The organism is Zobellella denitrificans (assembly GCF_002237365.1).
In the GTDB taxonomy this organism is placed as follows: Bacteria; Pseudomonadota; Gammaproteobacteria; order Enterobacterales; family Aeromonadaceae; genus Oceanimonas; species Oceanimonas denitrificans.
Genome location: NZ_NMUO01000012.1, coordinates 1 through 56,067, shown reverse-complemented (window position 1 = coordinate 56,067; position 56,067 = coordinate 1). Strand labels below are relative to the sequence as shown.

Annotated in this window: 52 protein-coding genes and 4 tRNA genes; 28 read left to right on the top strand and 28 right to left on the bottom strand. The window is 64.3% G+C overall.

The features are described from left to right. Positions 1–25 precede the first annotated feature (25 nt). Positions 26–391 carry a YijD family membrane protein gene (locus CGX12_RS04660; RefSeq protein WP_094038730.1) on the bottom strand — a complete coding sequence of 122 codons (366 nt, stop codon included), beginning with the start codon at positions 389–391 and terminating at the stop codon, positions 26–28. A 23-nt stretch (positions 392–414) separates the two neighbouring features. Further along, a complete protein-coding gene (gene fabR, locus CGX12_RS04655; RefSeq protein ID WP_094038729.1) occupies positions 415–1,026 on the bottom strand; it encodes an HTH-type transcriptional repressor FabR in 612 nt (203 codons plus the stop codon). A gap of 145 nt (positions 1,027–1,171) precedes the next feature. On the opposite strand from fabR, the gene CGX12_RS04650 reads away from it, so the two are divergent. The 3 genes from CGX12_RS04650 to CGX12_RS04640 all read left to right on the top strand — a co-directional run bounded on the left by CGX12_RS04650 (position 1,172) and on the right by CGX12_RS04640 (position 4,187). Continuing rightward, positions 1,172–2,290, top strand: coding sequence for an acyl-CoA desaturase (locus CGX12_RS04650; protein ID WP_094038738.1), 1,119 nt, complete (start codon positions 1,172–1,174; stop codon positions 2,288–2,290). 177 nt (positions 2,291–2,467) lie between these two features. Further along, entirely contained in the window at positions 2,468–3,817 is a 1,350-nt protein-coding gene (locus tag CGX12_RS04645; RefSeq protein WP_094038728.1) for a sodium-dependent transporter, read from the top strand. A 40-nt stretch (positions 3,818–3,857) separates the two neighbouring features. Further along, positions 3,858–4,187, top strand: a complete 330-nt coding sequence (locus CGX12_RS04640; RefSeq protein WP_094038727.1) for a DUF1820 family protein — start codon at positions 3,858–3,860, stop codon at positions 4,185–4,187. A 38-nt stretch (positions 4,188–4,225) separates the two neighbouring features. Here CGX12_RS04640 and CGX12_RS04635 read toward each other — a convergent pair whose 3' ends face one another. From CGX12_RS04635 to CGX12_RS04620, 4 genes are all read right to left on the bottom strand, one after another. Beyond that, on the bottom strand, positions 4,226–6,376 hold the full coding sequence (locus CGX12_RS04635) for a S9 family peptidase (RefSeq protein WP_176442000.1): 2,151 nt from the start codon (positions 6,374–6,376) through the stop codon (positions 4,226–4,228). A gap of 176 nt (positions 6,377–6,552) precedes the next feature. Then, complete coding sequence (locus tag CGX12_RS04630; RefSeq protein WP_232513349.1) at positions 6,553–6,867, bottom strand: YdbL family probable chaperone protein; 315 nt, start codon at positions 6,865–6,867, stop codon at positions 6,553–6,555. 10 nt (positions 6,868–6,877) lie between these two features. Continuing rightward, positions 6,878–7,060 carry a YnbE family lipoprotein gene (locus CGX12_RS04625; RefSeq protein ID WP_094038724.1) on the bottom strand — a complete coding sequence of 61 codons (183 nt, stop codon included), beginning with the start codon at positions 7,058–7,060 and terminating at the stop codon, positions 6,878–6,880. After that, a complete protein-coding gene (locus tag CGX12_RS04620; RefSeq protein ID WP_254918209.1) occupies positions 7,061–8,845 on the bottom strand; it encodes an intermembrane phospholipid transport protein YdbH family protein in 1,785 nt (594 codons plus the stop codon). A gap of 96 nt (positions 8,846–8,941) precedes the next feature. Between CGX12_RS04620 and CGX12_RS04615 the strand changes: the two genes are divergently transcribed. Further along, entirely contained in the window at positions 8,942–9,298 is a 357-nt protein-coding gene (locus CGX12_RS04615; protein ID WP_094038723.1) for a DUF2500 domain-containing protein, read from the top strand. Here CGX12_RS04615 and CGX12_RS04610 read toward each other — a convergent pair. Next, a complete protein-coding gene (locus CGX12_RS04610; RefSeq protein WP_094038722.1) occupies positions 9,279–9,704 on the bottom strand; it encodes a DUF411 domain-containing protein in 426 nt (141 codons plus the stop codon). The genes CGX12_RS04615 and CGX12_RS04610 overlap by 20 nt on opposite strands. Before the next feature lie 158 nt (positions 9,705–9,862). Here CGX12_RS04610 and CGX12_RS04605 point away from each other — a divergent pair, with 158 nt between their 5' ends. Next, the gene (locus tag CGX12_RS04605) at positions 9,863–10,252 is read left to right on the top strand and encodes a SirB2 family protein (RefSeq protein ID WP_094038721.1); all 390 of its coding nucleotides are present in this window, start codon (positions 9,863–9,865) and stop codon (positions 10,250–10,252) included. Between the two features lie 40 nt (positions 10,253–10,292). On the opposite strand, the gene CGX12_RS04600 is transcribed toward CGX12_RS04605, so the two are convergent. Further along, on the bottom strand, positions 10,293–11,825 hold the full coding sequence (locus CGX12_RS04600; RefSeq protein ID WP_094038720.1) for a M14 family zinc carboxypeptidase: 1,533 nt from the start codon (positions 11,823–11,825) through the stop codon (positions 10,293–10,295). A gap of 200 nt (positions 11,826–12,025) precedes the next feature. On the opposite strand from CGX12_RS04600, the gene CGX12_RS04595 reads away from it, so the two are divergent. Continuing rightward, positions 12,026–12,985, top strand: coding sequence for a helix-turn-helix transcriptional regulator (locus CGX12_RS04595; RefSeq protein WP_094038719.1), 960 nt, complete (start codon positions 12,026–12,028; stop codon positions 12,983–12,985). Positions 12,986–13,053: 68 nt separating this feature from the next. Then, positions 13,054–14,133: a cell division protein FtsZ gene (gene ftsZ, locus CGX12_RS04590; protein ID WP_094038718.1), complete on the top strand. Its 1,080-nt coding sequence runs from the start codon at positions 13,054–13,056 to the stop codon at positions 14,131–14,133. Between the two features lie 132 nt (positions 14,134–14,265). Here the strand turns inward: ftsZ and CGX12_RS04585 are convergent, their stop codons facing one another. Then, positions 14,266–14,766 carry a hypothetical protein gene (locus CGX12_RS04585; protein ID WP_094038717.1) on the bottom strand — a complete coding sequence of 167 codons (501 nt, stop codon included), beginning with the start codon at positions 14,764–14,766 and terminating at the stop codon, positions 14,266–14,268. A gap of 415 nt (positions 14,767–15,181) precedes the next feature. Then, positions 15,182–16,303 carry an endonuclease/exonuclease/phosphatase family protein gene (locus tag CGX12_RS04580; RefSeq protein WP_094038716.1) on the bottom strand — a complete coding sequence of 374 codons (1,122 nt, stop codon included), beginning with the start codon at positions 16,301–16,303 and terminating at the stop codon, positions 15,182–15,184. Positions 16,304–16,375: 72 nt separating this feature from the next. On the opposite strand from CGX12_RS04580, the gene CGX12_RS04575 reads away from it, so the two are divergent. The 3 genes from CGX12_RS04575 (at position 16,376) to CGX12_RS04565 (ending at position 18,340) form a co-directional block, all read left to right on the top strand. Continuing rightward, positions 16,376–16,678 carry a DUF3634 family protein gene (locus CGX12_RS04575; RefSeq protein ID WP_094038715.1) on the top strand — a complete coding sequence of 101 codons (303 nt, stop codon included), beginning with the start codon at positions 16,376–16,378 and terminating at the stop codon, positions 16,676–16,678. Positions 16,679–16,817: 139 nt separating this feature from the next. Continuing rightward, positions 16,818–17,480 (top strand): hypothetical protein, encoded by a 663-nt coding sequence (locus CGX12_RS04570; RefSeq protein ID WP_094038714.1) that lies wholly within the window; start codon positions 16,818–16,820, stop codon positions 17,478–17,480. 182 nt (positions 17,481–17,662) lie between these two features. After that, positions 17,663–18,340 carry a cytochrome b/b6 domain-containing protein gene (locus CGX12_RS04565; RefSeq protein WP_094038713.1) on the top strand — a complete coding sequence of 226 codons (678 nt, stop codon included), beginning with the start codon at positions 17,663–17,665 and terminating at the stop codon, positions 18,338–18,340. A 30-nt stretch (positions 18,341–18,370) separates the two neighbouring features. On the opposite strand, the gene CGX12_RS04560 is transcribed toward CGX12_RS04565, so the two are convergent. Further along, positions 18,371–18,829 (bottom strand): c-type cytochrome, encoded by a 459-nt coding sequence (locus CGX12_RS04560; protein ID WP_094038712.1) that lies wholly within the window; start codon positions 18,827–18,829, stop codon positions 18,371–18,373. Between the two features lie 825 nt (positions 18,830–19,654). Here CGX12_RS04560 and CGX12_RS04555 point away from each other — a divergent pair. After that, on the top strand, positions 19,655–20,869 hold the full coding sequence (locus CGX12_RS04555) for a choline transporter (protein ID WP_094038711.1): 1,215 nt from the start codon (positions 19,655–19,657) through the stop codon (positions 20,867–20,869). A gap of 34 nt (positions 20,870–20,903) precedes the next feature. Here the strand turns inward: CGX12_RS04555 and CGX12_RS04550 are convergent, their stop codons facing one another. Then, a complete protein-coding gene (locus tag CGX12_RS04550; RefSeq protein WP_094038710.1) occupies positions 20,904–21,320 on the bottom strand; it encodes a VOC family protein in 417 nt (138 codons plus the stop codon). A gap of 5 nt (positions 21,321–21,325) precedes the next feature. Continuing rightward, a complete protein-coding gene (locus CGX12_RS04545; RefSeq protein WP_094038709.1) occupies positions 21,326–21,694 on the bottom strand; it encodes a DUF1294 domain-containing protein in 369 nt (122 codons plus the stop codon). Between the two features lie 152 nt (positions 21,695–21,846). On the opposite strand from CGX12_RS04545, the gene CGX12_RS04540 reads away from it, so the two are divergent. Then, positions 21,847–22,197, top strand: coding sequence for a hypothetical protein (locus tag CGX12_RS04540; protein ID WP_094038708.1), 351 nt, complete (start codon positions 21,847–21,849; stop codon positions 22,195–22,197). 17 nt (positions 22,198–22,214) lie between these two features. On the opposite strand, the gene CGX12_RS04535 is transcribed toward CGX12_RS04540, so the two are convergent. After that, the gene (locus CGX12_RS04535; RefSeq protein WP_094038707.1) at positions 22,215–23,108 is read right to left on the bottom strand and encodes a LysR family transcriptional regulator; all 894 of its coding nucleotides are present in this window, start codon (positions 23,106–23,108) and stop codon (positions 22,215–22,217) included. 111 nt (positions 23,109–23,219) lie between these two features. Here CGX12_RS04535 and CGX12_RS04530 point away from each other — a divergent pair, with 111 nt between their 5' ends. After that, positions 23,220–23,852, top strand: a complete 633-nt coding sequence (locus CGX12_RS04530) for an NAD(P)-dependent oxidoreductase (RefSeq protein WP_094038706.1) — start codon at positions 23,220–23,222, stop codon at positions 23,850–23,852. Between the two features lie 61 nt (positions 23,853–23,913). On the opposite strand, the gene CGX12_RS04525 is transcribed toward CGX12_RS04530, so the two are convergent. Both CGX12_RS04525 and CGX12_RS04520 read right to left on the bottom strand, forming a co-directional pair. Beyond that, complete coding sequence (locus CGX12_RS04525) at positions 23,914–25,689, bottom strand: ABCB family ABC transporter ATP-binding protein/permease (RefSeq protein WP_094038705.1); 1,776 nt, start codon at positions 25,687–25,689, stop codon at positions 23,914–23,916. Between the two features lie 30 nt (positions 25,690–25,719). Then, complete coding sequence (locus tag CGX12_RS04520) at positions 25,720–26,403, bottom strand: DUF2459 domain-containing protein (protein WP_176441999.1); 684 nt, start codon at positions 26,401–26,403, stop codon at positions 25,720–25,722. A 283-nt stretch (positions 26,404–26,686) separates the two neighbouring features. Between CGX12_RS04520 and CGX12_RS04515 the strand changes: the two genes are divergently transcribed. Both CGX12_RS04515 and CGX12_RS04510 read left to right on the top strand, forming a co-directional pair. Continuing rightward, positions 26,687–27,790: a carboxynorspermidine decarboxylase gene (locus tag CGX12_RS04515; protein WP_094038736.1), complete on the top strand. Its 1,104-nt coding sequence runs from the start codon at positions 26,687–26,689 to the stop codon at positions 27,788–27,790. A gap of 52 nt (positions 27,791–27,842) precedes the next feature. Further along, the gene (locus tag CGX12_RS04510) at positions 27,843–29,081 is read left to right on the top strand and encodes a saccharopine dehydrogenase family protein (RefSeq protein WP_094038703.1); all 1,239 of its coding nucleotides are present in this window, start codon (positions 27,843–27,845) and stop codon (positions 29,079–29,081) included. A gap of 69 nt (positions 29,082–29,150) precedes the next feature. Here CGX12_RS04510 and CGX12_RS04505 read toward each other — a convergent pair whose 3' ends face one another. Continuing rightward, positions 29,151–30,008 (bottom strand): IclR family transcriptional regulator, encoded by an 858-nt coding sequence (locus tag CGX12_RS04505; RefSeq protein ID WP_094038702.1) that lies wholly within the window; start codon positions 30,006–30,008, stop codon positions 29,151–29,153. A gap of 190 nt (positions 30,009–30,198) precedes the next feature. Between CGX12_RS04505 and CGX12_RS04500 the strand changes: the two genes are divergently transcribed. From CGX12_RS04500 to CGX12_RS04490, 3 genes are all read left to right on the top strand, one after another. Next, a complete protein-coding gene (locus CGX12_RS04500) occupies positions 30,199–31,344 on the top strand; it encodes a pyridoxal phosphate-dependent aminotransferase (protein WP_094038701.1) in 1,146 nt (381 codons plus the stop codon). After that, positions 31,332–32,102 carry an amidohydrolase gene (locus CGX12_RS04495; protein WP_094038700.1) on the top strand — a complete coding sequence of 257 codons (771 nt, stop codon included), beginning with the start codon at positions 31,332–31,334 and terminating at the stop codon, positions 32,100–32,102. Before CGX12_RS04500 ends, CGX12_RS04495 begins: the two co-directional genes overlap by 13 nt. A 168-nt stretch (positions 32,103–32,270) precedes the next feature. Next, entirely contained in the window at positions 32,271–32,567 is a 297-nt protein-coding gene (locus tag CGX12_RS04490) for a hypothetical protein (protein WP_176441998.1), read from the top strand. A 117-nt stretch (positions 32,568–32,684) separates the two neighbouring features. Here CGX12_RS04490 and CGX12_RS04485 read toward each other — a convergent pair. The 4 genes from CGX12_RS04485 to CGX12_RS04470 all read right to left on the bottom strand — a co-directional run bounded on the left by CGX12_RS04485 (position 32,685) and on the right by CGX12_RS04470 (position 33,071). Beyond that, positions 32,685–32,761, bottom strand: a tRNA-Pro gene (locus tag CGX12_RS04485). Between the two features lie 17 nt (positions 32,762–32,778). Then, positions 32,779–32,864, bottom strand: a tRNA-Leu gene (locus CGX12_RS04480). A 33-nt stretch (positions 32,865–32,897) separates the two neighbouring features. Continuing rightward, positions 32,898–32,973 (bottom strand) — tRNA-His (locus tag CGX12_RS04475). 21 nt (positions 32,974–32,994) lie between these two features. Beyond that, positions 32,995–33,071: transfer RNA gene (locus tag CGX12_RS04470), tRNA-Arg, on the bottom strand. Positions 33,072–33,300: 229 nt separating this feature from the next. Here CGX12_RS04470 and CGX12_RS04465 point away from each other — a divergent pair. The 9 genes from CGX12_RS04465 (at position 33,301) to CGX12_RS04425 (ending at position 47,209) form a co-directional block, all read left to right on the top strand. After that, complete coding sequence (locus CGX12_RS04465) at positions 33,301–33,867, top strand: TetR/AcrR family transcriptional regulator (protein ID WP_094038698.1); 567 nt, start codon at positions 33,301–33,303, stop codon at positions 33,865–33,867. A gap of 29 nt (positions 33,868–33,896) precedes the next feature. Beyond that, entirely contained in the window at positions 33,897–35,018 is a 1,122-nt protein-coding gene (locus CGX12_RS04460; RefSeq protein WP_094038697.1) for an efflux RND transporter periplasmic adaptor subunit, read from the top strand. Between the two features lie 12 nt (positions 35,019–35,030). After that, entirely contained in the window at positions 35,031–38,108 is a 3,078-nt protein-coding gene (locus CGX12_RS04455) for a multidrug efflux RND transporter permease subunit (RefSeq protein ID WP_094038696.1), read from the top strand. A 102-nt stretch (positions 38,109–38,210) separates the two neighbouring features. Then, positions 38,211–38,429: a hypothetical protein gene (locus CGX12_RS04450; RefSeq protein WP_094038695.1), complete on the top strand. Its 219-nt coding sequence runs from the start codon at positions 38,211–38,213 to the stop codon at positions 38,427–38,429. A gap of 75 nt (positions 38,430–38,504) precedes the next feature. Next, on the top strand, positions 38,505–39,413 hold the full coding sequence (locus CGX12_RS04445; RefSeq protein WP_094038694.1) for a DMT family transporter: 909 nt from the start codon (positions 38,505–38,507) through the stop codon (positions 39,411–39,413). Positions 39,414–39,577: 164 nt separating this feature from the next. Continuing rightward, the gene (locus tag CGX12_RS04440; protein WP_094038693.1) at positions 39,578–41,368 is read left to right on the top strand and encodes an aminopeptidase P family protein; all 1,791 of its coding nucleotides are present in this window, start codon (positions 39,578–39,580) and stop codon (positions 41,366–41,368) included. A gap of 198 nt (positions 41,369–41,566) precedes the next feature. Then, the gene (gene pssA / locus CGX12_RS04435; protein ID WP_094038692.1) at positions 41,567–42,916 is read left to right on the top strand and encodes a CDP-diacylglycerol--serine O-phosphatidyltransferase; all 1,350 of its coding nucleotides are present in this window, start codon (positions 41,567–41,569) and stop codon (positions 42,914–42,916) included. A 116-nt stretch (positions 42,917–43,032) separates the two neighbouring features. Beyond that, positions 43,033–45,105 carry an ATP-dependent DNA helicase RecG gene (recG, locus tag CGX12_RS04430; protein WP_094038691.1) on the top strand — a complete coding sequence of 691 codons (2,073 nt, stop codon included), beginning with the start codon at positions 43,033–43,035 and terminating at the stop codon, positions 45,103–45,105. A 67-nt stretch (positions 45,106–45,172) separates the two neighbouring features. Next, positions 45,173–47,209, top strand: coding sequence for an AsmA family protein (locus tag CGX12_RS04425; RefSeq protein ID WP_094038690.1), 2,037 nt, complete (start codon positions 45,173–45,175; stop codon positions 47,207–47,209). 112 nt (positions 47,210–47,321) lie between these two features. On the opposite strand, the gene CGX12_RS04420 is transcribed toward CGX12_RS04425, so the two are convergent. From CGX12_RS04420 to typA, 5 genes are all read right to left on the bottom strand, one after another. Continuing rightward, a complete protein-coding gene (locus CGX12_RS04420) occupies positions 47,322–48,212 on the bottom strand; it encodes a bifunctional GNAT family N-acetyltransferase/hotdog fold thioesterase (RefSeq protein WP_094038689.1) in 891 nt (296 codons plus the stop codon). Positions 48,213–48,281: 69 nt separating this feature from the next. Next, positions 48,282–48,719 carry a D-aminoacyl-tRNA deacylase gene (dtd, locus tag CGX12_RS04415; protein WP_094038688.1) on the bottom strand — a complete coding sequence of 146 codons (438 nt, stop codon included), beginning with the start codon at positions 48,717–48,719 and terminating at the stop codon, positions 48,282–48,284. Next, the gene (gene pip, locus CGX12_RS04410) at positions 48,716–49,675 is read right to left on the bottom strand and encodes a prolyl aminopeptidase (protein WP_094038687.1); all 960 of its coding nucleotides are present in this window, start codon (positions 49,673–49,675) and stop codon (positions 48,716–48,718) included. Before pip ends, dtd begins: the two co-directional genes overlap by 4 nt. Then, a complete protein-coding gene (locus CGX12_RS04405; RefSeq protein ID WP_094038686.1) occupies positions 49,675–50,577 on the bottom strand; it encodes a virulence factor BrkB family protein in 903 nt (300 codons plus the stop codon). The genes pip and CGX12_RS04405 overlap by 1 nt, the downstream gene beginning before the upstream one ends. A gap of 140 nt (positions 50,578–50,717) precedes the next feature. Then, on the bottom strand, positions 50,718–52,544 hold the full coding sequence (gene typA, locus CGX12_RS04400) for a translational GTPase TypA (RefSeq protein WP_094038685.1): 1,827 nt from the start codon (positions 52,542–52,544) through the stop codon (positions 50,718–50,720). Between the two features lie 334 nt (positions 52,545–52,878). Between typA and glnA the strand changes: the two genes are divergently transcribed. Next, positions 52,879–54,288 (top strand): glutamate--ammonia ligase, encoded by a 1,410-nt coding sequence (glnA, locus tag CGX12_RS04395; protein ID WP_094038684.1) that lies wholly within the window; start codon positions 52,879–52,881, stop codon positions 54,286–54,288. A gap of 147 nt (positions 54,289–54,435) precedes the next feature. Here the strand turns inward: glnA and CGX12_RS04390 are convergent, their stop codons facing one another. Together CGX12_RS04390 and CGX12_RS04385 are read right to left on the bottom strand one after the other, a co-directional pair. After that, positions 54,436–55,452: a DUF2955 domain-containing protein gene (locus CGX12_RS04390; protein WP_094038683.1), complete on the bottom strand. Its 1,017-nt coding sequence runs from the start codon at positions 55,450–55,452 to the stop codon at positions 54,436–54,438. A 10-nt stretch (positions 55,453–55,462) separates the two neighbouring features. Beyond that, a complete protein-coding gene (locus CGX12_RS04385; RefSeq protein WP_254918206.1) occupies positions 55,463–55,966 on the bottom strand; it encodes an HlyD family secretion protein in 504 nt (167 codons plus the stop codon). Between the last annotated feature and the right edge of the window lie 101 nt (positions 55,967–56,067).

Below are 56,067 nucleotides of genomic sequence, written 5' to 3'. Positions count from 1 at the left end.
CGGGCTTTCTCGTCGCGGCGGGCCTTTACTTCTCGGCGCTGGGCCGGGCCGCCACGCCCATCTTCAGGGCCAGCCAGATCACCAGCACCAGGGAGATCATCACCGACAGGTAGTTGGAGCCCATTTCCGGGAACTGGGTACGCAGAAAGGCGGAGTAGCCGAACACCCCGATCAGGAAACCCAGCAGGGTGCACAGGGGGGTATCTCCCTCCATGGGCACGCTCAGGTATTCCTGGTACAACAGGTGAGCCGCCAGCACCAGCGAGATAATGGGGAAAATGGAAAACGCCAGTTGGCTGACGCTCAGGGTGGCCAGGGTGGCGTTGCCACAAATGCCGACCAGCAGAGCCAACAGTATGGGTTTACGGCGAATTTGCTTACTTCCTGACATATTCATCCTTCCTAATGTAGGGCCTAAAGCCTCTTTGCCTTGTTATATGCATCCGCGCCCTTGGCAATAATGCGCAGTTGCAGGATCATGCGTTCGGCCAGGGCCTCCCGCTCTTCATCGTTCATGTCCAACGCCTCGGCCCCGGCGCTGAAGACGATGGTCACCATCGCCTGGGCCTGGGCCTCCGCATAGCTGCGGCTGGTGCGCTGACGCTCTTCCAGGTAGTCGGTCAGTTCGGCGGTAAAATGCTGGATCTCCCGCGCCACCGCCTGGCGAAACGCCGCCGAGGTGCCGGAGCGTTCCCGCAACAGTAACCGGAACACATCCGGGCTGCTATCGATAAATTCCATAAAGGTCTTTACCGAAATCTGGATCACGCTGCCGCCGTCCGCGATGCGCTGTCGTGCCTGGCGCATCAGTTGACGCAGGGTCAGGCCGCCTTCGTCGACCAGGGTCAGACCCAGCTCTTCCATGTCCTTGAAGTGGCGGTAGAAGGAGGTCGGTGCCAGTCCTGCCTCACGGGCCACCTCGCGCAGGCTCAGGCTGGAAAAGCTGCGTTCGGCGCTCAACTGGCGAAAGGCTGCCTCGATCAGCGACCGTCGGGTCTTTTCTTTTTGTTCAGCGCGAATGCCCACGGCACACCAGGGTCTAACTCTTGTAATGGCCGGATCATACCTTTTTGTGTGAACCCGGTCAGCCCCGATTGGTCAATTTATGATTGACGCTGGCCCGCCTTCCCCATGAAAATGGTGTACAGATGTTCGCTCAATGGATACCAAGATGCGCAAACCTCCCCTGCTCTGGACCAATGCCATCCTCTTCGCCAGTACCGGACTGGCGGCCCTGGTGCTGGTCCCCTGGTACGGCCTGACCCAGGGCTACGACGGCTGGCAATGGCTGGCCATGCTGCTGCTGTTCAGTTACAGCTGCCTGTCGATCACCGCCGGCTACCACCGGCTGTGGGCCCACAAGGCCTACGACGCCCACCCGCTGCTGCAATGGCTGTTCGCCCTGGGCGGCGCCCTGTCGCTGCAGAATTCCGCCTTTCGCTGGTGCGCCGACCACCGCCGCCACCATCGCCATGTGGACGACCTGGACAAGGACCCTTACTCCGCCAAACGCGGCCTGTGGTTTTCCCATATGGGCTGGATGCTGCGCGACTACCACCCGGAAGACGACAGCAATATCCCCGATCTCAAGCGCAACGCCGTGCTGCAGTTCCAGCACCGGCATTACCTGGCGCTGACCCTGGCCATGAACATCGGCCTGCCGGTGCTGCTCGGCCTCTGGCACGGGGATCTCTGGGGCATGCTGCTGATGGCCGGCGTGCTGCGCCTCTTCCTCGGCCACCACGTCACCTTCTTCATCAACTCCCTGGCCCATTACTGGGGTCGCCAGCCCTACACCAGCAAGAACACGGCGCGGGACAACGACCTGCTGGCGGTACTGACCTTCGGCGAGGGTTATCACAACTTCCATCACCTGTTCGAATACGACTACCGCAACGGCATCCGCTGGTGGCACTACGATCCCACCAAGTGGCTGATCCGCACCCTGAGCTGGGTCGGCCTGGCCAGGAAACTGCGTACCTGTCCCCAGGAAAGGATCGAGCAGGCCCGGCTGGAGCGCCGGCTGGAAGTGACCCGCCAGAAAATACTGCGCCGGCAACAGAATGCCGATACCGAGCAGTGGCTGGCCCTGCTGCACAGCGAATACGAGCGCCTGCTGGCCCAGCTCAAGGATTACTACCAGGTGCGCAAATCCTTGCTCGAGCTGAAGAAAAAGGCCGCTCGCTGCAAGTACGAGGAATTGCGGCTCAAACTGAGCTGCGACGAGCTGAAGGCCGCCTTCACCACCCAGAAGCGCAACTGGCTAAAGCTGACCACCCAGTTTGCCTAAAGCATAAGGCGGGATCTTCCCGCCTTATTTTTTGCTACAAATTCCAGCACCACCACCGTCATTCCCTACCCAGTCAGCTTCTCTTTGACAAAAACGCTGCAAAACACCATAGTCTTCGCCATTTTTAACCAACATCGACTGTAGCGTTAGCTTTACAGTCCGCAGGAGCAGCAAGACGTGGAAACAAGGGCACAGTTCAGCAGCAAGCTGGGATTCGTCATGGCCGCCGCCGGCTCGGCCATCGGCGTGGGCAATATCTGGGGCTTCCCCACCCAGGCGGCCAGCAACGGCGGCGGCGCCTTCCTGCTGGTCTACCTGCTGTTCATCTTCCTGCTCGGCTATCCCATGCTGGTGGCGGAGATCACCATAGGCCGCCATGGCCAGGCCAGCCCCTTCCGCGCCCTGCAAGGGCTTACCGCCAACCCGGCGGGCAAGGCCATCGCCGGTCTGGTGGGGCTGGCGGCGGTGGTGACCGTGAGCCTGATCTTCACCTTCTACGCCATCGTCTCCGGCTGGTTCGTCGCCTATGCCCTGGAGCCCCTGGCCAGGATGGCCGGCGCCGACGCCTCGGCGGACTGGCTGACCGGCTTTTCCGATTCCCGCAACCTGGTATTCACCCTGCTGTTCGCCTTGCTCAGCCTCTGCGTGGTCAGCCGCGGCCTGGAAAAGGGCATAGAGCGCTGGTCCCGCCGGCTGATGCCGCTGCTGCTGGTGATGCTGGTGCTGCTGACCGGCTACATGCTGCTGCAACCGGGCGCCGGCACCGGCCTCCAGGCCTACCTGGTGCCGGACTTTTCCCGGGTATTCCACGGCGAGGTGCTGATCGGCGCCCTGGGCCAGAGCTTTTTCTCCCTGTCGCTGGGGGCGGCGGTGATGATGCTGTACGGCTCCTACCTGAGCCGGCAGGCCAGCATCCCGGCCCTGGCCGCCCAGGTCACCCTGCTGGACACCGGCGTCGCCTTTCTCGCCGGCTTGCTGATCCTGCCCGCCATGTACGTGGCCCAGCACAACGGCGTGGCCATCTTCGCCGAGGACGGCAGCCTGCTCAGCTCGGACACCCTGGTGTTCTCGGTGCTGCCGGCGCTGTTCGAAACCATGGGCCAGGCCAGGTACCTGGTGGCCTTCGCCTTCTTCGTGCTGATGATAGTGGCGGCGCTGACCTCCGCCATCTCCATGCTGGAGGCACCGGTGTCCCTGGCCATGGAGTCCACCGGCCTGTCCCGGATAAAGGCCACCTGGCTGATGACCGGCCTCTGTACCTTGATTAGTGCGGTGATAGTGTTTAATTTTGGCAGCCTGTTTGGACTGGTGATCACCCTCACCACCCAGTACGCCCAGCCTCTGGTCAGTCTGGGCATTACCCTCTATGCGGGCTGGGTGTGGCAGCGCAGCCAGGTGCTGGCCGAGCTGAAAGCCGGTAACCCCGGACTGGAGCAGGGGCTGTTCTGGAAGATCTGGCCCTGGTACGTGCGGCTGGTGTGCCCGGTGCTGGTGCTGGTGGTGATCATCCAGTCGGTGGGCGGCTGAGGCCGCCCGTGGACTACCCTGTACGGAGTGGATTGGTCAGATGAAGTCTGCTGAGCTGTTATACCGCGTGCAATTTGTCAACGCGGGCAAACACTATGAAATCTATGTGCGGGAAGTGACCCAGGGCAGCCTGTTCGGCTTTGTGGAGCTGGCGGACTTCGTGTGGGACACTCGCACCTCGCTGCTGGTGGACCCGGCGGAAGACAAGCTGAAGAGCGAGTTCGCCGAGGTGAACCGTACCTATATCCCCCTGCACCAGATCTTGCGCATCGACGCGGTGGAGAAGCGCGGCAAGGCTAGGCTCACCGAGCTGGGCGACAAGGTCACGCCCTTTCCCGCCCCCATCTACACACCCAAGCCGGGCAACTGACAGCACACAACACCAGGGCCGCAACGCGGCCCTGGTGTTTAGTGGGTCACCTCGCCGGTGCCGCCCAAGCCGGCCGCCAGGCGGGGGCCCTGCTCTTCGTCCGCCAGGGCCAGCAGGAAGGCGTACTCCCGGGCCAGCTCCCGGTAGGACTCGAAGCGTCCGGACTTGCCGCCGTGGCCGCTGTCCATGTCACAGTGCAGCAACAGCAGGTTGTCGTCCAGCTTCATTTCCCTGAGCTTGGCCACCCACTTGGCCGGCTCCCAATACTGCACCTGGGAATCGTGCAGGCCGGTGGTCACCAGCATATGGGGGTAGGCCTGGGGCTTGACCTGATCGTAGGGGCTGTAGGACTTCATGTAGTGGTAATAGTCGGCCTCCGCCGGATTGCCCCACTCGCCATATTCGCCGGTGGTCAGCGGGATGGATTCGTCCAGCATGGTGGTCACCACGTCCACGAAGGGCACCGCGGCCACCACTCCCTTGAACAGATCCGGTTCCATGTTGACCACGGCGCCCACCAGCAGGCCGCCGGCGCTGCCGCCGGAGGCAAACACCCGGCTCTTGTCGCCATAGCCCTGCATCACCAGATCGCGGGTCACGTCGATAAAGTCGTGGAAGGTATTCTGCTTGCTGAGCAGGCGGCCCTGTTCGTACCAGTCACGGCCCAGCTCTTCGCCGCCACGCACATGGGCGATGGCGTAGACGAAGCCCCGGTCGAGCAGGCTCAGGCGGGAGCTGCTGAAATCCGGATCCATGCTGGCACCGTAGGAGCCGTAGGCATACACCAGCAGCGGATTGCTGCCGTCGCGCTTGAACTTGTCGGCCCGGTATACCAGGGACACCGGTACCAGGGCGCCGTCCCGCGCCTTCACCCACAGCCGCTCGCTGCGGTAGTCGTCGGCGTTGAACTGCTCACCCACGTACTGCTGTTTCAGCTCACGCCGTTCCAGGGTATCCATGTTGACTTCATAGGTGGTCACCGGCCGGGTCATGGAGGAGTAGCCGTAGCGCAACCAGGGGGTATCAGACTCGGCGTTGGCCCCCAGCCAGGTTACGTAGGCGGGGTCGTCGAAGCGGATCTCGCGCTCGCGCCCATCCCGACGGTGGATCTGGCGCAGGTGCACCAGGCCCTCGCGGCGCTCTTCCAGCACCAGCCAGTCGCGGAACAGGGCAAAGCCCTCTAGCAGTACCTCGGCCCGGGCCGGGATCAGCGGCTGCCACTGGTCGCCGGCCGACGCCTCCCTGGCCAGGTAAAGGCCGAAGTTGGCGCCGTCCTTGTTGGAACGGATGTAGAACTGGCCCTGGTAATGCTCGAGATCGTATTCGTGGCCGTGCTGCCGGGGCAGGAATACCCGGGCCGGGGTCTCCGGCGCATCCGCCGGCACCATGCTGAGTTCGCTGGAATCGGTGTTCCAGGCGCCGATCAGGATGTAATCCTCGGAACGGCTCTTGTAGATGCTGGTATAGAAGCTGCTGTCTTTCTCTTCGTATACCAGCACGTCTTCGCTCTGAGCGGTGCCCAGGGTATGGCGGTACACCTGGTAGGGCAGCAGGGTATTTTCATCCTGTTTCACATAGAACAGGGTCTTGCCGTCATTGGCCCACACCAGGTTGCCGGAGGTGTGTTCCAGCACTTCCTCATAGAATTCACCGGTTTCCAGCGACTTGAAACGGATCTGGTACTGGCGGCGGGACACGAAGTCCTCGGCGAAAGCCAGGGTGCGCTGATCCGGGCTCACCGCCAGCTGGCCCATGCCGTAGTAGGCGTGCTCGCCGGCCCGTTCGTTTCCGTCCAGCAGCACTTCCACCCGTTCGGGCTGGCCGTCGGGGTAGCGTTCGACGATGGCATACTCCTGGCCCTGCCGGTAGCTGGTCTGGTACCAGTAGCCCTCTTTCAGGTAGGGCACGCTGTTGTCGTCCTGGCGGATGCGGGCCACCATTTCCTGGAACAGGTTTTCCTGCAGTTCGTTCAGCGGGGTAAGCACCTGCTCGCTGTAGCGGTTTTCCTGCTCCAGGTAGGAGATGACCTCGGGATCGTCCCGCTCGTCGTCCCGCAACCAGTGGTAGTTGTCCACCCGGATGTCGTCGTGGTTGAACAGGAGGTGGGGAATCTTCTTGGCGACCGGCGGTTTTATTTCCAAATCAGTACCTTTGGCATAGGGTTTGGCACAAGCCACCCATGCTAACATCAAGCAAAGCCTAACCCTATTGCGCACCTGTCGGCCCTCCCTTCTTTCGTGCAAAAAACAAACAAATATTAACTACGGAAGAGGAAGTTAACCAAGGTATTTGGTGAGAATTGCGAAGGAAAACGGTACAAAAGTCCGAATGGAGCCGGATTACCCGGCTCCCGGGAGGGAAGTAACTACTTACGCAGCCAACTGCCGTCGGCCAGCTGCACATACTGACCGCTCGGGGTTCGTTCTATGTTCAGCTGTCCGGCCCGGCTCTGCACCACGGTCAGGCTGGTGCCGGTGCGCCGGGCGATATCCTGGTAGTTCTCCAGCCGCTTGCGATTGATATCATTCACTATGGCATTGACCTGGGGGGTGCTCTGTACCGCCCCCACCAGGCCGTTCTGCCGCTCGCCGATCAACCCCTGCTGCTTGGCCTGCTGCAGGTCCAGGGCCCACACCGACCAGCTCAGGGTTGCCGCCAGTATCAAAGCCAACCACCGCATCCCAACCCCCTTAGAACAACTCTTTCTCTTGTTCGAACAATGCTTCCAGCTCCCGGTCGACCCGGATCCGGATTTCATGATCCACCTTTACATTCAGGTTTACCGTGATGGGCTTGTCCGGCACCATCACCTCCACCCGGGGTGTACAGGCACTCAGCAACAACAGGCTGATCACTGCCGCAGGTTTTATCATCTATTCACTCTCCCCCTGTAGCCGCGCCGGCAGCCGCTCGCCGAGATCCCGGGCAAAGCGCAGGCTTGCCAGCAACTGTAACAGGTTTTCCTCATGGTGATAATTGAAGTTCACCGGGTGCATCCGGCCCATCACCGGCGCCTGCCCCTGCAGCCGGCTCTCGATCACCGCCTCGCCACCGGGCGACATGGAAATCTCCGCTTCCAGCCGATCGTAGCGCAGATCGCTGAGCAGCCCCAGGGTCAATCCCAGGGTCAGGTTGCCCGCCCCCGAGGCCAGCAGCTCCTCGCCGGCCTGGTAGGAAATCCAGCCGCCGTCGCTATGGGCCCGGCCGCCGGTCACGCTGAACCCCCGCTCGAAGGAAAAGGGCAGCCTGCCGTGCAGCTTGCCACTGCCGGTAAGGCCGCTGACGGCGGTGTAGCCGAGGATCTGCTCCAACGAAATGTCACTGAAATGCACCTCCCCACTGGGAGTGGCGGTCAAGGCCATGGGCGAGAGCGCCAACTGGCCGCCGAGGGCCCGGGCGGTCAGCCCGGACAGCCAGGGTTCGCCCCGCCGCAACTGCACGGCGCCACTGAGGTCGGTGATGGGGACGCCCACATCCAGTGCCGCCACCGTCAGGCCATTGGTGCCTACCGTATGCAGGCCGCCCTGGCGCCACTGCAGGTTGAGCCGGGCCGCCACCTGCTCGGCCAGCATGTCCCGGTAACCGAGCCGTCCTTCCCGCAGGACCAGGCCGATCTGAACAGGGGCGGAGGGCGCCAGCAAGTCCGGGGCTTCTAGCGATAAGACCAGGTCGCCTGCCGAGGGTTCCACTCCCACCGGCAGCGCCAGCCAGCCGGACAGCCATTGCCAGAGCCCGGCGAGCGGCAGGGACTGCTCCGGTACCCTCAGCGCCAGCCCCTGGCCATAGTGCCAGTGTCCCCGCAGCCGCAGCGTCGGGCTTAGCTCCAGCGCCAGGCTGCCCCTCCGCCCCTCTCCGGCCGACGTTCCCAGCACGAGGGCGGCGTCGGGCAGCCGCTGCCCTCCCCAACGCCCCTGCCGCCAGCTCAGCCGGGCCTGCCAGGGGCCGTCCAGGGACTGGGCTCCCACCGGCATCAGTTCGAGCTGGCCGAGTTCCAGCTCCTGCCATCTCAGTTGTGGTATCTGCAAGCGGGAACCGGGCAGCAGCTGCCAGCCCGCGTCGCCCTCGATGGCGGCCAGTTGCAGCCGCCAGTCGCCGCTCAGCGGCACCGGCAATGCCCCGCCGGCATTCAGCGTCAGTTCCTGCCCGGGTTGCCAGCCGCCGCTCAGGGTCAGGCGCTGGCCCAGTTCGGGGGCCAGCACGGTTCCGGGGATCTGGCCCTGCCAGCGCCAGCCCTGCCGCTCCGGCAGCAGCGACAGGCTGACCGTGCCGGATTCCGTCTGCCAGAGGATGTCCAGGTGCCGTTGCCGGTGGCGCAGCTCGGCCGCGCCGGTCGCCACGCCCCGGGGCAGGTAGAGGGTGAGCTCCTCGACATGGAAGTCGATGGGCGGCAGGGTGAGCAGCAGGGAAAGGGCATCGCTCTCGCCGGCGGCCCCACCGCCATCGCTGCGGGAGCAGGTCAGATCCAGGCTGAGCCGCGCCAGCCGGCCCTGCAGTTGCCCCTGCTCCAGCGCCAGCGACAGCCCCTCGGCCCGTTCACGCGGGCAGGCCGGCACCTGGGCCCGGGCCAGGGTGGCCTGGACGCTCAGGTCCTCGGGCAGCCACTGGGCGGACAGGGCGCCGGATACCAGCAGCAAACAGCAACCCAGCAGTAGTCGCATCCCACTCGCCTTTGACAGATTCAATCGTTACTCTAATCAAATCAGCTTGCGCGGCCTCGCACAACCATTAAGCTGAAGCCAGAAGGGGGCAATGTCATGGATAAAATCGTTCTCTGGGGCATCATTGCCATCGCCACCCTGGTGATCGGCCGTCAGCTCTATACCCACTTTTATAATAGCGGCCAGCCCCAGCACAGCCTGAAGGTCGCGGTGACCCACAGGTACACCAAGGAATTCATGGGGCGTACCAGCAAGGAGAAGACCGAATTGCCGCCGCCCCGGGTAGACTATTATGTGCGCTTCCGCCCCCTGGCGGGCGGGAATGAGCGGGAATTCAAGGTCAGCGAGCACCTCTACGAACAACTCGCCGAGGGGGCCACCGGCACCCTGGTGTTCCAGGGCAACCGGTTTATCGCCTTCGAGCCGGACGAAACTATCCTGGATAACGATTGAACAGGGCGGTGTTGCCCTGCTCGTCGAAGCTCAGCACCTCGTAGGGGGTGCCGGGAATGTCCATGCCCGGCGCGCTCTGGGGCATGCCGGGAATGGTCAGGCCGCGCACCGCCGGCTTCTGCTCCAGCAACTGCCTCACGTCCGCCGCCGGCACATGCCCCTCGATCACATAGCCGTCGATAAAACCGGTATGGCAGGACGCCATGCCGGGCTTGAGCCCCGCCTTGGCCTTGACCGGCGCCATGTTGTCGGTGTTGACCACCGCTATCTCGAAACCGGCTTCCTCCATGTGTTCGATCCAGTGCTGGCAGCAGCCGCAGGACTCGGACTTGTACACCGTCATCGGCGCCGCCAGCACGGGGCCGGCCAACAAGGCCCCCGCCAGACCATAAAACCATTTGTTCATCGCAGTTACCTCGGTAATTGAATGTGATAAGACCGGATTCTGGCCTCAAGGTTAACAGCCTGGGCGGCGGTGGCCTTGATCTTCCTCAGTATTCAGGGCGGCGGCAAAGCGGTATGCTGTTACTATTTCGCCATCTTATTGTCTTTTTTGGAGTTATTATGTCCTACCTGGCCGTCAAACACGCCCATATGATGTTTGCCCTGATCAGCATCACCCTGTTCATGCTGCGCGCCTGGCTGGCGGTGCCTTCCCCCGCCCGGATCAACAACAAGGCGTTGAAGATACTGCCCCATGTCAACGACACCCTGCTGCTGCTGCTGGGCATCTGGCTGGCGGTGCAGATCAGGCAGGTGCCCTTCGACAACAGCCCCTGGCTCACCGCCAAGATAGTCGGCCTGGTGCTCTACATCCTGGTCGGCACCATCGCCATCAAGCGCGGCAAGACCCAGGGCCAGCGCCTGGCCGCCGCCCTGGCGGCCATCGCCATCTTCGCCTATATCTACGGCGCCGCCGTCAGCAAGTCCCCGCTGTCCTGGCTGGCGCTGTAGGCACGCCGAGGCCGCTATTCCGGCCCCGGCCATCACCGGCTCAGGGCAAGCGCACCGGAAATACCGGGAACTCGCCCGGTTGCAGCCAGTTCCACTCGCTCTCCTGGTAGAGGGCGTTGGCGGAACGCGGGTCCAGCATCAGCGCGGCCAGGGGCGCCAGCGGCTGGTCCATGGGCACCAGCAGATCCCCCGGTTGCAGGGTGACCCTTTGTTCTGCCACCCTCACCCTGGCCTGCACCTTCTCCCGCACCCCCGGCCTGGCCTTGGGCTGGGGCAGCAACTGTTCGATCACCAGTCGTTCCGCCACCAGCTCCCGCGGCTCCCGCACCGTTTCAAAAGCAATATGGTGCCGGTCCAGCCAGCCTGCCACGCGCTCCCGCTCCCGGGTCACCGCGTAGGCGTCGGCCAGCCGGATCGGCTCCCGGGTGACGATGGCATCGTGATTGCGAAAACGGTGCTGCTGCTGGTGGCCATCGGCGAAGCGCACCAGGGGCAAGGTCACCTCGGGCTCGTCCCGGTTCACATCGAAGCTCACCCCCATCCACAGGGTACGGCCGTCCCCGGCGCCGGACTGCCACTGCTGGCGGGCCCGGCGTGACAGGCTCACCAGCTGTTCACTCTCGTCCGCCACCAGCTCCAGCATGGTCAGGATGCTCAGGTGCTGCTTGCGCACCCGCTCGGCGATGTTGCGCGGCGTGGGATAGCTGCCGTCCTTATTGTCCAGCCGGTTTTCCACCAGGATGGAGATGCGCCCCTGCATGGCCGCATAGTTGCGCAGGTTGGTGATGCCCAGGCCGCCGCGGGCCACCGACTGGTTGATGTCGGTGATCTCGCCCCGGTAGCGCACCGCCGCCAGGCCCGCGTCGGATACCCGCTCGATCAGGGCCGGCAGCAGCCGGTGCTCGGTGTAGTCGCGCAGGGGTCCGTCGATATTGGGGTTGTTGCCCATGTCGAACTGGGCCTCCACATCGGTCATCCAGCCCTGCTCCCTGGTGAGCACCCGCTTCCAGATGCCGGACTCGTGGGCGTCGTACACCACGTCCGGATCGAAGCTCTGCAGGGCGTCCACCAGCAGCCGGGTCTCCCCGGCGTTGAGCGCCACATAGTCGATATTGGTGTTGTCGTCGTTGGCATTGTGCCGGGTAGAGAGATCCCGCCCGTCCGGGTTGGCCATGGCCACCAGCACCAGGTTGAGCCGGCTCAACAGCGCCGGATGTTCACCGGCGATCAGCTCCCGCGCCAGCTGCTGGATAGCTTCGGCACTGGAGGGTTCGTTGCCGTGCTGGGAGCCGAAGATCATCACCGTCGGCTTGTCCGCCTCGGCGGCATGATCCCGCAGGAAGGCGGGCGATTCGGACATCAGCAGCGCTTCTATCGGCCGGCCCCCGGCCGAGGTGCCGAGCGACACCAGACGGGCCCTGGGCGACAGGGCATCCAGCTCGGCAAGGTAGCGGCTGATGTCGCGACTGTCGGGCAGGGTCAGAAATTTCCCGTTTTCAAAGGGGGTGGGCGGCACGGGCTGGGCCCAGGCCAGGCTGGTGCACAGCAGCAGCAGGCTCAGTAGAATCTTCATGGTTCTCCAAGTAAGGTGGTTTTATTTCAACTACTTATAGTCATATGGACGAAAAAAAGGCAACAGGAATCTAGCGTCAGGATCAGACCGAAAAGCAGGGGTTGTAGAAAAATGGCGACAGTCGACCCCGGAAAAGTTGCGACAGAACTTGTCACACCCTGTGCCTAGGATAGAATCATCCCAAGCAAGAGGGCAAAACCATGAGTAAGAAACTGCTGAGACAATTGACCCTGGCGCGCTGTGTTCCTTATCGTCCATACAAGCTGACCGCTCGCCAGCTGCAAGAAAAACTGGAAGAAGAAGGCATCCAGGTAAGCCTGCGGACCGTACAGCGGGATCTGGAGGAGATGTCCGGCATGGGCCTGTTCGATCTCACCTCCGATGATCGCAGCAAGCCCCACGGCTGGTGCTTCGAACGCAATGGTTTGAACGATTTCGCCAACTTTATGCCGCTCAGCCTGGCCATGGCGCTGAAAACCTGGAACGACCAGGCCGCCGACCTGCTGCCGGCCAGCGTGCTGGCGGAGCTCAACCCCATCATCGACAAGGCCACCCAGGTGATCGGCGACAGCCAGAGCGAACTGGCCAACCGCTGGATGGAAAACGTGGTGCAGCTGCCCAAGCCGTTCCCGGGCAGCCCCGAGATGCGGCGGGCCACCACCATCCGCGACGCCCTGTGGCGCGGCCGCAAGTTCAGTGCCGAGATCAAGCGGGTGATCAAGGGCCGCACCGTCTGGCTGCGCTACGAACAGGTCAACCCCCTCGGCATCGTCAGCCGCAAGGAAGGCCCCATGCTGCTGTGCACGGTGTCGGACATGGATCCCAAGATCTACGGCATTCCCTTCGAGCACATTAAAGAAGTGGAGCTGACCAGCCGTCCTGTTACCCAGCCGCGGGAGTTCAGCGTCAACAAGCTGATCCGCGAAAAAGGCTACCAGGAAGAGGCGGAGACCATCCATTTCGTAGGCCGGATCACCAATCCAAGCCGGGCCATACTGGAAGACAGCATTCCCGGCAGCAATCCCAGGCTGACCCGCTACGACAAGCAGAGCATGATGGTCGAGACCGACGTGAAAGATTCGCCCGAGTTTCGCCGCTGGCTGACCGACATGGCGGGCAAAGTCGAGGTACTGGCGCCGGACTCGCTGAAAAACCGCTGATTCCGCATCGATATATCATCCCCGGGGGCTGACTGGTTCAGCCCCTTTGTTTTTCCACGGAGTACCGGATGAGCGACCTTTTTTTTGAACCGGCCGAGCCGGATTGCGACGCCATTCATATCAGCGTCATCGGTGTCGGCGGCTGCGGCGGCAATACCGTCAACCTGCTGGCCGAGGCGGCCCTGCCGCCCCATGTGAACATAGTGGCCATGAACACCGATGCCAAGGCCCTGCAGCAGAGCCGCGTCGAGGTGCTGCAACTGGGCAAGATCCTCACCCGCGGCCTGGGCGCCGGGGCCGAGGCCGAAGTGGGCCGCCGCGCCGCCGAAGAGAGCCTGGCCGAGATCCGCCACCAACTGAAGGGGGCCGATTTGTGCTTTATCACCGCCGGCATGGGCGGCGGCACCGGCACCGGCGCCGCCCCGGTGGTGGCCCAGGTGGCCCGCGAGCTGGGGATCATGACGGTGGCCATCGTCACCCGCCCCTTCGGCTTCGAGGGCAAGAAACGCGCCCGGGCGGCGGATCAGGGCCTGGCAACCCTGGCCGAACAGACCGACGCCCTGCTGGTGCTGCCCAACGACTACCTGCTCAAGGTACTGGGCTCACGCACCCCGCTGCTGGCCGCCTTCAGCGAAAGCAGTAAAGTGATCCAGAATGCGGTCAGGGGCCTGGCGGACATCATCGGCCAGACCGGCCTTATCAACATCGATTTCGCCGACGTGCGCACCATCATGCGCCAGCAGGGCAAGGCGGTGATGGGTATCGGCCTGGGGACGGGCGAGAACAAGGTGGAAGAAGCCACCCTGCAGGCCCTGAACAACCCGCTGCTGGAAAAGGTGGAGTTGGAACGGGCCCGGGGAGTGCTGCTGAACGTGGTGGCCTCGATGGACATCGGCCTGGACGACTTCCAGAAAATCGGCGACCGGGTGGCGGAGTGCGTGGGGGAAGAGGCCACCGTGGTGTCCGGCATCAGCCTGGACCCTTCCCTGACCGACAGCATCCAGGTCACCATGATCGCCACCGGCATCCAGCCGCCCAGGGAGACCATCACCCCCTCCCCGTCTCGGGAGCGGCCCCAGCCGGCCCAGGCGGAATCCGCCCCTCAGGGCCTGGATATTCCCGCCTTCCTGCGCCAGCGGCAGCAGTAACAGGCGTCGGTACGGCCCGGCGCCCCGATGGCCGCCATCCTGTTGGTCGGCCAAAAAACAAAACCCCGTCGCGGACAACGGGGTTTGTTTTTTGTGCCGGCCGCAAGACCTGCGGCCGGCAGAGCGCACCGGCTAGTTGCCCAGGCTGGCAAACAGACTCTGCTCCAGGCTGCCGCGGGAAACGCAGACCGGCGTGATGGAGGGAGCCGGGATACGCTCACCCGAGGCCTCGACGAAGAACAGCGCGGTGTCGCCCTTGACGCTGACGGTGGCCACGCTGTTGTTGCCGCTCTGGGTGATGATCATGTTGATCTGCAGGTTGGGGTTGCCCAGCGCCACTTTGGAGCCCATGGTGCCGCAATCCAGCCACGCCAGCCCATCGGCCGATTGCGCGGCGCTGGCGGTCATCAGGCCGGCGCCGCGCTGGCTGCTCTCGAGGTTCAGGCCCTGCTCGCGGAACCACTTTTCGGCACGGGCCCATACCAGATCCACCGGGATCGCCATCTCCAGGGTATTGTTGGTTGCCTTGGCAACCGGGGGAGAATAACGGTACTGCTCTCCCCCCTGGTTATCACTTTCACTGGCACACCCCACCACCAACAGCGCCATGGCGCCCGCCACTATCTTTTTCATCTTGTTTTCTCTCGTCCATTCACCTGGCCATCGGCCAACCGGCGCGCATTATCGCCGTTACGACGAAACCTGTCAGCAAGGATACGCTCCCCTTCCCGGCCGCGTGACAAAAACAGCCTGGCGCACCCCGGCTGATGGGGCAGCAGCGCCTCGGCCCACTGCTCATCAGTGTCTTCCGTCGCGATACGGGCGGGAGGATTTCAGGCAAGAAAAAGGGCAAGCCATCAGGCCTGCCCGTGATGAAGAATACCAGTTGATTATCCGGGTCACCAACCCGGATAACTGAACTTCGAAAGCAATCTAGGGTCTCGGGCGACATTAAATCGCCAAAAGCGCCAAAAACCCAGCATCGATTATCCAATGTTTGATATCGCTCGCGTTATTGGCCGCCCCCGGAGCCAAAGCGTGAGGGCCCTCACACCGCCAGATCCACCCACACCAGCCGGTGATCCGAGCTGGCGCTTCGCTCCGGCCAACCGGCCTCATTCCAGAACAGATCCGCCTGGGCATGACCCGGCGGCAGCCAGCAGACCCCGCTGGCCAGGGCGCGCAGGCGACAACCGGGCAGCACATAGTCAAGCCGCAACCCCTGGCTGTGGGTCCAGTGGCGGGGCGAACCCCGGCGCTCCCCCGGATCCTGCAGGGCGAAGCCGCCCCGGGAGCCGGGCCGCAGCCGGCCCAGGGCCACGCTGCGGTTGAGCGCGGGATCGGCCAGCAAGGCCTGGATGGCGCTCCGGAAGCCGTCGCCGTCCAGGGGATCGGCGTTCAGATCCCCCAGGATCACGAAGTCGGCGCCGTCGACCAGGCCGCCGCGCCGCCCGGCGTCGTCCACCAGATAGTCCCCCCACCCGGGACGGATATAGTCGTGCCACAACCGCAGCTCGTCATGGTTGCGGCAGCTGTTGCGCCGCTCGGGACCTTCGTCGATGGGCGGCGCCGGGTGGCAGGCCAGCAGATGCAGGAGCCGGCCGCCGGGCAGTTCGACCGGCATGTCCAGGTGGTTCTTGGACGACAGCGGCAGCACCCCGAGCGCCGCCGGCGCATAATAGGGCCCGGTTTCGGTTTGCGGCAGCCGGGCGCCGGGCATGTCCCGCCACAGGAAGCGGCGGAAGCTGCGCGCCTGTTCCGTCCGCAGCGGATAGCGGGACAACAGGGCGAAACCGTACTGGCCGTGAAAGGCGCCGAAGCCCAGGCCATCACCGGGCAGGCGGGGCTCGCCCTCGCCGCGCAGGGACACCGGCGCCAGCAGGCCGGTGTTGGTGGGCGCCAGGTAGGCATAGGGATAGTCGATGCCCCGCCTCCCGGCCGCCAGGTAGCGCCGGCAGAACAGCCGCAGGTGGCCATGATCCCGTCCTTCACCGTCATGGTCGAATTCGTTCAGCAGCACCACATCCGGCCGGACCCGTCGCAGTATGCGGGCGATATTGCGCAACTGTCGGCTGCCCGCCCCGGCGATTTCGGCGGCCAGTTGCCCGGGCCGGCGCCGATCCAGGGCCACATTGAAGCTGGCAACGCGGATTTTTACGGGAGGAGTCATGGGGCTACTTGCCTTTGTCGCTCAAACTGTCATCATCTTGGCTTTAACAGCTGTTTTTCAGGGAGGAAAACAATGTTTAGCATTTTGGTCGTCACCTCGACGGCGTTGTTCGGGTTGCTGTATCTGCTCCGACGCCGTCAGGAAAGCTTCTGTATCACCATCCAGGGTATTCATCTTAATGTAAAACGCGGCCGCCCGCCCCAGGCATTGCTGAGCCACTGCCAGCAACTGGTGCAGGACGCCCGCACCCTCCGGGGCACCATCCGGGGTGTGAAAAGAGGTGGCGCCGTGATATTGAGCTGCTCCCGCAGCATTCCCGCCTCCTACCGGCAGGATATCCGCCTGTTCTGGCAGAACCAGCCGCAGCCGGGGTAACTCGGGTCAGAACATGACCGTCGGTTGACGCCAAACCGTCCGGCGCGGCACCGGGAACCACGGAAATTCCCGCTGGCCCCTTGACCTGGGCCCGGTTTCCCGCTTTGCTGGGGCATACCGTTCAGCATGAGGCAAAACCATGAAATTGTATCCCCTGTTGCTTTGTGGCCTGCTGGCCGCCTGTGCCGGCCAGCCCTCCGAGGAGCAGGCCAAGGCGCCACCCACCACCGCCGAAAGCGGCGAGCCGCAGGAAATCGTGCCCCAGGGTGAATTCACCCAGATCGATATCGCCCGCTCCCAGCAGGCGATGGACGCCATCACCGGCGGCCAGACCGACACCATCAACGAGGTGCTGCAAAGCCCCAACGACTACGCCCCGCCCGTGCTCTACCTGATCTCCGCCATCATGTTCGACAACGATTACCAGGATCAGGCCACCTTCTGGTATTACGCCGCCCAACTCAGGGCCCGCAGCGATGCCAACAAGTCCGGCGATGAAAGCACCCACGGCGCCGTCAGCCACCTCAACCAGCGTTTCGGCGTCCGTATCGGTCCCTACGCCCTGAGCAACCCGGATCGGCTGCAGGCCATCGTCAACCAGGTGCTGGAGTGGGACAGCCAGCAGAGCCGCAACTACGATCCCCGCTGGATAGCCCTGCAGGGCCAGGACGTGGCGACCGAAACCCGGGTAAATTTCGCCCCCCGGGACAAGTGGGAAGAGATAGACGCCCTCACCCGCAGCCAGTACCGCCAGGGGCTGGAACAGGCCCTGGCCGAACTGCGCCAGCGCCAATCGCAATAACGGCTGCAATATCCCCGTCAACATCCCGGTCTTTACCGGGATGTTTTATTTTGGGACCTTAATGGTTCTGGTGGCGAACGCCGCCGAGGGAACAGAACACGCCCACATTCGCCCCTATAACAACAAACTGCCATAACACGGCCGACTTCGCAGCGCGCCGAACATCACAGGAGAAGCCGCCCATGAGCACACCCCTTCATCACCCGGTCAAGGTCTGGGACTGGTCCATCCGGCTGTTTCACTGGAGCCTGCCGGTACTGCTGTATCTGCTGTGGCACTCCGCCGGCGAGGATCTGGACAGGCACATGCTGTTCGCCCAACTGATGCTGGGACTCTTGCTGTATCGCCTCATCTGGGGCTTTATCGGCACCCCCTACGCCCGCTTCCGCCACTTCGTCTATCATCCCGCGCGCATCCTGGCCTACCTGCGTGCCTCCCTGGGCCCGGACAAGCCGGTCTACCTCAGCCACAACCCCCTGGGTGGCCTGATGGTGCTGGTGCTGCTGGGCACCCTGCTGCTCCAGGCCGTCACCGGCCTGTTTGCCACCGACGACATCTTCTACACCGGCCCCCTCTACGACAGAGTGTCCCGCTCCACCTCCGACTGGATGACCCAGTGGCACAAGTCCTGGTTCTACGAGGGGCTGCTGTTGCTGGTGGGGCTGCATGTGCTGGCCATCGGGCTGTACAAACTGCGGGGCGAGGGGCTGGTGCAGGCCATGGTCACCGGCCGCAAGGCGGCGACCGGCCGGGTGACTGACCTTGTCGACGTCCGGCGGCAGGGCTTTCCCTGGCTGCGCTTCGTGCTGGCGGCGTCGGCCGCCTGCGGCCTGGTCTGGCTGATCTTCAACGGGCTCTGACCAATAAGGAGCCTTCCGGCTCCTTTGTACTTACTTGCGGTAGTCGTCGTGGCAGCTCTTGCAGCTCTGCATCACCTTGGCCACCACGGGGCGGGCCTTGGCGGCGTCGAAACCGGGCTGGCCGGATGCCGCTATCAGTTCCTGCAGGGCGGTGCCCAGGTTCTGGCCCTTGGCCCTGAAGCCCTCCATGTCGTCCCAGGCCTTGGGCAGGATATTGCTGCCGGCCACGCCCCTGGTTTCGGGAAAATAGGTCTCGCCCAACAGGCCGACCACATGCTCCATGTTCAATGCACGCTGGTGCAGCGCCTCGGCATCGAAATCGATATCCCCCTTGGTCATGGCGCCGATCACCCCTACCTGGGCTCGCATCACCTGGTAGATGGACTGGCGGTATTCCACCGCGTCTTCCGGCTTGAACAGGTTGGCCTGGGCGGCCGCGGTGGCGAACAAACCGGTGGCGGCGGCGATCATCAGCGTTTTCTTCAACATTGCAGTGCTCCTTGGTGTGGTTATTGTCGGGTTCGGATCCTGTCCGCCCTGGCATCGGCGCCGGACGAGATGGCATGGGGCCACTCAGATCCACCTCCTTGGAGGTGGCCGAGTCCGAGCCTCCATAATAGTACTGGAATGGCTCCCATTTCTTTCATCGAATGGCGTATTGCGGTCGCGGCCGGCATCCACCCGGGCGGCACCAGTCGACGCCGGCCCCGCGGCACAGCGCTCACTCATCACCATGCCATCCTTAGCACACTACCAATCCCCTTGTTATTCCGGTGCGTGCCGTCCACAAAACCCTGAAAATACTTTGTAAAATTAATAAAAATACCGATAAAGCACCCTGGGTATCGGCATAAAACGACAGAAAGCCATCAGCAAACAATCAAATAAATCAATGAAATAGATAATAATACGGGCAGGAGTCGCACGGTATCACAAAGCGCATACCACACTTGATCATTTCATCACTAACCTTTAGTCTTATTTTTATTGAATGTTCAATCAGCCAAAATATACCCACCACCGGGTGTAGCCATAGGCCTGATTGAGCCTGGTTTTGAGCGTCCTTTCAGACTTTAACTATCGCAATGGGTATGGCTCTCGCTGCCTCCGGCCTCGCGATACTTAAGGCCTGACTTGCGTCTTGCATTGCTGCTCGGAGCACGAACGAAGAGGATGGCCAGTACAGCCTCCGGATACTTCATGCTCCGGCTCTGCCAGCAATGGTACGCAAGTGGACTGCTCCTTGTGTGGTTCAACCAAAGGAGAAGTACCCGTGTTTTTTATCGATAGGGAAGTGAACGGAGGGGTTGAGGCATGACCGCTCTGTTGTCCGCAGGAATCTTGTTCACCTTTGCCGCCATCGCGCTGATCCTGTACAAGTGGGGCAATATCCGCTGTATCGGCGTCACCCCGGTGCGCACCTTCACCTTTATCGCCATCCTGTTCACCTCCGGGCTGGACGTGGGGCTGATCATGTTCCCGCTCACCGAGTTCGCCGGCTACGCGGATCTGGCCGCCAGCCCCGAATACGGCTTTGCCAATCCGCTGGCCGTCGAGTTCGGTTTCTGGGGCTTTCTGATCTGGGGCTTTTACTTCCTCACCTGCTTCTATTTCTGCGTGATCGAACCCAGGGTCGGCTTTTTCGAGCTGCCCCCGGTCAAGTTCATCAACAACCTGGTGATCATCGGCACCTGCGCCTTTACCGCCTTCCTGCTGCTGAGCAACCTGCCCTGGTATGTCCCCGGCCTCGGCGACGGCGAGACCATAGTGGCCGGCTTCTATCTGGTGGTCTTCCTGGTCATCGCCGCCTCGGTCTACTCCAGCACCAGCCTGCGCTATGTGAAAATCCTGAGCCTCGGCACCAGCTGGCTGTTCATCGGCCTGATCGCCCTGATGTGGGGCGGCGCCTTTATCGGCAACGGCGGCCTGGGCGAATTCGTCGGCACTTTCGCCTTGCTGGGCGACTACTTCGGCAATATCCACCGCTTCGTGCTGCCCATCAACGACTACCACGAGTTCTACCTGTTCTGGTGGTTCTCCTGGAGCATCATGATCGGTCAGTTCACCGCCCGCTTCGTCGGCGGCCTGCGCACCTGGCAGTTGCTGGCGGCCATGCTGGTGTTTCCATCCATCGCCATCGCCACCTGGTTCAGCGTGCTCTACTATTTCCATGCCAACGGCCTGACTACCGAAGGCTTCTACAACTGGGCCATGGTGGTGGTGGGCATCACCATGGTGGTGAATTCGCTGGATTCCTTGATCCGGCTGTACACCGACAACCTCGAACTGACCGTATCCCGCCTGGGCCGGGCGCGCTACTTCGCCGGCAACCTGGCGGCCCTGTGCGGCCTGACCCTGCTGTTCCGGCTCGACTTCCTGCAGATCCAGTGGGTCGGCGCCCTGGTTATAGGCCTGTTCTTCGCCTGCGGCGCCTACATTGCCGCCAGAAAGCGCGACACCGTGCGGGCAATAGCGGGCTCGCCCAGGGCCAACCGCATCGACTACCGCAAGATAGAGCTGGCCAACTAAAGCAAAACAGCACCCGCGGGTGCCGTTTTATAGTTCAGGCCTCTGCCGTATCCGGCGGGCCCACCCACATAAAGGGATTGTGCGCCACTTCCCACAGATGGCCGTCCGGATCGGCGAAGTAGCCGGCATAGCCGCCCCAGAACACCTTCTGCCCAGGCTTGACCAGGGTGGCGCCGGCGGCCACCGCCTCGGCCAGCAGGGCGTCCACCGCCGCCGGCGAAGAGACATTGTGGGCCAGGCTGAAGCCGGCGAAACCACTGCCGTCGGCGGGCACGCCCGCGTCCTCGGCCAGGGCCTCGCGGCCGTAAAGCCCTAGCCAGCTGCCGTTCAGGTTGAAAAAGGCCACCGTGGGCGGCGAGTCCAGCTGCGGCAGGCCGAGCGCCCGGTAAAAGGCGACGGCGCGGGGCAGATCGCGCACCCCCAGGGTGATCATGCTGATCCTTGGTTGCATAAGGGTTACCTCCCGGCTACCAGTGTAGCCAAGGCGTCCGAAACCGACAGCAGCCAGAGCAGCGCCCCGAGGTTGGTGGCCACCGCCAGCCAGAACCTCAGTTGGAAGGAGCGCTTGCGCGACTTGTGCCTGAGCCGCTGCTGGGCCAGCAGGGCACCGGGCCAGCCGCCCGCCAGTGCCAGCAGTTGCAGGGTGTTTTCCCGCACCCGCCACTGCTGGCGGCGAGCCGCCGACTTGTCCCAGGCATAGACCCCATAGGTCACCGGGCTCAACACCAGATACAGGGCCACCAGCCACCAGGGCAACAGCCCCAGCCAGCCCATCAGCGCCAGGCCGGCCAGGAACAGGCTGGCCAACAGCAGGCTCAGCACCATGAGAGGGCACCAGCTGCACCCGAAGCCGGCATCCTTGCGGACCTTGCCTCTTTACCCTCCGGCTGCTTAACTGGGTATTTGGGATTCATATTTATCTCTCCTGCAGGGAGCCCGGGCCCGGCCCGGCAACGCCCGCTCGTTTAGGGGGAAGCATGGCCGGTATCACCCGCCCCGCCTTGCGCAAACTGCTCTGGCTATTACTGCTGCCGCCCCTGGCGGCCCCGGAAGCCGATCGGGAAGACATGGTCAGGTTCCGCCTGTTCAAGGCCGATATCGACGCCGTCGCCGAATATGACGGCGCGCTCTGGCTCCAGCTCAGCCCCTCCGCCGCCAGCCGCTTCCGGGAGCTCACCCGGCAAGCCCACGGCAGGATGCTGGAAATCGAGCTGGACGGCCAGCCCCTGGTGCACAGCCGGGTACAGGCAACGGTGACCTCCGGTCTGATCAGGATAACCCAGGCGTCCGCCGAGCGTCGCTCCCGGTCGAGACTGCAACAGCGGTAGCAACTCGCCTTCCATTCTCAGGCGCTTGCCGTCACAGGCTCGCACCAGTGCCCGGCCACAAAGTCGATAAAGGTGCGCACCAGGGGCTGCTGGTAACTGCGCGACAGATATACCGCCCACACCCAGGCGGAGGGGGCCTGGTAGTCCGCCAGCAGCGGCACCAGCTCGCCGCGCTGCCGGTAGGGGTTGGCCAGGTCGCAGGGCAGCAGAGCGATACCCAGGCCGCGGGCGGCGGCCCTGGCCAGCACGCCCATGTCGTCGGCGCCGAAGTTGCCGCTCACGGCCACCGCCAGCGGTTCGTCCCCCCGGTAAAAATCCCAGCGACCGCCATCCAGGTGTACCAGGCAGTTGTGCCTGGCCAGCTCATACGGGTGCGCCGGCTGGCCGGCCCGGGCCAGATAGGCAGGCGCGGCGCACAGGCAGGCGTCCACCCGCATCAACCGGCGGGCGATCAGCTGGGGATCCGGCTGGCGGCTGAAGCGCAGGGCCACGTCCACCCGTTCGTCCACCAGGCGAGCGTTGCGATCCGACAGCAATAACTGGATCTGCACCCCCGGGTGCAACGCCAGAAAGGCCTCCACCAGCTCGTAGAGCAGGTGCTGGCCCAGGCCGATGGGGCTGGCCACCCGGATGCGGCCGGCAAGCGCCTGGCCCCGGGGCCGGGTGCGGTTTTCCAGCTCGCCGGCCTGGCTCAGCAACTGCTCACACAGGGGCAGGGCCGCCAGGCCGGCCTCGGTCAGGCTCACCCTGCGGGTGGTGCGGTGCAGCAGCCGCGCCTGCAGCCAGTCCTCCACCTCGGAGATATGACGCGACACCCGCACCCGGGTCAGGCCCAGCCGCTCCGCCGCCTGGGTAAAGCTGCCGCTGCCGGCCACCTCCACGAAACTGCGCACCGCCTCCAGCCGATCCATGCCACCTCCATTGGTTCGAAATATGAAACAAATTGCTTCATTATCACCGATTTATCCGCCCATATCGATTCAATACACTGCCACCATCGACAGACAAGAGGAGAGTTCGAGATGAAGATTGCGGTATTGGGCGCCACCGGCTGGATTGGCGGCACTGTGGCGGCGGAAGTACAGCAACGGGGCCACGAGCTGATCGCCCTGGTACGCGACCCGGCCAGATTCACCCTGGCAGCGGAAGTTCGCCGGGCAAACAGCCTGGACCCGGCCTCGCTGGAACAGGCGCTGGACGGGGTGGAGCTGCTGATCGCCAGCATCGGCGGCCGCGCCGATGGCCAACACGGCATGGTGGCCGACAGCGCCCGCACCCTGCTGAAAGTGCTGCCCCGCACCGGGCTCACACGCCTGCTGTGGGTGGGCGGCGCCGGCAGCCTGGAAGTGGCGCCGGGCGCCACCCTGCTGAGCCAGCCGGGCTTTCCGGAGGAATACCGGGACGAAGCCCTGGCCCAGGGCCAGGCGCTGGACCTATTTCGCAGCGCCGACACCCCGGTGAACTGGACCTTCGTCAGCCCCGCCGCCGAGATCTTTCCCGGCGAGCGCCGCGGCCACTACCGGCTGGGCGGCGATCGACTGCTGACCGACGCCGAGGGCCGCTCCCGCATCAGCGTAGAGGATTACGCCAAGGCGCTGGTGGACGAGGCGGAAGCCGGCCAGTACCCTCGCCAGCGCATCGGCGTAGCCTACTGAACGGCGAGCCCAGCCTGATCCATTACGGGGTCATGCCCGCGAAGGCGCGCAGTCCCGGAGCCTAGGAAGCCAGCGCCTCCTGCTGCCGCTGTTGCTGCTGGAGCAGCCACATCTGGGCGTAGCTGCCGCCCTGGGCCAGCAGCCCGGCGTGGGTGCCCTGTTCGATGATGCGACCGTCCTGCATCACCAGGATATGGTCGGCGTCCACTATGGTGGACAGCCGGTGGGCGATGACCAGGCTGCTCTGGCCGCGGGAGACTTCGCGGATGGCCTGCAGAATGCCTTGTTCGGCGCGGCTGTCCAGCGACGAGGTGGCCTCGTCGAACACCAGTATCGGCGGCCGCTTGAGGATGGTGCGGGCGATGGCCACCCGCTGCTTTTCACCGCCGCTGAGCTTGAGGCCGCGCTCGCCCACCAGGGTGTTGCCTCCCTCCGGCAGTTTGGCGATAAAGCCGTCCAGGTGCGCCAGGCGGATGGCCTCGCTCACCTCCTCGTCGCTGGCGTCGATGCGGCCATAGCGGACGTTGTCGTAGATGGAGGCGTTGAACAGCACCGTGTCCTGGGGCACTATGCCGATGGCCCGGCGCAGCGACGCCTGGCTGACGGTGCGGATGTCCTGGCCGTCGATCAGGATGGCGCCCTGGTCCACGTCGTAGAAACGGAACAGCAGCTTGACCAGGGTCGACTTGCCCGAGCCGCTGGCCCCCACCACCGCCAGCTTCTGCCGGGGCCGCAGGGTGAAGCTCACCCCGTCCAGTATCTGCCGGTCCGCACCATAACCGAAGCTCACCCCGCGAAACGCGATCTCGCCCCGCGACACCACCAGCTCCGGTGCATCCGGCGCATCCTTGATACCGGGCTCCCGGCGCAGCAGCGCGAACATGCGCTCGATATTGGCGAGCGACCCCTTCATCTCCCGGTAGACGAAGCCCAGGAAGTTGAGCGGCATAAACAGCTGCATCATAAAGGCGTTGATCAGCACGAAGTCGCCCAGGGTCATGCTGCCCTGCACCACATGGTGGCCGGCCAGCACCATCATGGCGGTCATCGCCAGGGCGATGATCAGCGCCTGGCCGCCGTTCAGGGCGAACAGGGTCAGCCGGTTCTTGCGCCGGGCTTCTTCCCATTCGGCCAGGTCCTTGTCGTAACGCTCGGCCTCGAAGCCCTCGTTGTTGAAGTATTTCACCGTTTCGAAGTTGAGCAGGCTGTCCACCGCCCGGGAGTGGGTTTGCGAGTCCGCCTTGTTGGCGGCGCGCACATAGCCGGTGCGCCAGTCGGTGGCCAGCACCGACCAGGCCACGTACAGCACCACCGCCACCAGGGTGATGAGCGCGAACCAGGCCGAATAGTTGAGCAGCAACAGCCCCACCACCAGGCCGATTTCCAGCAGGGTGGGCACGATGTTGAACACCATAAAGCGCAGCAAAAAACCCACCCCGGTCACGCCCCGCTCTATGTCCCGCGACAGGCCGCCGGTGCTGCGGTTGAGGTGGAAGTCCAGCTCCAGCCGGTGCAGATGGTTGAACACGCCGAGGCCGATGCGGCGCATGGCCCGCTCGGTGACCCGGCCGAACAGGGCGTCGCGGATTTCACCGAACAGCACGTTGGCGAGACGCGCCGCGCCGTAGGCCAGCAGCAACCCGAGCGGCAGCACCAGCACCGGGTTGGCGGCGGCGTCCATGGCATCCACCGCGTACTTGAGGATGAAGGGCAGGCCCACGCTGGCCAGCTTGGCCGCCACCAGGCAGAGCAGGGCCAGAGCGATGCGGCCCTTGTAGTCCAGCAGGTAGGGGATCAGGGTATTGAGGGTGCGGCTATTGAACGGGGTTTCGTCCATATCCGGATGCCAGGAACCGTGTCGCATGAGTCAGCCAGCCGCAGGAAAATAAGTGCCATCATACCCTGCTTTCGCGCAACAGCCAGCCATGGCCGCCGCCCTGGCCTGGCGCATCAGGCCGCCGGCGGTGATGGCCAGGGCCGGGCGCATGGGCAGGCCGGCATCGGCCAGGCGCCGGGCCACCCAGGTATTGCAGGTATGAAAGAGGTGATAACGCTCGCGGGAGTCGAAAAAACCACCGCTGCCATAGAGCCCCGGCCCCGTGAACCCTGGGCGGTTCTCGCTGCCACGCGCGAAGGAGGCCGCCACCCGGTCCAGCAGCCGCTCCAGCCCGGCCGATGACACCCGCAGTTCGACCCGCTCCAGCTCGGGAAAGTAGTGTTGCGGCGGGCTGGACAGGGGCACCAGATGCACCACGCTGGCCGTGGGCCAGAGCAGGGCCCGCAGCGCCAGGCCGGAGCCCGCCTCCTCGGTCTGGTAAAAGACCCGATCGCCCCAGCCCACCTCGTAGAACGAGGCCCCGGGGAAATGCTCCGCCAGCCCGGGCAGCCGCCGTTCCAGCCCCGCCGCCGGCAACACCAGCCCCGTATGCAGGCCATGGTTGACCAGGTAAAGGGGCTCGCCCTGCGCCGATGCCGGCAACGATCGCCCCCCGCCGGCCGTACCGCAACCGGCGCAGAGCAGGCAGAGCAGCAGGACAAGGTCTGGACGCATGCCGGTCTCCCGAAAGATGGAACTGACCTTGAGTATTGCAGAGGACGGGCAACGTCGGTCACGCCTTGCCATTTGATGTCGGAAAGGGAAGCGGCATCAGACAGCCCCAATCAGGCCCTTCCAGGGAACGTCTTTCGAGCGGGGTCACAGTCCGGGCAGCTTCCCCTGCTGCCGGCTACACTTTTTGCTCGAAGCGCCACCACCTTTCCTCTATAATCACGCGCTTTGAAATTTCCCGGCCCGCCGCCGGGTGGTTGACAGGCTCTAAGGGGGTATGACTGAGGTGATCAAGACACCGTACTATCTCATCGACAAAAGCAAACTGCTGCGCAACATGGAAAAAATTGCCTATGTGCGCGAACACTCCGGCGCCAAGGCGCTGCTGGCCCTGAAATGCTTCGCCACCTGGTCGGTGTTCGACCTGATGAGCCAGTACATGGACGGCACCACTTCTTCCTCCCTCAACGAAGTCAAGCTCGGCAAGCTCAAGTTCGGCGGTGAAACCCACGCCTACAGCGTGGCCTATGCCGACGACGAAATCGCAGAAGTGCTGGCCCACTCCGACAAGATCATCTTCAACTCCATCGGCCAGCTCGAACGCTTCGAGGCGGCCTCCGCCGACCACGTGCGCGGCCTGCGCCTGAATCCGGGCGTGTCCAGCTCCGAGTTCATCATCGCCGACCCTTCCCGCCCCTTCAGCCGCCTGGGCGAATGGGACGCGGCCAAGGTCGAACAGGTGCTCGACCTTGTCTCCGGCTTTATGATCCACAACAACTGCGAGAACAGCGACTTCGAGCTGTTCGATCGCATGCTGGGCCAGATCGAGGAGAAATTCGGCACCCTGCTGGCGCAGCCCCAGATAGGTTGGGTCAGCCTGGGCGGCGGCATCCACTTCACCGGCGAAGGCTACCCGCTCGACCGGTTCTGCGCCCGGCTCAAGGCCTTTGCCGAGCGCTACGGGGTGCAGCTCTACCTGGAGCCCGGCGAGGCGGCCATCACCCTCAGCACCTCGCTCGAGGTGACGGTGCTCGACACCCTCTACAACGGCAAGCAGCTGGCGATAGTGGACAGCTCCATCGAAGCGCACATGCTCGACCTGCTGATCTACCGCCAGAGCGCCAAGATGGAGCCCTGCGACGGACCCCATGAATACATGGTGTGCGGCAAGTCCTGCCTGGCCGGGGACATCTTCGGCGAGTTCAGGTTCGACAATGAGCTGAAGGTGGGCGACCGGCTGTCGTTCATCGACGCCGCCGGTTACACCATGGTAAAGAAAAACTGGTTCAATGGCGTCAACATGCCCGCCATTGCCGTGCGTCAGCTCGACGGCAGCGTGGAGCTGGTACGTGAATTCGGTTTCGACGATTTTGTAAACAGCCTCTCCTGAGGCATGGAGTAACCACAACAAAGCCTTTCAAGGAGGCGGTTAGAGGAAAAAAATGAAGAAAAACGTTCTGATTATTGGTGCCGGAGGTGTCGCCCAGGTGGTCGCGCACAAGTGTGCGCAGCATAACGACGTGCTGGGGAACATCCATATCGCTTCGCGTACTGTCGAGAAATGCCAGAAAATCATCGACAGCGTGCGGGAAAAGGGCAGCCTCAAGGTTGCCGGTGAATTGCAAGCCCATGCCCTGGATGCGCTCGACATCGAAGCCACCAAGGCATTGATTGACAAGACACAGTCGCAACTGGTGATCAATGTCGGATCGGCTTTCGTCAACATGTCGGTGCTGCAGGCCTGTATCGAGACCGGCGCCGCCTACCTCGACACCGCCATCCATGAAGATCCGGCCAAAATCTGCGAAAATCCGCCCTGGTACGCCAACTACGAGTGGAAACGCAAGGCCATCTGCGAAGAGAAGGGCATCACCGCCATCCTGGGCGTGGGCTTCGATCCGGGCGTGGTCAACGCCTATGCCGCGGTGGCGGTGAAGGAGTGCTTCGACAGCGTCGACTCCATCGACATCATCGACATCAACGCCGGCAGCCACGGCCGCTACTTCGCCACCAACTTCGATCCGGAAATCAACTTCCGCGAGTTCACCGGCCGGGTCTGGTCCTGGCAGAACAACGAGTGGGTGCAGAACCGGATGTTCGAGGTGAAGCGCACCGACGATCTGCCGGTGGTGGGCAGCCAGACCAGCTACATGACCGGCCACGACGAGGTGCACTCCCTGTCCCAGAACCTGGGCGTGCCCAACGTGCGCTTCTGGATGGGCTTTGGCGAGCACTACATCAACGTGTTCACCATCCTCAAGAACCTGGGCCTGCTCTCCGAGCAGCCGGTGAAGACCGCCGAAGGCCTGGAAGTGGTGCCGCTCAAGGTGGTCAAGGCCGTGTTGCCGGATCCCGCCTCCCTGGCGCCCACCTACAGCGGCAAGACCTGCATCGGTGACGTGGTCAAGGGCAAGAAGGACGGCCAGGACAAGGAAGTGTTCATCTACAACGTGGCCGACCACGCCGAGGCCTACGCCGAAGTGGGCAGCCAGGGCATCTCCTACACCGCCGGCGTGCCGCCGGTGGCCGCCGCCCTGCTGATCGCCTCCGGCGAGTGGGACGTGAAGCACATGGCCAACGTGGAAGAGCTGGATCCCAAGCCCTTCATCAACCTGCTCAACGAAATGGGTCTGCCGACCCGGATCAAGGACGAGCAGGGCGATCGCCCGCTGAGCTTCTGAGCCCGGTTTAACCATGCAAAAGGCCAGTCCGCGGACTGGCCTTTTTGTTTGCGCTCCCCCGGGTCGAATTTACCCCTGCACCCTCCGGCCGTCGGCTTCCGGCTTCCGGCCGGTTTCCGGCGCCCGGCCACCGATGGCCCTGGTCACTTCCCGGGCGGCGTCCATCACCAGGGCGCTGAGCATGGGGATGCGTTCCCACTTCACCCGCACCGCCGGCCCGGAGATGGAGATGGCGGCCACCGCCTCGCCGTACTCGTTGTAGATATTGGCGGCGATGCAGCGCAGGCCTTCGAACTGCTCCTCGTCGTCCAGGGAGTAGCCCTGCAGGCCTATCTTGTTCAGCTCCTGCTCGAACTGGCTGGGGGTGGTGATGGTGTGATCGGTGAAGGAGGCCATGCCGGTCTTGCGGATGATCTCCAGGGCGTCCTTGCGCGGCATGGCCGACAGCAGCGCCTTGCCCACGCCCGAGGCGTGCAGCGGCGAACGGCTGCCCAGGGACACCACCATGCGCATGGTCTGGGGCGATTCCACCTGGCCCACGTAGACCACGCCGCTCTTCTCCAGGATCGCCAGGTTGGAGGTTTCGCCGGTTTCCGCCACCAGCCGCTTCATAAAGGGCCGGGCCTGGGCGATGAAGTCGCGCTTCTTGAGGTAGGCGTTGCCGATGGAAAAGGCGTTGACGCCGATGCTCCACAGCCCCTGGGCCTCGTCCACGTCCACAAACTCGTGGCTGCGCAGGCTGTTGAGCAGGCGGTGGGCGGTGGAAGGCGCCAGCCCCAGGCTGCCGGCCACTTCGGTCAGCGACATGCCCATGCCGGAGGCTGCCAGCCGCTCCAGCAACAGCAGGGCACGGGACAGGGACTGCACCTGGGTGGCGCTGCTTTGCTTGGTGGTTTTCGGTTTTTTATTCTTTATTTCATCTGCCATGGGAAACCCGCGGAATACAGAGACCTGGCCGCTATTGTATTGTCAATTGGCCGTCAAGTCGCGCCTCATCGCGGGTATTGGCGACCTGTTCCCTCCGCTTCCCACCTCCAGAAATGGCCGTCTAAACGGCCATATTGCCAATCGACGCCACTTTGCTATAGTGCCGCCATCAGCCGACAAGGAGCACGCCATGATCCCGGACAGCAAACTGCCCGACCTGGGCACCACCATTTTCACCCAGATGAGCGCCCTCGCCGCCGAGCACGGCGCCATCAACCTGTCCCAGGGCTTTCCCGACTTCGACGGCCCGGCCTACCTGAAGGAGCGGCTGGCCCACCATGTGGCGAGCGGCGCCAACCAGTACGCCCCCATGGCCGGCACCCCGGCCCTGCGCCGGGCCATCGCCGCCAAGACCCGGCTGCAGCACGGCCTGGAGCCCCATCCGGAGCGGGAGATCACCATCACCGCCGGCGCGACCGAGGCACTCTACGCCGCCATCACCGCCCTGGTACGTCCCGGCGACGAGGTGGTGTGCTTCGACCCCAGCTACGACAGCTATGCCCCGGCGGTGACCCTGGCCGGCGGCCGTCTGGTGCGGCTGCCGCTCAGCCCGCCCGGGTTCCGGCCTGACTGGGCGCAGTTCCGCGCGAGCCTGAGCCCGCACACCCGGCTGGTGATCGTCAACACGCCGCACAACCCCACCGCCACCGTCTGGCAGGCGGACGATTTCAACCAGCTGTGGCAGGCCATTGCCGATCACAACATCTTCGTGCTGAGCGACGAGGTCTACGAACACATCTGCTTTACCCCGGCCGGCCACAGCAGCGTGCTGCACCATGCCAACCTGCGGGAACGGGCCATCGCCGTGTCTTCCTTCGGCAAGACCTATCATATGACCGGCTGGAAGGTCGGCTACGCCATAGCGCCGCCGGCCCTCACCGAAGAGCTGCGCAAGGTGCACCAGTACCTCACCTTCTCGGTCAACACCCCGGCCCAGCTGGCCCTGGCGGACATGCTCGAGGCCCATCCCGAACACTGGCGGCAGTTGCCGGAGTTCTACCGGGCCAAGCGGGACCGTTTCGCCCGGGCGCTGGCGGGCAGCCGTTTCAAGGTATTGCCGAGCCTCGGCACCTACTTCCTGCTGGTGGACTACGGCGCCATCAGCGAGCTGGATGACCTGGCCTTCGCCCGCTGGCTGACCGAGCACGCCGGCGTGGCCGCCATCCCGCTGTCGGTGTTCTGTGAAGGGCCCTTCCCCCACAAGCTGGTTCGGCTATGCTTTGCTAAGCAAGACGATACCCTGGACGAAGCGGGAGCCCGCCTATGCCGACTCTGAACCTCAGCCTGCTGCAGCAGCCCCTGCACTGGCACGACGGCCCGGCCAACCTGGCCCATTTCGACGGCCTGCTGGCCGGGCTGCACGACCAGGATCTGATCCTGCTGCCGGAAATGTTCACCACCGGCTTCGCCATGGACGCTCCCCGTCACGCCCTGCCGGAAGAGGAGGTGATCGACTGGCTGCACGATCATGCCCAGCGGCTGCAGGCCATGATCGGCGGCAGCGTGGCGCTCGCCACCGACCAGGGGGCGGTCAACCGCTTCCTGCTGGTGGATCCCCACCGCCGGGTGCACCGCTACGACAAGCGCCACCTGTTCCGCATGGCCGGCGAGCACCAGTTTTACCGGCCGGGAGCGGAACGGGTGATAGTGGAGTGGAAGGGGTTTCGGATACTGCCGCAGATCTGCTACGACCTGCGTTTTCCGGTGTGGTGCCGCAACCGCAACGATTACGATCTGGCGCTGTTCGTGGCCAACTGGCCGGCGCCCCGGGCCCACCACTGGACCGCCCTGCTCACCGCCCGCGCCATCGAAAACCAGGCCTTCGTGGCCGGCTGCAACCGGGTCGGCCAGGATCCCAACGGCCTGAGCTACAGCGGCAACAGCCTGATCCTCGACCACCAGGGCCAGATCCTGGACAAGGCCGACGACCACAAGGCCGCCGTGCTGCAGGCCAGCCTCAGCCTGGCCGAGTTGCGGGACTACCGGGAGCGCTTTCCGGCCTGGATGGATGCGGACGACTTCCGGCTCGAGTAGCCTCCGGCTGCTCCGGCCGGTATCCCCTGGATTGCGCAGAGAAAGGGGCGGCTTTCAATTCAGTTTATTTGAAAGACAATTTGATAATTTGTCGCTATCAAATCAGAATGCCCAAGCATAACATGAATCTCGACAAAGAAAATTATTCAACAATGTTGAGAGGATATAATGATGCGTACTGCCATACTGCCCATGATCGCCCTGGTTTCCCTGTTTGCGGCCGGTGCCGCCCAGGCCGCCCAACTCCAGTCCCATCAGGATCCGGCCCGCCTGAGCCTGCAAAGCGACAGTGACGGGGTCGACCGCTTCGAGCAGCGCATGCGCCAGCCTTCCCTGAAGCTGGCGAGCGACACCGACGGCGTCGATCGTTTCGAACAGCGTACCCGCCAGGCCGCCCTGGAGCTGGCGAGCGACACCGACGGGGTCGACCGCTTCGAACGGCGTATGCGCGAACTCCGAGCCTGATCCCGGTCAAGGTCACCCAAAAATGACAAAGGCCGCAACCGACGGTGTCGGTTGCGGCCTCGTTTTATTCTTGGCGGCGCCAGAAACAAAAAAACCGACTCGAGGTCGGCCCAATAATGGTCGGCGTTGCAGGATTCGAACCTGCGACCCTCTGGTCCCAAACCAGATGCGCTACCAGGCTGCGCTAAACGCCGTGTTGTTTGTGAAGCAGTGGTGCGAAGGGGGGGACTTGAACCCCCACGTCCGAAGGACACTAACACCTGAAGCTAGCGCGTCTACCAATTCCGCCACCCTCGCATTGTTTACTGCTTCCAGGCCTTGGCCTGAAACTGGGGTGACCGACGGGGCTCGAACCCGCGACAACCGGAATCACAATCCGGGACTCTACCAACTGAGCTACGGTCACCACATTTTGTCCATTACCAGATGGCGCGCCCGACAGGATTCGAACCTGTGACCTCTGCCTCCGGAGGGCAGCGCTCTATCCAGCTGAGCTACGGGCGCTCTATATTTGGACGGAGCGAATACTAAGGTCACCCCCCTGCCTTGTCCAGCACTTTTTTATAATAAAGTATCGCCTGCCGATTTTGTCATCAGAGTGCTGTTTTTTTTGGCTAAACTTGCGAAAGGCCCCGGGTCGGGCAATTGACTTATGACGGGAAAGGCCTAAAATCCCCCAAAAGTGAATGAACGTTCATTCATGAGCAAACGGAACCGGACAATCCTGAACCTTATGTCGGATAAACGTGAACGCATATTGAATGCGGCAGAGACCCTGATTGCCCACTACGGATTCCAGGGCATGTCGATGCACCTGGTGGCCAAGCACGCCGAGGTGGCCACCGGCACCATCTATCGTTACTTCGCCGACAAGGAGGCCCTGCTGCGCTGCCTGCATGAAGAGCGCATGCAGGTGGTTTCGCTGGCCATCCAGAAAGACGTCGATCTGACCCATCCGGATTACCAGCAATTCCGCACCCTGTGGCTGAACTGCATCCATTACCTGCTGGACAACCCGGACTGCCTGCTCTACCGGGTGCAGTACGAAGCCTCCCCCCTGTTCGATCGGGAAGAGGACAAGCGGATGGACGAACGCTACTTCAAGCCTATTTTCGAGTTTTTCGAGCGGGGCCGCGAGGCGGGGATCTTCCGGGATATTCCCACCGAGCTGCTGGGCTTTTTGGCGCTGGAAAACCTGATGCTGTTGTCCCAGAAGCACGCCAAAGGCTGCATCGAACTCAGTGAAGAGCTGTACGAGCAACTGATCGATGCCAACTGGAACGCCATTCTAAAACGCTAACACTTAAAACAAATCGCGGGAGTAACCAAATGAAGAGATGGACCCTGTCCATGCTGCTGCTAGTGATCCTCATCTTCGGCAGCGTCATCGGCTTTAACCTGTTCAAGCAAAAGATGATGGCCCAGTACTTCGCCAATATGCCGGTGCCGAGCTTTCCGGTCACCCTGACCGAGATCCAGCCCCGGGACTGGACCCCCAGCATCGCCGCCATTGGCTTTATCGAGCCGATCCAGGGCATCAGCCTCAGCAACGAGTCCGCCGGCATCGTCCGCGCCATCCACTTCGAATCCGGCCAGCAGGTGAGCACCGGCGACGTGCTGGTGGAGCTGGACGCCGACGTGGAAAAAGCCAACCTGCGCAGCGCCCAGGGCCGCCTGCCCTCGGTGCAGGCCAACCTGGAGCGGATGCGCCAGCTCTTCGCCCGGGGCTCGGTGTCCAAGGGCCAGCTGGACGAGGCCGAGGCCAGCTATCGCGAACTGCAGGGTCAGATAGATTCGCTCAGGGCCACCATAGAGCGGCGCACCATCCGCGCCCCCTTCGACGGCATCACCGGCATTCGCAACGTCTTTCTCGGCCAGTACCTGAACGCCGGCACCGACATCGCCCGGCTGGAGGACATCAGCCAGTTCCGTATCCGCTTCACCATTCCCCAGACCCGGCTCGCCGAGATCGAAGTGGGCCAGGCCCTGAACATCTTCGTGGATGCCTACCCGGACACCCCCTTCGTGGGCGAGATCACCGCCATCGAACCGGCGGTCAACCTGGAATCCGGAGTGGTGCAGGTGCAGGCCAGCATCCCCAACCAGGACGGCAAGCTGCGTTCCGGCATGTTCGCCAAGCTGGACGTCAGGCTGCCGACCCTGAGCGAGCAAATACTGCTGCCCCAGCACGCCATCAACTTCACCCTCTACGGCCAGACCGTGTACGTGGTGGAAGAACAGCAGACCGACGACGGCGACACCGTGCTGGTGGCCCGGCAGCGGGTGGTGGAAGTGACCGACCGGGAGGCCGAGTTCGCCCGGGTGACCAGCGGCCTCAGCGCCGGCGAACGGGTGGTGACGTCGGGACAGGTCCGGCTGTCCAACGACAGCCGGGTCCGGCCGGTAGACAGCGATGCGCTGGATACCCCCGAGTCCATTCCCATGCTGTAAGCGGAGAACCTCATGCGCTTTACCGATATCTTTATCCGGCGGCCGGTGCTGGCCGTCTCGATCAGCCTGCTGATCGTGCTGCTGGGGCTGCAGGCCCTGCAGAAAATGCAGGTGCGGGAATACCCGGAGATGACCAACACCGTCATCACGGTGTCCACCGGCTACTACGGCGCCAGCGCCGATCTGGTGCAGGGCTTTATCACCCAGCCGCTGGAGCAGGCCATCGCCCAGGCCGACAACATCGACTTCATGAGCTCCACCAGCAGCATGGGCAGCTCGCAGATCACGGTGCAGATGAAGCTGAACACCGATCCCAACGCGGCCCTGTCGGACATTCTCGCCCGGGTCAACTCGGTGCGTTCGCAACTGCCGCGGGAGTCGGAAGATCCCAGCCTGGAGATGACCACGGGGGCCTCCACCTCCATCATGTACATCTCCTTCAGCAGCGAACGGCTCAACTCCTCCGAGATCAACGACTACCTGGAGCGGGTGGTCCGGCCCCAGTTCTACTCGGTGGACGGAGTAGCCAAACTCAACCTGTTCGGCGGCTCCAAGTTCGCCCTGCGCATCTGGCTGGACCCGCTGCGCATGGCCGCCTACCAGCTCACCGCCACCGAGATCCTCTCGGTGCTGCAGGCCAACAACTACCAGGCCGCCGCCGGCCAGTCCACCGGCTATTACATGCTCTACAACAGCGACATCAACTCCCAGGTGGACAGCCCGGAGGCGCTGGAATCCCTGATCATCGCCACCCGGGACGACGCCGTGGTGCGGCTGCGCGATCTGGCCCAGGTATCCCTGGAGAAGAGCCGTGATATGGTGCGCGCCCTGGCCGACGGCGAGTCGGCGGTGATCATCGGGGTGGATCCCACGCCCTCCGCCAACCCGCTGGACGTGGCCGCCAACGTGCGCGAGATGCTGCCGGATCTCGAGCGCAACATGCCCGACACCATCAAGATGAAACTGCTGTACGACGCCACCGACGCCATCAACGAGTCCATCTTCGAGGTGGTCAAGACCATCCTCGAGGCCTCGCTGATCGTGGTGGTGGTGATCACCCTGTTCCTGGGCTCGCTCAGGGCGGTGCTGATCCCCATCATCACCATTCCCCTGTCGCTGATCGGGGTAGCCATACTGATGAACCTGTTCGGCTTCAGCATCAACCTGATGACGCTGCTGGCCATGGTGCTGGCCATCGGCCTGGTGGTGGACGACGCCATCGTGGTGGTGGAAAACGTCGACCGCCATATCAAGGCCGGGGAAGATCCCTACCGGGCCGCCATTCTCGGCACCCGGGAAATCGCCCTGCCGGTGATCACCATGACCATCACCCTGGCGGCGGTGTACGCCCCCATCGCCCTGATGAGCGGCATTACCGGGTCCCTGTTCAAGGAGTTCGCCCTCACCCTGGCCGGCGCGGTGTTCATCTCCGGCATAGTGGCGCTGACCCTGTCGCCCATGATGTGCTCCAAGCTGCTCAAGCCCCACCTCAACCCCAACCGCTTCGAGCGCGGGGTGGAGAACACCCTGGAGAAGCTGACCGAGCGCTATTCGGCCATGCTGGACGCGGTGCTGGGCAAGCGCCCGGTGGTGATCGCCTTCGCGGTGCTGGTGTTCGGCTCGCTGCCGGTGCTGTTCAGCTTCATCCCCAGCGAACTGGCGCCCAACGAAGACCGCGGCGCCTTCCTGATGATGGCCAAGGCGCCCAATACCGCCAACCTCGACTACATCGAGAACAACATGCGCAAGGCGGTGGAGGTGCTGAACCAGGACGACGCCATGAGCACCTCGCTCACCATTTCCGGCGTGCCCAATGCCAACCAGGGCCTGGCGGTGGCGGTGCTCAAGCCCTGGAGCCAGCGTGACGCCCAGAAAGCGGTGATCGAGCGCCTGACCCCGCCGCTGCAGGAGATCCCGGCGGTGGCCATCAGCGCCTTCGAATTCCCCGAACTGCCCGGCGCTTCCAGCGGCCTGCCGGTGCAGTATGTGCTGACCACCCCCAATAACTTCGAAAGCCTGTATGAAGTGGCGGCGGACGTGCTGCAGAAGGTGAGCCAGAGCCCGCTGTTCATCTACAGCGAACTGGATCTGGCGTTCGACTCCGGCACCATGAAAATAGAAGTGAACCGGGACAAGGCCGGTGCCTACGGGGTGACCATGCAGGACATCGCCGTCACCCTGTCCACCATGATGAGCGATGCCTACGTCAACCGGGTGGATCTGGACGGCCGCAGCTACGAGGTGATCCCCCAGGTGACCCGCGAGCACCGGCTGAACCCGGACTCCATCAAGGACTACCATGTGCGCGCCCACAACGGCGACATGGTGCCCCTGGCCAACCTGCTGTCCATCACCATGGAGGCCCAGCCCCGCGCCCTGCCCCACTACAACCAGCTGAACTCGGCCACCATCGGCGCCGTGCTGACGCCGGGGGTATCCATGGGCGACGCCATCGGCTTTCTGGAGCAGGAGGTCACCGCCCAGTTGCCCACCGGCTATAACCACGACTACCTGGGCGGAGCCCGCCAGTTCGTGACCGAGGGCAGTGCCCTGTACATGACCTTCCTGCTGGCGCTGTTCATCATCTTCCTGGTGCTGGCCTCCCAGTTCGAGAGCGTGCGCGATCCCCTGGTGATCATGGTGTCGGTGCCCCTGGCCATTTCCGGCGCCCTGATCGCCCTGGCCTGGGGCCTGGCCACCATGAACATCTATACCCAGGTGGGCCTGATCACCCTGGTCGGCATCATCACCAAGCACGGCATACTGATGTGTGAGGTGGCCAAGGAAGAGCAGCTGCACCGGGGCCGGGACAGGACAGAGGCGATCCGCATCGCCGCCCGCATCCGCCTGCGCGCCATTCTGATGACCACCGCCGCCATGGTGGCGGGCCTGATACCCCTGCTGTTCGCGGTGGGCGCCGGCGCCTATTCCCGCTTCGGCATGGGCATCGTCATCGTCTCCGGCCTGAGCATCGGCACCCTGTTCACCCTGTTCGTGCTGCCGGTGATCTACACCTTCCTGGCCTCCCGCCACAAGCCGCTGCCGGTGTTCGACGAAGAGCTGGCCCCCAAGGCGCTGGCCAACCACTGACCGGATAACGGCCTATGACCAAAGGGCTGCCTCGCGCAGCCCTTTTCTTTTTCCCGTCGCCCTTAAATAGTAAGCTGGCCTTTTCAAACCAAGGGGGGCGCCATGCTGCTGTGGATACTGCTGTTGGGGGCGGGGCTGCTGATCACTTCGCTGCTGGTCAACCAGGGCCGGGCCCAGGGGGAGCTGGAAGAGCGGATACGGACGCTGGAGGTGGACAACCGGCAGTTGCGCGAGCGGATAAACACCCTGGAAGAGCTGGTGCTGGAGCGGGAAAAGCGCCGTCCCTTCGAGGACATGGCCAAAAATCCCGACCAGGACTGAAAGCGCCGCCTCTTCTCCTGCCGGCATTAATTGCCTACACTGGGGGCTTGAGTCTCCCCCGGGCCTGACCACAAGATGAAAGATCAGAAAAAAGCCTACCTGTTCGGACTGGGGGCCGTGGCCTGCTGGTCCACCGTGGCCACCGCCTTCAAGCTCTCCCTCGGCTACTTTTCCCCGGCCCAGCTGCTGCTGGTAGCCACCGCCACCTCGCTGGTGCTGCTGCTCGGCCTGCTGGCGGTGCAGGGCAAACTGAGGTACCTGGGCCGCTATCTGCGCGACCGGCCCGGCTACTACCTGCTGCTGGGGCTGCTCAATCCGGCGCTCTATTATCTTATTCTGTTCCAGGCCTACGACCGGCTGCCGGCCCAGCAGGCGCAGACCCTCAACTACACCTGGGCCATCACCCTTACCCTGCTGGCGGTGCCCTTCCTCGGCCAGAAGATCCGCGGCCAGGATTGGGTGGCCATCGTGCTCGGCTACCTGGGCGCCATGGTCATCGCCACCCGGGGCGACCTGCTCGGCCTGAACTTCGAGGATCCCCTGGGGGTGGCCCTGGCATTGGTATCCACCCTGATCTGGGCCGGCTACTGGATACTCAATACCCGCAACCAGGGCGATCCCCTGGTGGCGCTGACCCTGAGCTTCCTGCTGGCATTGCCCTTTATCCTGCTGGCCACCGCCCTGTGGTCGGATTTCGCCCTCACCGCCTGGCAGGGCTGGGTGGGCGCCGTCTACGTGGGCCTGTTCGAGATGGGCTTCGCCTTCGTGATGTGGCTGCTGGCCATGAAACACGCGGAAAACACCGCCCGCATTTCCAACCTGATCTTTATTTCGCCCTTCGCCTCCCTGCTGCTGCTGCGTTTTCTGGTGGGCGAGGCCATCTACCCGGCCACCGTAGTGGGGCTGGTGATGATAGTGGCGGCCCTGCTGATCCAGCAGCTCCGGCTCGGGCCCCGGTTTGCCAAGCCATCCCGGGCGAAGTAGAGTGAACGAACAGCAAACCCTGTACGATTTCGGATGAACCGGACTCCCTGCCCACCCCCGGCCCGGTCGGTGGCCGACGCGCTCCGCGCCCGCACCCTCGGGTGCCGTCGGTGCCGGCGGGCCAGTCCATCAAGCAACTATTCACTTCGCGTTAAGGAATCGCCATGACTTATGCCACTCGCCTTGCCGCCGTCCGGGACAGCCTGAAGCAACAGGGCCTGGATGCCTTTATCGTGCCCCACGACGACGAGCACCTGGGCGAGTACATACCGCCCCATGCCGAACGGCTCGACTGGATCAGCGGTTTCAACGGCTCCGCCGGCGCCGCCGTGGTGCTGGCCGACAAGGCGGCCATCTTCGTGGACGGCCGCTACACGGTGCAGGTGCGCCACCAGTGCGATCCGGCACTGTTCGAGTTCCGCCACCTGATAAGCGACCCCTTCCTCGACTGGATAGCGGAGCACCTGCAGGCGGGCAGCCGGGTCGGCTTCGATCCCAAACTGCACAGCCGGGGCTGGCACCAGACGGCCGAGACCCGGCTGGCGGAAAAAGGCATCCAGCTGGTGCCGCTGGCCGAGAACCCCATCGACCGGCACTGGCACGACCGGCCGGCACCGGAACGCCGCCCCGCCCTGCTGCTCGACCAGGAATACAGCGGCCAGCACAGCGAGGCCAAGCGCCACCGCATCGCCGAAACCCTCAAGGCCAGGGGGGTGGACGCCCAGTTGCTGACCCAGGCCGAGCCCATCAACTGGCTGCTCAACATCCGCGGCCGCGACATCCCCTGCCTGCCGGCGGTACTGAGCTTCGCCCTGCTGCACCAGAACGGTGCCGTGCAGCTGTTCGCCGACCCCGCCAAGTTCGAGGGCCTCGACCTGGCCGGCCACAGCGGCAAGGACGTGACCCTCGCGCCCATGGCCGAGCTGGAGCAGGCGCTGAACAGCCTCGGCGCCAACGGCGCCCGGGTCCAGCTCGATCCCGCCACCGCCAACGCCTGGAGCGCCCTGGTGCTGGAACGGGCCGGCGCCGAACTGGTACCGGCCGAGGATCCCTGCATGCTGCCCAAGGCCTGCAAGAACCCGGTGGAGGTGCACGGCAGCCGCGCCGCCCACCTGCGCGACGCCGTGGCGGTGTGCCGCTTCCTGGCCTGGCTGGACCGGCGCCTGGCCGAGCCCCACCCGGAGCGGGAGGACGAAGGCACCCTGGCCGACCGACTGGAGGCCTTCCGCGCCGAGCTGCCCGAATTCGTGGAGCCAAGCTTCAGCACCATCTCGGCGCTGGGGCCCAACGCCGCCATGTGCCACTACCGGCACAGCAACGGCACCCCGCGCCAACTGGGGCAGGACGCCATCTACCTGGTGGACTCGGGCGGCCAGTATCTGGACGGCACCACCGACATCACCCGTACCGTGGCGGTGGGCGAGCCCGATGCCGAGATCGCTAAGCTGTTCACCCTGGTGCTGCGCGGCCATATCGACCTGGCCTGCGCCCGCTTCCCCGCCGGCACCGGTGGCCTGCAGCTGGACGCCCTGGCGCGCCTGCCCCTGTGGCAGCAGGGCTACAACTTCGACCACGGCACCGGCCACGGCGTGGGCCACTTCCTCAGCGTGCACGAGGGGCCGCAACGCATTTCGCCCAAGGGCAGCATGGTGCCCCTCACCACCGGCATGATCGTCTCCAACGAACCCGGCTACTACCGGGAAGACGCCTTCGGCATCCGTTGCGAAAACCTTGAGGTGGTGCGCCCGGCCGACACCGACGGCGACATCCCGGTGTTCGAGTTCGAAAACCTCACCTGGGTGCCCTTCGACCGCCGCCTGATCGACCTGGCCTGGCTCGAACCCAAGCATGTGCAGTGGCTGAATCACTACCACGCCCAGGTGTGGGAAAAGGTCGGCCCCAACCTCGCCGGGGACGATCTGGCCTGGCTGGAACAGGCCACCCGGCCGCTGTAAGACGAACGGCGGGGCTGTAGGGTCGAATTTATTCGACCAAACCACGGCCCCGCTGCAGATATGGCCCATTGAAATGGGCCCTACAGCCAGCTTCCAGCGTCGGTAATTTGCCGCCCTTCCCCTAAATTCGGTACACTGCCCCGAATTTTGTCGTTGAGACACGGTCTTAAACGGCAACCTTATCAACCGGGTTTTTCTATGCCGCTAGCCAATTACTACCGAACATTGCTGGAGCACCTGCCCACCCTGGCGGTGGATGCCGAGCGGGTGGAGGTGCTGTACTCCGCCCGGGCCTTCAAGCAACGGCTGCTGGAGCTGATCGCCGCCGCCCAAACCCGCATCTGCCTGGTGGCCCTCTACCTGCAGGACGACGAGGCCGGCCGGGAAATCCTCGGCGCCCTCTACCAGGCCAAACAGGATAATCCGGCGCTGGACGTGCGCCTCTACGTGGACTTCCACCGCGCCCAGCGGGGGCTTATCGGTCACCGCGGCCAGGGCGGCAACCACCTGATGTACCAGGAATTCGCCGCCCGCCATGAACACCCCATCCCCGTCTACGGCGTGCCGGTCAAGGGCCGGGAACTGCTGGGGGTGCTGCACCTCAAGGGCTTCGTGTTCGACGACGTGGTGCTCTACTCCGGCGCCAGCCTCAACGACATCTACCTGCACCAGCAGGACAGGTATCGTTTTGACCGCTACCACCAGATCACCGACGCCAAACTGGCGGACTGCATGGTCGACTACGTCGACCGGCTGTTTGGCAACAACCCGGCGGTCCCGCTGCTGAGCCGGCCCGAGATCCCCCGCGCCCGCCAGCTGCGCCATGCCATCCGCCAGTTCAAACACCAGATGCGCCGGGCCAGCTACGAGTTCGACGACGTCACCCGCCGGTCCGGCCAGGTGGCCGTCACCCCGCTGGCGGGCCTGGGCAAGTTCGGCAACCGGCTCAACCGCGCCATCCGCCACCTGCTGCGCGGCACCCGGGAGAAGCTGTTCATCTGCACGCCCTACTTCAATTTGCCCAAACCCCTGGCCAAGGATATCCGGACCCTGCTGAAGAAAGGGGTGGAGGTCACCCTGGTGATCGGCGACAAGACCGCCAACGACTTCTACATTCCGCCGGAGGAGCCCTTCCGTACCATAGGCGGCCTGCCCTACCTGTACGAGACCAACCTGCGCCGCTTCGCCCGCGCCAACCAGACCTTCATCTACCAGGGCCGGCTCAACATCATGCTCTGGCACCACGAACGCAACTCCTACCACCTCAAGGGGCTGTTCGTGGACGACGACCTGGCCATGATCACCGGCAACAACCTCAACCCCCGCGCCTGGGGGCTGGATCTGGAAAACGGCCTGCTGCTGCAGGATCCGGAGCGACTGCTGCAGGCCCGCTTCGAGGCGGAGAAGGCCAGTATCCTGGAACACTGCCGTCGGCTGGAGCACTTCTCCGAAATCGAGGAGCTGGAAGACTACCCGGCCCCGGTGCAGAAGCTGCTGAAGCGGGTGGCCCGCACCCGCGCCAATGTGCTGCTGAAGCGGCTGCTCTGACGCTGGAAGCCGGAAGCCAGAAGCTGGAAGCCGGCCCCGTTCATCTTCCGGCTTCGCGCTTCCAGCTTCCGGCCCTTGTTGCTATCCTCTGTAAATATTTACAGTACGGGGCCGCCATGAACCTGGACCACATGTCCCTCAGCCTGCTCAAGGGAGTGGGCGACAAGATGCTGGAGAAGCTGCACCGCCTGGGCCTGGAGACGGTGCAGGATCTGCTGTTCCACCTGCCCCTGCGCTACGAGGATCGCACCCGCGTCCTGCCCATCGCCGAACTCAGGCCGGGCATGCACGTTTCGGTGCTGGGCGAGATCGTCGACAACCACATCAGCTACGGCCGCAAGCGCATGCTGATCTGCCGGCTGCGCGACCCCAGCGGCACCCTGACCCTGCGCTTCTTCAACTTCGCCGCCGCCCAGAAGAACAGCCTGGCCGCCGGTACCCGCATCCGCGCCTTCGGCGAGATCCGCCCCGGCCACCACGGCCTGGAGATCATCCACCCGGAATATAGCCTGCAGCAGGGCGAGCAGCCCATCGCCGCCGAGACCAGCCTGACCCCGGTGTACGGCACCACCGAAGGGCTGCGCCAGCTGACCCTGCGCCAGCTCAGCGACCAGGCCCTGGCCCTGCTCGAGCAGCAGCCGCTGCGGGAACTGCTGCCCGAGGGCCTCTACCACCACCAGCTCGGCCTGAACGAGGCGGTGCGCCTGCTGCACCGGCCGCCGCCCGACGTCGCCCTGCCCCAGCTCGAGCAGGGCCAGCACCCTGCCCAGCGCCGGCTGGTGCTGGAAGAGCTGCTGGCCCACAACCTGTCGGTGCTCAAGGTGCGGGAGCAGAGCCAGGCCCATCGCGCCCGGCCACTGCCCTGCCCGCAAGCGCTGCTCGACCGCTTCCTCGGCCAGTTGCCCTTTTCCCCCACCGGTGCCCAGCGCCGGGTGGTGGCGGAGATCGGCGCCGACCTGCAGAAAACCGTGCCCATGATGCGGCTGGTGCAGGGCGACGTGGGCTCGGGCAAGACCCTGGTGGCCGCCCTGGCGGCGTTGCAGGTGATCGGCAACCAGGGCCAGGTGGCGCTGATGGCGCCCACCGAGCTGCTGGCCGAGCAGCACGCCAACAACTTCGCCGCCTGGCTGGCGCCGCTCGGCATCCAGGTGGGCTGGCTGGCGGGCAAGGTCAAGGGCAAGGCCCGGGCCGAGCAACTGGAACGGCTCGCCAGCGGCGAGCTGGCCATGGTGGTCGGCACCCACGCCCTGTTCCAGGAGCAGGTGCAGTTCAACGCCCTGGAGCTGGTGATCATCGACGAGCAGCACCGCTTCGGGGTGCACCAGCGCCTGGCCCTGCGCGAAAAGGGCAGCCAGGGAGATTATTACCCGCACCAGTTGATCATGACCGCCACCCCCATCCCCCGCACCCTGGCGATGACCGCCTACGCGGATCTGGATACCTCCGTCATCGACGAACTGCCGCCGGGGCGCACCCCGGTCACCACCGTGGCCATTCCCGACGGCCGCCGCGACGAGGTGGTGGCGCGGGTACGGCAGCTGTGCCGGGAGCAGGGCCGCCAGGCCTACTGGGTGTGCACCCTGATCGAGGAGTCGGAGGTGCTGGAATGCCAGGCGGCGGAGGACACCGCCGCCGCCCTCTCCGCCCAGTTGCCGGAGCTGAGGGTAGGGCTGGTGCACGGCCGCATGAAGGCGGCGGAGAAGCAGGCGGTGATGGCCGATTTCAAGGACGGCCGCCTCGACCTGCTGGTGGCCACCACCGTCATCGAGGTGGGGGTGGACGTGCCCAACGCCTCACTGATGATCATCGAAAACCCCGAGCGCCTCGGCCTGGCCCAGTTGCACCAGCTGCGCGGCCGGGTCGGCCGGGGGGCGACTGCCTCCCACTGCGTGCTGCTCTACCACGCGCCCCTGTCGAAGATCGCCGGCCAGCGGCTGGGAGTGCTGCGCGACACCAACGACGGTTTCGTCATCGCCCAGAAGGACCTGGAAATCCGCGGCCCGGGCGAGCTGCTCGGCACCCGCCAGACCGGGCTGGCCGACCTCAGGATTGCCGATCTGGTGCGGGATCAGGCGCTGCTGCCCGAGGTGCAGCGCCTGGCCCGTTACCTGGCCGATCGCCACCCCGAGGTGGTGGACCCGCTGATCCGCCGCTGGCTCGGCCTGCGTGATCATTACGGCAAGGTGTGAGCCGGAACATTCCCGCCCAGGCTCAAGCAATGTATGATACAAGTCCCGGATTTTTAAGGAATGTTCCATGAGAAAGCTGGCCAGGAAGCTGTTGCTCGCCCTGTTGCTGCTGGGAGCCGCCGGCTGGCTGCTGCTCAGCTTTTTCGATGCCAACCAGCTGAAAAAACCGGTACTGGAGTGGCTTAACGAACACACCGAGCTGGATATCTCCATCGGCCGGCTGGAGTTCAACCCCCTGCATCCCTACAAGCTGCTGGCGGAAGACGTGCGCCTGGGCGACTGGCTCGAAGCGAAACAGCTCTACCTGGAGCTGGCGCGGCTGTCGCCCCTGGCGGGCCAGACCCGCATCGCCGTGCTCGACCTGAACGACGCCCGCATCCGGCTCGACCGGGCCACCGAGCTGGCGGCCCTGCCGGACAACCTGGCCACCATCACCGTCGACGAACTCAACACCAAGAACCTGACCCTGGCCTGGGACGGCTGGGAGGCCCAGGGCGTCAACCTCAAGCTGAACGACTGGCAGCCCAGGCGCGACGGACAGTGGCGCTGGTGGTCGGACATGACCCTGAGCGGCCAGGTCCGCCAGTTGTCCCACCCCTGGCTGGAGATGTCGCGCATCGGCCTGGAGGGCCGCATCCACCGCGGCCGGCTGGAGCTCGACGGCCTGCGCAGCCGGCTGTTCGACGGCCTGTTCGAGGCCGGCCTCAGCCTGGATCCGGCCAGCCGGGAGCTGACCCTGGATGAGCCCAGGTTCAGCCACACCAGGCTGCAATTCGACCAGGCGCCGCCCCTGCCCGAGGGCTGGACCCTGCTGCTCAACCGCGCCAGCCTCCAGGATCTGAGCATCACCAGCCCCTGGCTCACCGCCAACGGCATCGACGGCGACTTCCGCTATGTGGAATGGCCGGGCCAGGGCCTGCCCGAGGCCCGCGGCGACTGGCAGGCCGACGAGGCGGTGCTGGACTGGCTGCGGCTCGACGCCCACCAGGGCCAGCTGCTCGGCACCCGGGAACGGCTGGGGCTCAGCCTGCAGGGCAAGGCCTACCAGGGCAGCCTGGAGGCCGAGCTGGGCTGGTTTCCGCAGCAGGGCCGACTGGATATCGACAACCTGCAACTGACGGGCAGCAAGCTGGAATGGCTGCCCGACATGCACTGGCCGGTACCCGATCTGCGCATCCACAAGCTGAACCTGAGCCAGGCCGAGCTGCTGTCCATGGATCCCGGCCTGCCCCTGTCCCTGCACGGAGGCCAGCTGTTCGTGGCCGACCTGGCCTGGTCCGCCGAGCAGTGGCGCCCGCTCAGCGAGCAGGCCCGGCTGGAAGGCGGCTGGAGCGAGCTGGCCTACGACAGCCTGATCAGCCGACAGGGCGGCTTCAAGGCCCGGCTGGATGATACCCGGCTGATCATGGACGAACTCGCCGGGGATGTCCTCGACGGCCGGGCCCGCCTCGAGGGCAGCCTGGCGGTCTATCCGCCGCACCAGGCCAGCCTGCGGCTGGAGGCCCAGGACCTGGCCCTGCGCCGGCTGAGCAGCTGGCTGCGCAAGGAGCGCGGCTTTTCCGGCAGGCTGAACCTGAGCGCCGAACTCGAGGGCGAGCTCCACAACCGTGCCAGTTGGGACGGTGAACTGCGCCTCGAGGGCGAGGATATCTTCGTGGAGCGGCTGGGGCTGGACGACTGGCTGCGGCGGCGCCTCGGCGAGGATTACCGCGAGGCCAAGGGCGTCGACCCGGCGCTGGCCGCCCTGGATCTGGAACAGGGCGACGGCTTTATCTACCGTGCCGAGCTGAAGGGGCCGGTCCGCCAGGGCCGCTGGCAACTGGACGGCAGCGCCGTGCAGAGCGTGCGCCACCTGCTGGCCCTGCGGGGCGAGCTGGATCTGACGGGCGGCTGGGATCTGGAGCTGGGTGCAGTCAACGACCAGGGCTGCCGGGAGCTGGCCATCCACCTGGAAGAAAGCTGGCGGGCGCCCAAACTCCGGCTGCACCAGCCGGCGCTGGCCGAGCCCTGCCAGCCCTGGTACCGGGGCCCCGTCCCCTACCCCGCCGCCGGCCTGCCCGGCCGGCTGACCGAAGCGGTGCGCAACCTGCCACAAGAGCCGTAAGCTGGAAGCCGGAAGCCGGAAGCCGGAAGCCGGAAGCCGGAAGCCGGAAGCCGGAAGCCGGAAGCCGGAAGCCGGAGCATAACATCCAGCTTCCGGCTTATCGCTTCCAGCTTTAGTGCGGCAGTATCACATAACGGCCGGTGAAGGTGGCGGCCTTGGTGTCGCCGCTGTACAGGGTCACGTTCAGCTCCACCCGTACCCGCTCGCCGTTCTTCAGCGGCAGCAGCTGTTCGCGCAGCCGGCCCTGCACCTCGGCGGTGGGCTCGTCCCACACCGGGGTCAGGTACTTGATCTCGCCGCTGCCCTGGACGATGTCGCCGCTCACGCCGTATTCCTGCATCTGCAGCCAGATCAGGCCCCAGCCGGTGAGCACGCACTGGCTGTAGATACTGCCGGCGAACATGGACTCGTGCAGGTTGAGGTTGGCGGTCAGGTTGGCCCTGGTCTTGAACTTGGTGCCGGTGTACTGGGTGATCTTGACGCCCATCTTCTCGCTGATGGGGATGCGCCGGTGCCACTGGCGCTGCAGCTCGTCGCACAGCTCGGGGCAGTGGCGGATCTGGTGGATGGGGGTGAGCGCCTTGATCATCTGCCGGTGCGGTATCTTGCCGAAGCTGATGGGCCCCTCGCCCACCACGGTAAAGCCGCAGCGGCCGTAGAAGGCCACCGCCTCCTCCCGGGCATTCATCACCAGGCGGCGCACCCCTTCCTGGCGGGCCACCTGCTCCAGGGCCTGCACCATGCGGGTGCCCAGGCCCTTGTCCCGGCACTCGGGCACCACCGCCATAAAGCGGATCTGGGCTTCGTCGCCGCTCACATAGAGCCGGCCCACGGCCACCAGCTTGCCGTCCTTGTCGACCATCATGCGGTGGTGGGCGTATTCGTCGAACTCGTCCCGCTCCGAGCCCCTGGGCTGCTGCCAGGGTTTGCGCAGCAGTTGCCAGCGCAGTTGGTAATAGGCTTCCAGTTCCGCTTCCGTTTGCGGGGTGACCACACGATACATGGTCTGCTCCTGTTATGGTTATCTTCGGATATCTTGCCGCTTGCCGCGGCAGAGTGCAATTTGGCCGGCTCAGACCTGCAGCCAGAAGGTGACGGGGCCGTCGTTGGTCAGGCTCACCTGCATGTCGGCGGCGAAGCGGCCCGACTCGGTGGCCACCCCCTGATCCCGCGCCGCCATCACGAAATAGTCGTACCAGCGCTCGGCGTCCGCCGGCGCCGCGCCGCGGGAAAAACTGGGCCGCAGGCCGCTGTTGGTGTCCGCCGCCAGGGTGAACTGGGACACCACCAGCAGGCTGCCCCCGGCCTGGCGCAGGTTGAGGTTCATCCTGCCCTGCTCGTCGCCGAACACCCGGTAGCTCAGCACCTTGTTCAGCAGCTTGTCGGCCTTGGCCCGGTCGTCGTCCCGCTCGACGCCGAGCAGCACCAGCAGGCCGGGGCCGATGGCGCCCACCCGTTCGCCGGCCACGGTCACCGCGGCCGAACTGACTCTCTGGATCAGGGCTATCATGCCTGCGTCAACTCCTTCGCCATATGATCGGTGGCTTTCACCAGGGCGTCTATCATACCCGGTTCGAAGGCGGAATGTCCGGCCCCGGGCACAATTTGCAGCGCCAGCCCGGGCCAGTGCTCGCTCAGGCTGAGGGCGGCGGCGGGCTTGCAGATGGCATCGTAACGGCCGTGCACCAGCACCGCCGGCAGATGACGGATCCGCTCCAGCTCCCTGATGATGTGGTTTTCTTCGATAAAACAGTGATTGACGAAGTAGTGGCATTCGATGCGCGCCAGCGCCAGGGCGCTGTGGGCCTCGCCGTAGTGGCTTTCCGCATCGGGCCGTGGCAGCAGGGTGCTGATCCGTCCTTCCCACACCGCCCAGGCCCGGGCGGCGTTGAGCCGGGCCAGCTCGTTGGGGCTGGTCAGCAGCCGGTAGTAGCGGCTCAGCAGGTGGCGGGCATCGCCTTCCAGGGGAGCGAGAAAGTCCCGGTAATAGTCGGGAAACAACTGGGCGGCGCCACCCTCGGGCTGGTACAGCCAGTGCAGATCCTGCTCCCGTCCCAGGAAGAGGCCGCGCAGCACCAGGCCCCGTACCCGCTCGGGGTGGGCGATGGCGTAGCACAGGGCCAGGGTCGAGCCCCAGGAGCCGCCGAACAGCAGCCAGGATGCCACGCCCAGATGTTCGCGGATCTGCTCCATGTCGGCAACCAGGGCCTGGGTGTGGTTGTCTGCCAGCTCCGCGTGGGGCTCGGATTGCCCGGCGCCGCGCTGGTCGAACAGGATAATGCGGTAGCGCTCGGGATCGAAGAAACGCCGGTGCTCCGGGCTGGTGCCGGCGCCGGGGCCGCCGTGCACCAGCACCACCGGGATGCCGAGGGGGTTGCCGCTTTCTTCCACATAGAGCCGGTGTCGCTCGGACACCTGCAGCCACTGCTGCCGGTTGGCGGCAATGGGAGGGTACAGGGTTCGCATCAGGCCTTGTCCTCTTCCGGATCGCTGTCGTCTGCCTTAAAGCTTAGCCCCAGGCGGTGCTCGTAGTCACCGAGGCTGGCGGTCAGTTCCGCCCCCAGCAGCGAGATCAGCCAGCTCAGGTAGACCCAGACGAACAGGATGGGGATGGTGGCCAGGGCGCCGTAGATGGCTTCGTAAGACGGAAAACGGGTGATATAGAAGGCGAAGCCGCGTTTGGCCAGCTCGAACAGCAGCGCCGCCACCAGGGCGCCGCAGATGGCGTGACTGAAACGTACCCGGGTATTGGGCACCACCATGTAGAACACCACGAACATCAGGGTGGACAAAAAGAACGGCAGCGCGCCCAGCAGCCGGGCCCCCAGGCCGAGAAAGTCGTCGCCCTGAAAGAAGCGCATCGAGGTGACGTAGGAGCTTACCGCCAGGCTGGCCCCGGCCAGGATGGGGCCCAGGGTCAGTATCATCCAGTAGGTGGAAAAGGCCACCGACCAGCGCCGCTTCTGGGTCACCCGCCAGATATGGTTGAAATTCTGATCGATGGCGGAGATCAGCAGCATGGCGGTCACCGCCAGCGCCGCCACCCCCACCGCCGTCATGCGCGAGGCATTCTCCACAAAGCCCTGGATATGCTGCTGCACCACGTCGCCGGCGGCGGGCACGAAGTTGGCGAACACGAAATTCTGGATGCTGTCCCGCAGCTCGGCGAACATGGGGAAGGCCGACATCATGGCGAACACCACGGCGATCAGGGGCACCAGTGACAGCAGGGTGATGTAGGCCAGGTAACCGGCGGTGACCGTCAGCCGATCCTGACGGGCCCGTTTCAGCACGAAGCGGCCGAAGTCGAAGCCATGATCCCGGATAAAACGCAGCCGGTGGGCGATGCGCGCGACAACATTGCTCATGGATGATCCTGTTTCGCTGAGTACAAAGGGGTATTGTGGCAAATCAGGCGGGGGCAGTGCCAGTCGGATATGCGCCGGCCGCGGGCAGGGACGAAAAAGGGCGCCGCAGCGCCCTTTTTTATTGATTGCAATGACGGCCATCAGGCGCGGCTGGCGCGCTTGCGGTCGTTCTCGGTCAGCAGTTTCTTGCGGATACGGATGTGGTTGGGGGTCACTTCCACCAGCTCGTCGTCATCGATGAACTCCAGCGCCCGCTCCAGGGTCATCTTGATCGGCGGAGTCAGGGTCAGTGCCTCGTCGGTGCCGGCGGCACGGATGTTGGTCAGCTGCTTGCCCTTGAGGCAGTTCACGGTCAGGTCGTTGGAGCGGTTGTGAATACCGATCACCATGCCCTCGTATACCTCGGTGGCATGTTCGATAAACAGGCGGCCACGCTCCTGCAGGTTGAACAGGGCGTAGGCCAGGGCCTTGCCGGTGGCGTTGGAGATCAGCACGCCGTTGATGCGCTGGCCGATGTTGCCGCCCTTGTGCGGACCGTAATGGTCGAAGCTGTGGTACATCAGGCCGGTGCCCGAGGTCAGGGTCATGAACTCGGTCTGGAAGCCGATCAGGCCCCGCGCCGGCACGATAAAGTCGATGCGCACCCGGCCCTTGCCGTCCGGCACCATGTTGGTCATCTCGGCCTTGCGCTCACCCAGCTTCTCCATCACCGAGCCCTGGCTGCCTTCTTCCACGTCGACAGTAAGGGTTTCGAAGGGCTCCATCTTGACGCCATTCTCTTCCTTGATGATGACCTCGGGGCGGGATACGGCCAGTTCGAAGCCTTCCCGGCGCATGTTCTCGATGAGGATGCCCAGGTGCAGTTCACCCCGGCCGGATACCCGGAACTTGTCGGGATCGCCGGTTTCTTCCACCCGCAGTGCCACGTTGTGCACCAGCTCCTGCTTCAGCCGCTCCAGGATGTTGCGCGAGGTGACGAACTTGCCGTCCTGGCCGGAGAAGGGCGAGGTGTTGACCTGGAAGGTCATGGTCACGGTGGGCTCGTCCACCGACAGCGGCGGCAGCGCCTCGACCGCGCCCGCGGCGCAGATGGTGTCGGAGATCTTCAGTTCGCCCAGGCCGGTGACGGCGACGATGTCGCCGGCGTTGCCTTCGGTCACGTCATGACGCTTGAGGCCCAGGTAACCCATCACCTGGCCGACCTTGCCGTTGCGGGTCTTGCCATCGGCACCCACCACGGTGACCTGCTGGTTGACCTTGACGGTGCCGCGCTTGATGCGGCCGATACCGATGACGCCCACATAGGAGGAGTAGTCGAGCTGGGAGATCTGCATCTGCAGCGGGCCTTCCAGATCCGCGTCGGGGGCCGGCACCTGATCGATGACGGTCTGGAACAGGGCGGTCATGTCCTCGGCCGGGGTATCGGCGTCGAGAGAGGCCCAGCCGTTCAGGCCGGAGGCGTAGACCACCTGGAAGTCGAGCTGGTCGTCGGTGGCACCCAGGTTGTCGAACAGGTCGAACACCTGATCCATCACCCAGTCGGGACGGGCACCGGGCTTGTCGACCTTGTTGATCACCACGATCGGCTTGAGCCCCTGGGCGAACGCCTTCTGGGTCACGAAGCGGGTCTGCGGCATGGGGCCTTCCTGGGCGTCCACCAGCAGCAGCACCGAGTCCACCATTGACATCACCCGCTCTACCTCACCACCGAAATCGGCGTGTCCGGGGGTGTCGACGATGTTGATGCGGTATTCCTGACCTTCGGGGGAGGTCCAGCGGATGGCGGTGTTTTTGGCAAGAATGGTAATGCCGCGCTCCCGCTCGAGATCATTGGAGTCCATGACCCGCTCTTCGGCTTCACCACGGGTTTCCAGGGTGCCGGACTGCTGCAGCAGCTTGTCCACCAGGGTGGTTTTGCCATGGTCAACGTGCGCGATGATGGCGATATTACGTAGATTTTCTAACATTCCTGCCTCAAAAATACCGGGGTGGGTAAAAAATGGTCGGTCATTTTACTCGGCCACCCCGGATCTGCCTAGCAGATTTGAAAATTACTGCCGGGTGGCTTCCCAAGGGGCAACCGATGCACCATGATGGTGGGCGCTGGCGGCAGGATGCACCAAAAAGATCCGGATGTGCACCAATACAGTGCAACACACCCCCTGATGGCCCTGCCATGGCAGGATAAAACACAACTGTGACAAGCATTTGGCATTCTGGCACAGTTTTCGCTTTATATTTTGGCAACTGATGAATTTGTTCATCAGACCCTAGGATGATTATTTTTGGAGGTCGAAATCCATGTCAGCAGAAAACGTACTGGCCATGATCAAGGAACACGATGTCAAATTCATCGATCTGCGTTTTACCGATACCAAAGGTAAAGAGCAGCACGTGAGCATTCCGGTCAACCAGATCAACGAAGATTTCTTTGAAGACGGCAAGATGTTCGATGGTTCCTCCATCGGCGGCTGGAAGACCATCAACGAGTCTGACATGGTGCTGATGCCGGATCCCTCCACCGCCGTGATGGACCCCTTCACCGAAGACGCCACCCTGAACATCCGCTGTGACGTGCTCGAGCCGTCCACCATGCAGGGCTACGACCGCGACCCGCGCTCCATCGCCCGTCGCGCCGAGGAATACCTGGTGTCCACCGGCATCGCCGACACCGTGCTGGTTGGTCCCGAGCCCGAATTCTTCATGTTCGACGACGTCCGCTTCCATACCGACATGTCCGGCAGCTTCTTCAAGATCGACGACGTAGAAGCCAAGTGGAACTCCGGCCGTGACTACGAGGAAGGCAACAAGGCCCACCGTCCGGGCGTGAAGGGTGGTTATTTCCCGGTTGCCCCGGTTGACTCCTCCCAGGACATCCGCTCCGCCATGTGTCTGATCATGGAAGAGATGGGCCTGGTGGTCGAAGCGCACCACCACGAGGTGGCCACCGCCGGCCAGAACGAAATCGCCTGCAAGTTCAACACCCTGACCCTGAAGGCCGACGAGATCCAGATCTACAAGTACGTGGTTCACAACGTGGCCCACGCCTTCAACAAGACCGCCACCTTCATGCCCAAGCCCCTGGTTGGCGACAACGGCTCCGGCATGCACGTACACCAGTCCCTGGCCAAGAACGGTGAAAACCTGTTCGCCGGCGACCTGTACGGCGGCCTGTCAGAACTGGCCCTGTACTACATCGGCGGTATCATCAAGCACGCCCGTGCCCTGAACGCCATCACCAACCCGTCCACCAACTCCTACAAGCGTCTGGTGCCCGGCTACGAAGCCCCGGTCATGCTGGCCTACTCCGCCCGCAACCGCTCCGCGTCCATCCGTATCCCGCTGGTGGGTTCACCCAAGGCCCGCCGTATCGAGACCCGCTTCCCGGATCCGGCCGCCAACCCCTACCTGGCCTTCTCTGCCCTGCTGATGGCCGGCCTGGACGGCATCCAGAACAAGATCCACCCGGGCGATGCCATGGACAAGGACCTGTACGATCTGCCGGCCGAAGAAGCCGCCGAGATCCCGACCGTGGCCACCTCCCTGGATCAGGCCCTGGACTGCCTGGACAAGGATCGCGAGTTCCTGACCCGCGGCGGCGTGTTCAGCGACGAGTTCATCGACGCTTATATCAAGCTGAAGCGTAAAGAGACCGAGATGATCAACATGGCCGTGCACCCGCTGGAGTTCGACCTGTACTACTCCGTCTAAGCTTGAAGCGATAAGCTGGAAGCCAGAAGTGAAAAGGCCCGGGAAACCGGGCCTTTTTGTTTTGTGAGGCGTGAGGAGAGAAGCGTGAACACCCCTCACCCCTCACCCCTCACGCCTCACGCCTCACGCCTCACGCCTCACGCCAGGCTACCCCAGAATCTCATGCCGGGTCGAAGGAAACAGGTTCAGCAGCTTGTGCACCAAATAGATGCAGCACAGGGTCAGCAAGATGGCCACCGTCATGGAGGTGAAGCGGTAGAGGGCGCTGAACATAAGATCGTGCTCGGGGGTCACGTACTGGCCGAACAGGATGCCGATGGTGGTGAGGCCGGCGAAGCCGACGCCCGGCATCGGCTCCCGGGCGTGCAGCCGGGCGAACAGCATGGCGCAGATCCAGAACGCCAGCCCCAGCAGCAACAGGTTGTGGTAATGGTCGTAGAGCAGCAACTGGAACAGCATGCCCAGGGCGCAACCGAGCAGGGTGCCGGCGCAACGCAAGCGGCCGGACTGCACCGCCCCGGCGAAGCTCATGGGAAAGAGGATCAGCACCGTCGCCACCTGGGCCGAGAGGGAGTCCACCAGATCGACGCTCTGGAACACCACAAAGCTCAGGGTCGCCACCGTCGCGCCCAGCAACGCCTGGTGGCGGATGACATTGTCGCTCTTGGCGGGCAGCGCCCTGGGCTGGGGCGGCGCCCGGTTGGGCAACAGGGCGTAGGCCACATAGGCCAGCGCCACCGACAGCAGCGCGGCCACGATGTTGCTCGCCGCCATGTCCGCCAGCTCGAACTGCCGGTAGCTGGCGAAGTGCAGCATGATGCTCAGGCTGACGCAGCCCGAGGCGCCGAACAGCATCAGCGGGCCCCTGGCCATCAGCAGGAAACGCCCCAAAAAGAGGCAGAACACCACGGCCGTATAGGCCGGCGGCCAGTGCCCGAGCAGGCCCGGCAACAGCATGATCTCCAGCGAACTCAGCAGGGCCGCACCGACGAACTGCAGCACCACAAAGCGGTTCAGCACCGGCACCATGCCCAGCAACAGCATGGGGTAGACGGTAAAGAAGACCCCGAAGTTCCAGCCCATCACCTTGGCCACCAGCATGCCGGCGGCACTGCCGAAGGCGATACGCAGGCAGCCGCGCAGCCTGTCTCCGCTCAGCTCCATGGTCCTCCCCCTAATAGAGATAGCGCAACTGGCTCGCCAGCCACAGCTGGATCCGGCCCATGGCACGGAACAGCCAGTTGTTGGCCGGGAACAGCTGCACCGTGGCCTTGGCGCCGGTGGCCAGGGCCGGCAGGGGTTCCTCCAGGCCGATCTGTATGCGCAACCGCTGGGCATCCCGCACCCAACGATCCGAGCTGACCGGCTGGGCCAGCTGGCCGTCGGCCGCCTGCTGTCCCTCCCGCACCCCGCTGTCGATGCTCTCGACATGACCGCGGAACACCTCGCCGGGCAATGCGTCGAAGACGATGCCCACCGGGGTGCCGGTGGCCACGTGGCGCAGGCTCTTCTCGCGCAGATCCGCGGTCACCCAGGCCTGCTCCGACACCAGTGCCAGCAGCGGGCCGCCGGCCCGGGCATAGATGCCCTCCTTCAGTTGCAGGTTGCCGATTCGCCCCGCCAGTTCCGCCCTTACCCGGGTGCGGGACAGCGCCAGCCGCTGTCTCTTATATTCCACTGCCGCTGCCGGCGAATACAGTGGGATTTGACGCCGGACTTACAAAGGCATTTCACGACGCTTTCAGCCCTATCTTTCCGGATCACGTTGTCATCTCTTGA

Coding starts and splice junctions, on each gene's coding strand:
- CGX12_RS04660 (WP_094038730.1), bottom strand. CDS start 391: ATGTCAGGAAGTAAGCAAATTCGCCGTAAACCCATACTGTTGGCTCTG.
- CGX12_RS04650 (WP_094038738.1), top strand. CDS start 1,172: ATGCGCAAACCTCCCCTGCTCTGGACCAATGCCATCCTCTTCGCCAGT.
- CGX12_RS04640 (WP_094038727.1), top strand. CDS start 3,858: ATGAAGTCTGCTGAGCTGTTATACCGCGTGCAATTTGTCAACGCGGGC.
- CGX12_RS04635 (WP_176442000.1), bottom strand. CDS start 6,376: ATGTTAGCATGGGTGGCTTGTGCCAAACCCTATGCCAAAGGTACTGAT.
- CGX12_RS04630 (WP_232513349.1), bottom strand. CDS start 6,867: ATGCGGTGGTTGGCTTTGATACTGGCGGCAACCCTGAGCTGGTCGGTG.
- CGX12_RS04625 (WP_094038724.1), bottom strand. CDS start 7,060: ATGATAAAACCTGCGGCAGTGATCAGCCTGTTGTTGCTGAGTGCCTGT.
- CGX12_RS04620 (WP_254918209.1), bottom strand. CDS start 8,845: ATGCGACTACTGCTGGGTTGCTGTTTGCTGCTGGTATCCGGCGCCCTG.
- CGX12_RS04615 (WP_094038723.1), top strand. CDS start 8,942: ATGGATAAAATCGTTCTCTGGGGCATCATTGCCATCGCCACCCTGGTG.
- CGX12_RS04610 (WP_094038722.1), bottom strand. CDS start 9,704: ATGAACAAATGGTTTTATGGTCTGGCGGGGGCCTTGTTGGCCGGCCCC.
- CGX12_RS04605 (WP_094038721.1), top strand. CDS start 9,863: ATGTCCTACCTGGCCGTCAAACACGCCCATATGATGTTTGCCCTGATC.
- CGX12_RS04600 (WP_094038720.1), bottom strand. CDS start 11,825: ATGAAGATTCTACTGAGCCTGCTGCTGCTGTGCACCAGCCTGGCCTGG.
- CGX12_RS04595 (WP_094038719.1), top strand. CDS start 12,026: ATGAGTAAGAAACTGCTGAGACAATTGACCCTGGCGCGCTGTGTTCCT.
- ftsZ (WP_094038718.1), top strand. CDS start 13,054: ATGAGCGACCTTTTTTTTGAACCGGCCGAGCCGGATTGCGACGCCATT.
- CGX12_RS04585 (WP_094038717.1), bottom strand. CDS start 14,766: ATGAAAAAGATAGTGGCGGGCGCCATGGCGCTGTTGGTGGTGGGGTGT.
- CGX12_RS04580 (WP_094038716.1), bottom strand. CDS start 16,303: ATGACTCCTCCCGTAAAAATCCGCGTTGCCAGCTTCAATGTGGCCCTG.
- CGX12_RS04575 (WP_094038715.1), top strand. CDS start 16,376: ATGTTTAGCATTTTGGTCGTCACCTCGACGGCGTTGTTCGGGTTGCTG.
- CGX12_RS04570 (WP_094038714.1), top strand. CDS start 16,818: ATGAAATTGTATCCCCTGTTGCTTTGTGGCCTGCTGGCCGCCTGTGCC.
- CGX12_RS04565 (WP_094038713.1), top strand. CDS start 17,663: ATGAGCACACCCCTTCATCACCCGGTCAAGGTCTGGGACTGGTCCATC.
- CGX12_RS04560 (WP_094038712.1), bottom strand. CDS start 18,829: ATGTTGAAGAAAACGCTGATGATCGCCGCCGCCACCGGTTTGTTCGCC.
- CGX12_RS04555 (WP_094038711.1), top strand. CDS start 19,655: ATGACCGCTCTGTTGTCCGCAGGAATCTTGTTCACCTTTGCCGCCATC.
- CGX12_RS04550 (WP_094038710.1), bottom strand. CDS start 21,320: ATGCAACCAAGGATCAGCATGATCACCCTGGGGGTGCGCGATCTGCCC.
- CGX12_RS04545 (WP_094038709.1), bottom strand. CDS start 21,694: ATGGTGCTGAGCCTGCTGTTGGCCAGCCTGTTCCTGGCCGGCCTGGCG.
- CGX12_RS04540 (WP_094038708.1), top strand. CDS start 21,847: ATGGCCGGTATCACCCGCCCCGCCTTGCGCAAACTGCTCTGGCTATTA.
- CGX12_RS04535 (WP_094038707.1), bottom strand. CDS start 23,108: ATGGATCGGCTGGAGGCGGTGCGCAGTTTCGTGGAGGTGGCCGGCAGC.
- CGX12_RS04530 (WP_094038706.1), top strand. CDS start 23,220: ATGAAGATTGCGGTATTGGGCGCCACCGGCTGGATTGGCGGCACTGTG.
- CGX12_RS04525 (WP_094038705.1), bottom strand. CDS start 25,689: ATGGACGAAACCCCGTTCAATAGCCGCACCCTCAATACCCTGATCCCC.
- CGX12_RS04520 (WP_176441999.1), bottom strand. CDS start 26,403: ATGCGTCCAGACCTTGTCCTGCTGCTCTGCCTGCTCTGCGCCGGTTGC.
- CGX12_RS04510 (WP_094038703.1), top strand. CDS start 27,843: ATGAAGAAAAACGTTCTGATTATTGGTGCCGGAGGTGTCGCCCAGGTG.
- CGX12_RS04505 (WP_094038702.1), bottom strand. CDS start 30,008: ATGGCAGATGAAATAAAGAATAAAAAACCGAAAACCACCAAGCAAAGC.
- CGX12_RS04500 (WP_094038701.1), top strand. CDS start 30,199: ATGATCCCGGACAGCAAACTGCCCGACCTGGGCACCACCATTTTCACC.
- CGX12_RS04495 (WP_094038700.1), top strand. CDS start 31,332: ATGCCGACTCTGAACCTCAGCCTGCTGCAGCAGCCCCTGCACTGGCAC.
- CGX12_RS04490 (WP_176441998.1), top strand. CDS start 32,271: ATGATGCGTACTGCCATACTGCCCATGATCGCCCTGGTTTCCCTGTTT.
- CGX12_RS04465 (WP_094038698.1), top strand. CDS start 33,301: ATGTCGGATAAACGTGAACGCATATTGAATGCGGCAGAGACCCTGATT.
- CGX12_RS04460 (WP_094038697.1), top strand. CDS start 33,897: ATGAAGAGATGGACCCTGTCCATGCTGCTGCTAGTGATCCTCATCTTC.
- CGX12_RS04455 (WP_094038696.1), top strand. CDS start 35,031: ATGCGCTTTACCGATATCTTTATCCGGCGGCCGGTGCTGGCCGTCTCG.
- CGX12_RS04450 (WP_094038695.1), top strand. CDS start 38,211: ATGCTGCTGTGGATACTGCTGTTGGGGGCGGGGCTGCTGATCACTTCG.
- CGX12_RS04445 (WP_094038694.1), top strand. CDS start 38,505: ATGAAAGATCAGAAAAAAGCCTACCTGTTCGGACTGGGGGCCGTGGCC.
- CGX12_RS04440 (WP_094038693.1), top strand. CDS start 39,578: ATGACTTATGCCACTCGCCTTGCCGCCGTCCGGGACAGCCTGAAGCAA.
- pssA (WP_094038692.1), top strand. CDS start 41,567: ATGCCGCTAGCCAATTACTACCGAACATTGCTGGAGCACCTGCCCACC.
- recG (WP_094038691.1), top strand. CDS start 43,033: ATGAACCTGGACCACATGTCCCTCAGCCTGCTCAAGGGAGTGGGCGAC.
- CGX12_RS04425 (WP_094038690.1), top strand. CDS start 45,173: ATGAGAAAGCTGGCCAGGAAGCTGTTGCTCGCCCTGTTGCTGCTGGGA.
- CGX12_RS04420 (WP_094038689.1), bottom strand. CDS start 48,212: ATGTATCGTGTGGTCACCCCGCAAACGGAAGCGGAACTGGAAGCCTAT.
- dtd (WP_094038688.1), bottom strand. CDS start 48,719: ATGATAGCCCTGATCCAGAGAGTCAGTTCGGCCGCGGTGACCGTGGCC.
- pip (WP_094038687.1), bottom strand. CDS start 49,675: ATGCGAACCCTGTACCCTCCCATTGCCGCCAACCGGCAGCAGTGGCTG.
- CGX12_RS04405 (WP_094038686.1), bottom strand. CDS start 50,577: ATGAGCAATGTTGTCGCGCGCATCGCCCACCGGCTGCGTTTTATCCGG.
- typA (WP_094038685.1), bottom strand. CDS start 52,544: ATGTTAGAAAATCTACGTAATATCGCCATCATCGCGCACGTTGACCAT.
- glnA (WP_094038684.1), top strand. CDS start 52,879: ATGTCAGCAGAAAACGTACTGGCCATGATCAAGGAACACGATGTCAAA.
- CGX12_RS04390 (WP_094038683.1), bottom strand. CDS start 55,452: ATGGAGCTGAGCGGAGACAGGCTGCGCGGCTGCCTGCGTATCGCCTTC.